The sequence below is a fragment of the Streptomyces sp. NPDC042259 genome, assembly GCF_055582085.1.
Window position 1 is genome coordinate 1 of the sequence record NZ_JBVJDW010000020.1, and the last position, 57,671, is coordinate 57,671.

At 70.6% G+C, this 57,671-nt stretch carries 49 protein-coding genes and 1 pseudogene (1 of these 50 running past the window's edge); 27 read left to right on the forward strand and 23 right to left on the reverse strand.

Annotation, left to right across the window (positions count from 1 at the left end):
- The 10 genes and pseudogenes from ACZ6MA_RS32565 to ACZ6MA_RS32610 form a co-directional block, all read right to left on the reverse strand.
- Positions 1–197: pseudogene (locus ACZ6MA_RS32565) on the reverse strand (2-oxoacid:ferredoxin oxidoreductase subunit beta); the annotation flags it as partial.
- Positions 187–2,139, reverse strand: coding sequence for a 2-oxoacid:acceptor oxidoreductase subunit alpha (locus tag ACZ6MA_RS32570; protein ID WP_469438369.1), 1,953 nt, complete (start codon positions 2,137–2,139; stop codon positions 187–189). The pseudogene ACZ6MA_RS32565 and the gene ACZ6MA_RS32570, both read right to left, overlap by 11 nt.
- Positions 2,140–2,141: 2 nt before the next feature.
- The gene (locus tag ACZ6MA_RS32575) at positions 2,142–3,788 is read right to left on the reverse strand and encodes a rhodanese-like domain-containing protein (protein ID WP_469438370.1); all 1,647 of its coding nucleotides are present in this window, start codon (positions 3,786–3,788) and stop codon (positions 2,142–2,144) included.
- A complete protein-coding gene (gene ectB, locus ACZ6MA_RS32580; RefSeq protein WP_469438372.1) occupies positions 3,785–5,083 on the reverse strand; it encodes a diaminobutyrate--2-oxoglutarate transaminase in 1,299 nt (432 codons plus the stop codon). Before ectB ends, ACZ6MA_RS32575 begins: the two co-directional genes overlap by 4 nt.
- A gap of 71 nt (positions 5,084–5,154) precedes the next feature.
- Positions 5,155–6,510, reverse strand: coding sequence for a phosphoribosylamine--glycine ligase (gene purD / locus ACZ6MA_RS32585; protein ID WP_469438374.1), 1,356 nt, complete (start codon positions 6,508–6,510; stop codon positions 5,155–5,157).
- Positions 6,507–7,754 (reverse strand): fatty acid desaturase, encoded by a 1,248-nt coding sequence (locus tag ACZ6MA_RS32590; RefSeq protein ID WP_469438376.1) that lies wholly within the window; start codon positions 7,752–7,754, stop codon positions 6,507–6,509. The genes purD and ACZ6MA_RS32590 overlap by 4 nt, the downstream gene beginning before the upstream one ends.
- Before the next feature lie 90 nt (positions 7,755–7,844).
- Positions 7,845–8,642, reverse strand: a complete 798-nt coding sequence (locus ACZ6MA_RS32595) for a HalD/BesD family halogenase (RefSeq protein ID WP_469438377.1) — start codon at positions 8,640–8,642, stop codon at positions 7,845–7,847.
- Positions 8,639–9,964 carry an ATP-grasp domain-containing protein gene (locus ACZ6MA_RS32600; RefSeq protein WP_469438378.1) on the reverse strand — a complete coding sequence of 442 codons (1,326 nt, stop codon included), beginning with the start codon at positions 9,962–9,964 and terminating at the stop codon, positions 8,639–8,641. The genes ACZ6MA_RS32595 and ACZ6MA_RS32600 overlap by 4 nt, the downstream gene beginning before the upstream one ends.
- Before the next feature lie 28 nt (positions 9,965–9,992).
- Positions 9,993–11,309: an MFS transporter gene (locus ACZ6MA_RS32605; protein WP_469438380.1), complete on the reverse strand. Its 1,317-nt coding sequence runs from the start codon at positions 11,307–11,309 to the stop codon at positions 9,993–9,995.
- Between the two features lie 26 nt (positions 11,310–11,335).
- Positions 11,336–11,482: a hypothetical protein gene (locus ACZ6MA_RS32610; RefSeq protein ID WP_469438382.1), complete on the reverse strand. Its 147-nt coding sequence runs from the start codon at positions 11,480–11,482 to the stop codon at positions 11,336–11,338.
- A gap of 145 nt (positions 11,483–11,627) precedes the next feature.
- On the opposite strand from ACZ6MA_RS32610, the gene ACZ6MA_RS32615 reads away from it, so the two are divergent.
- A complete protein-coding gene (locus ACZ6MA_RS32615) occupies positions 11,628–12,644 on the forward strand; it encodes a hypothetical protein (protein ID WP_469438383.1) in 1,017 nt (338 codons plus the stop codon).
- Positions 12,645–12,755: 111 nt separating this feature from the next.
- On the opposite strand, the gene ACZ6MA_RS32620 is transcribed toward ACZ6MA_RS32615, so the two are convergent.
- Together ACZ6MA_RS32620 and ACZ6MA_RS32625 are read right to left on the reverse strand one after the other, a co-directional pair.
- Complete coding sequence (locus ACZ6MA_RS32620; protein WP_469438384.1) at positions 12,756–13,913, reverse strand: lipase family protein; 1,158 nt, start codon at positions 13,911–13,913, stop codon at positions 12,756–12,758.
- 85 nt (positions 13,914–13,998) lie between these two features.
- A complete protein-coding gene (locus tag ACZ6MA_RS32625) occupies positions 13,999–15,081 on the reverse strand; it encodes an AraC family transcriptional regulator (protein ID WP_469438386.1) in 1,083 nt (360 codons plus the stop codon).
- A 114-nt stretch (positions 15,082–15,195) separates the two neighbouring features.
- Here ACZ6MA_RS32625 and ACZ6MA_RS32630 point away from each other — a divergent pair, with 114 nt between their 5' ends.
- The gene (locus tag ACZ6MA_RS32630; protein WP_469438388.1) at positions 15,196–17,331 is read left to right on the forward strand and encodes an AMP-dependent synthetase/ligase; all 2,136 of its coding nucleotides are present in this window, start codon (positions 15,196–15,198) and stop codon (positions 17,329–17,331) included.
- A 238-nt stretch (positions 17,332–17,569) separates the two neighbouring features.
- On the opposite strand, the gene ACZ6MA_RS32635 is transcribed toward ACZ6MA_RS32630, so the two are convergent.
- The gene (locus ACZ6MA_RS32635) at positions 17,570–17,773 is read right to left on the reverse strand and encodes a cold-shock protein (RefSeq protein WP_003984261.1); all 204 of its coding nucleotides are present in this window, start codon (positions 17,771–17,773) and stop codon (positions 17,570–17,572) included.
- Between the two features lie 313 nt (positions 17,774–18,086).
- Here ACZ6MA_RS32635 and ACZ6MA_RS32640 point away from each other — a divergent pair, with 313 nt between their 5' ends.
- Complete coding sequence (locus ACZ6MA_RS32640) at positions 18,087–18,977, forward strand: menaquinone biosynthetic enzyme MqnA/MqnD family protein (RefSeq protein WP_469438461.1); 891 nt, start codon at positions 18,087–18,089, stop codon at positions 18,975–18,977.
- Positions 18,978–19,068: 91 nt separating this feature from the next.
- Here the strand turns inward: ACZ6MA_RS32640 and ACZ6MA_RS32645 are convergent, their stop codons facing one another.
- Positions 19,069–20,178, reverse strand: coding sequence for an alpha/beta hydrolase (locus tag ACZ6MA_RS32645; protein ID WP_469438390.1), 1,110 nt, complete (start codon positions 20,176–20,178; stop codon positions 19,069–19,071).
- A gap of 165 nt (positions 20,179–20,343) precedes the next feature.
- Between ACZ6MA_RS32645 and ACZ6MA_RS32650 the strand changes: the two genes are divergently transcribed.
- The 7 genes from ACZ6MA_RS32650 to ACZ6MA_RS32680 all read left to right on the forward strand — a co-directional run bounded on the left by ACZ6MA_RS32650 (position 20,344) and on the right by ACZ6MA_RS32680 (position 29,506).
- The gene (locus tag ACZ6MA_RS32650; RefSeq protein WP_469438392.1) at positions 20,344–22,026 is read left to right on the forward strand and encodes a serine/threonine-protein kinase; all 1,683 of its coding nucleotides are present in this window, start codon (positions 20,344–20,346) and stop codon (positions 22,024–22,026) included.
- 85 nt (positions 22,027–22,111) lie between these two features.
- A complete protein-coding gene (mqnC, locus tag ACZ6MA_RS32655; RefSeq protein WP_469438394.1) occupies positions 22,112–23,323 on the forward strand; it encodes a cyclic dehypoxanthinyl futalosine synthase in 1,212 nt (403 codons plus the stop codon).
- 10 nt (positions 23,324–23,333) lie between these two features.
- Entirely contained in the window at positions 23,334–23,780 is a 447-nt protein-coding gene (locus tag ACZ6MA_RS32660; RefSeq protein ID WP_469438395.1) for an imidazolonepropionase-like domain-containing protein, read from the forward strand.
- A gap of 108 nt (positions 23,781–23,888) precedes the next feature.
- Positions 23,889–24,506 (forward strand): Uma2 family endonuclease, encoded by a 618-nt coding sequence (locus ACZ6MA_RS32665; RefSeq protein WP_469438397.1) that lies wholly within the window; start codon positions 23,889–23,891, stop codon positions 24,504–24,506.
- A 163-nt stretch (positions 24,507–24,669) separates the two neighbouring features.
- Positions 24,670–25,368, forward strand: a complete 699-nt coding sequence (locus ACZ6MA_RS32670) for a demethylmenaquinone methyltransferase (RefSeq protein WP_469438399.1) — start codon at positions 24,670–24,672, stop codon at positions 25,366–25,368.
- Between the two features lie 347 nt (positions 25,369–25,715).
- The gene (locus ACZ6MA_RS32675) at positions 25,716–27,980 is read left to right on the forward strand and encodes a hypothetical protein (RefSeq protein WP_469438401.1); all 2,265 of its coding nucleotides are present in this window, start codon (positions 25,716–25,718) and stop codon (positions 27,978–27,980) included.
- A 248-nt stretch (positions 27,981–28,228) separates the two neighbouring features.
- Positions 28,229–29,506, forward strand: coding sequence for a geranylgeranyl reductase family protein (locus ACZ6MA_RS32680; RefSeq protein WP_469438403.1), 1,278 nt, complete (start codon positions 28,229–28,231; stop codon positions 29,504–29,506).
- A gap of 177 nt (positions 29,507–29,683) precedes the next feature.
- Here the strand turns inward: ACZ6MA_RS32680 and ACZ6MA_RS32685 are convergent, their stop codons facing one another.
- The 5 genes from ACZ6MA_RS32685 to ACZ6MA_RS32705 all read right to left on the reverse strand — a co-directional run bounded on the left by ACZ6MA_RS32685 (position 29,684) and on the right by ACZ6MA_RS32705 (position 33,193).
- Positions 29,684–30,811 (reverse strand): methyltransferase domain-containing protein, encoded by a 1,128-nt coding sequence (locus ACZ6MA_RS32685; protein WP_469438404.1) that lies wholly within the window; start codon positions 30,809–30,811, stop codon positions 29,684–29,686.
- Positions 30,808–31,317 carry an SPASM domain-containing protein gene (locus tag ACZ6MA_RS32690; protein ID WP_469438406.1) on the reverse strand — a complete coding sequence of 170 codons (510 nt, stop codon included), beginning with the start codon at positions 31,315–31,317 and terminating at the stop codon, positions 30,808–30,810. The genes ACZ6MA_RS32685 and ACZ6MA_RS32690 overlap by 4 nt, the downstream gene beginning before the upstream one ends.
- On the reverse strand, positions 31,314–31,847 hold the full coding sequence (locus tag ACZ6MA_RS32695) for an NUDIX hydrolase (RefSeq protein WP_469438408.1): 534 nt from the start codon (positions 31,845–31,847) through the stop codon (positions 31,314–31,316). Before ACZ6MA_RS32695 ends, ACZ6MA_RS32690 begins: the two co-directional genes overlap by 4 nt.
- 285 nt (positions 31,848–32,132) lie before the next feature.
- The gene (locus ACZ6MA_RS32700; RefSeq protein WP_469438410.1) at positions 32,133–32,330 is read right to left on the reverse strand and encodes a DUF397 domain-containing protein; all 198 of its coding nucleotides are present in this window, start codon (positions 32,328–32,330) and stop codon (positions 32,133–32,135) included.
- An 11-nt stretch (positions 32,331–32,341) separates the two neighbouring features.
- Positions 32,342–33,193 (reverse strand): helix-turn-helix domain-containing protein, encoded by an 852-nt coding sequence (locus ACZ6MA_RS32705; RefSeq protein WP_469438411.1) that lies wholly within the window; start codon positions 33,191–33,193, stop codon positions 32,342–32,344.
- A gap of 223 nt (positions 33,194–33,416) precedes the next feature.
- On the opposite strand from ACZ6MA_RS32705, the gene ACZ6MA_RS32710 reads away from it, so the two are divergent.
- On the forward strand, positions 33,417–33,872 hold the full coding sequence (locus ACZ6MA_RS32710) for a hypothetical protein (protein ID WP_469438413.1): 456 nt from the start codon (positions 33,417–33,419) through the stop codon (positions 33,870–33,872).
- A 495-nt stretch (positions 33,873–34,367) separates the two neighbouring features.
- On the opposite strand, the gene ACZ6MA_RS32715 is transcribed toward ACZ6MA_RS32710, so the two are convergent.
- Both ACZ6MA_RS32715 and ACZ6MA_RS32720 read right to left on the reverse strand, forming a co-directional pair.
- On the reverse strand, positions 34,368–34,817 hold the full coding sequence (locus ACZ6MA_RS32715) for a protein-tyrosine phosphatase family protein (protein WP_469438462.1): 450 nt from the start codon (positions 34,815–34,817) through the stop codon (positions 34,368–34,370).
- Positions 34,818–34,973: 156 nt separating this feature from the next.
- The gene (locus ACZ6MA_RS32720) at positions 34,974–36,269 is read right to left on the reverse strand and encodes a hypothetical protein (protein ID WP_469438463.1); all 1,296 of its coding nucleotides are present in this window, start codon (positions 36,267–36,269) and stop codon (positions 34,974–34,976) included.
- Positions 36,270–36,792: 523 nt separating this feature from the next.
- On the opposite strand from ACZ6MA_RS32720, the gene ACZ6MA_RS32725 reads away from it, so the two are divergent.
- Together ACZ6MA_RS32725 and ACZ6MA_RS32730 are read left to right on the forward strand one after the other, a co-directional pair.
- On the forward strand, positions 36,793–38,094 hold the full coding sequence (locus tag ACZ6MA_RS32725) for a NucA/NucB deoxyribonuclease domain-containing protein (protein WP_469438415.1): 1,302 nt from the start codon (positions 36,793–36,795) through the stop codon (positions 38,092–38,094).
- Positions 38,095–38,241: 147 nt separating this feature from the next.
- Positions 38,242–39,846, forward strand: coding sequence for an ABC-F family ATP-binding cassette domain-containing protein (locus ACZ6MA_RS32730; RefSeq protein ID WP_469438416.1), 1,605 nt, complete (start codon positions 38,242–38,244; stop codon positions 39,844–39,846).
- Between the two features lie 12 nt (positions 39,847–39,858).
- On the opposite strand, the gene ACZ6MA_RS32735 is transcribed toward ACZ6MA_RS32730, so the two are convergent.
- On the reverse strand, positions 39,859–40,620 hold the full coding sequence (locus ACZ6MA_RS32735) for a class I SAM-dependent methyltransferase (protein WP_469438417.1): 762 nt from the start codon (positions 40,618–40,620) through the stop codon (positions 39,859–39,861).
- A gap of 138 nt (positions 40,621–40,758) precedes the next feature.
- Complete coding sequence (locus tag ACZ6MA_RS32740) at positions 40,759–41,598, reverse strand: C40 family peptidase (RefSeq protein WP_469438419.1); 840 nt, start codon at positions 41,596–41,598, stop codon at positions 40,759–40,761.
- A 738-nt stretch (positions 41,599–42,336) separates the two neighbouring features.
- On the opposite strand from ACZ6MA_RS32740, the gene ACZ6MA_RS32745 reads away from it, so the two are divergent.
- The 14 genes in view from ACZ6MA_RS32745 to nuoN are tightly spaced (at most 47 nt apart) and all read left to right on the forward strand, a layout consistent with a single transcriptional unit that may run on beyond the window.
- A complete protein-coding gene (locus ACZ6MA_RS32745; protein ID WP_130878901.1) occupies positions 42,337–42,696 on the forward strand; it encodes an NADH-quinone oxidoreductase subunit A in 360 nt (119 codons plus the stop codon).
- A gap of 12 nt (positions 42,697–42,708) precedes the next feature.
- Complete coding sequence (locus tag ACZ6MA_RS32750; protein WP_130878902.1) at positions 42,709–43,263, forward strand: NuoB/complex I 20 kDa subunit family protein; 555 nt, start codon at positions 42,709–42,711, stop codon at positions 43,261–43,263.
- On the forward strand, positions 43,260–43,976 hold the full coding sequence (locus ACZ6MA_RS32755) for an NADH-quinone oxidoreductase subunit C (protein ID WP_469438422.1): 717 nt from the start codon (positions 43,260–43,262) through the stop codon (positions 43,974–43,976). The genes ACZ6MA_RS32750 and ACZ6MA_RS32755 overlap by 4 nt, the downstream gene beginning before the upstream one ends.
- Positions 43,976–45,298, forward strand: coding sequence for an NADH-quinone oxidoreductase subunit D (locus ACZ6MA_RS32760; protein WP_469438423.1), 1,323 nt, complete (start codon positions 43,976–43,978; stop codon positions 45,296–45,298). Before ACZ6MA_RS32755 ends, ACZ6MA_RS32760 begins: the two co-directional genes overlap by 1 nt.
- Before the next feature lie 35 nt (positions 45,299–45,333).
- The gene (nuoE, locus tag ACZ6MA_RS32765; RefSeq protein ID WP_469438425.1) at positions 45,334–46,176 is read left to right on the forward strand and encodes an NADH-quinone oxidoreductase subunit NuoE; all 843 of its coding nucleotides are present in this window, start codon (positions 45,334–45,336) and stop codon (positions 46,174–46,176) included.
- Positions 46,173–47,561 (forward strand): NADH-quinone oxidoreductase subunit NuoF, encoded by a 1,389-nt coding sequence (gene nuoF / locus ACZ6MA_RS32770; RefSeq protein WP_469438426.1) that lies wholly within the window; start codon positions 46,173–46,175, stop codon positions 47,559–47,561. Before nuoE ends, nuoF begins: the two co-directional genes overlap by 4 nt.
- Positions 47,558–50,083: an NADH-quinone oxidoreductase subunit G gene (locus tag ACZ6MA_RS32775; protein WP_469438428.1), complete on the forward strand. Its 2,526-nt coding sequence runs from the start codon at positions 47,558–47,560 to the stop codon at positions 50,081–50,083. The genes nuoF and ACZ6MA_RS32775 overlap by 4 nt, the downstream gene beginning before the upstream one ends.
- Before the next feature lie 47 nt (positions 50,084–50,130).
- Positions 50,131–51,477: an NADH-quinone oxidoreductase subunit NuoH gene (nuoH, locus tag ACZ6MA_RS32780; protein ID WP_469438465.1), complete on the forward strand. Its 1,347-nt coding sequence runs from the start codon at positions 50,131–50,133 to the stop codon at positions 51,475–51,477.
- Complete coding sequence (gene nuoI / locus ACZ6MA_RS32785) at positions 51,467–52,117, forward strand: NADH-quinone oxidoreductase subunit NuoI (protein ID WP_469438430.1); 651 nt, start codon at positions 51,467–51,469, stop codon at positions 52,115–52,117. Before nuoH ends, nuoI begins: the two co-directional genes overlap by 11 nt.
- Entirely contained in the window at positions 52,114–52,944 is an 831-nt protein-coding gene (locus tag ACZ6MA_RS32790) for an NADH-quinone oxidoreductase subunit J (protein WP_469438432.1), read from the forward strand. Before nuoI ends, ACZ6MA_RS32790 begins: the two co-directional genes overlap by 4 nt.
- Positions 52,941–53,240, forward strand: a complete 300-nt coding sequence (nuoK, locus tag ACZ6MA_RS32795) for an NADH-quinone oxidoreductase subunit NuoK (RefSeq protein WP_469438434.1) — start codon at positions 52,941–52,943, stop codon at positions 53,238–53,240. Before ACZ6MA_RS32790 ends, nuoK begins: the two co-directional genes overlap by 4 nt.
- 12 nt (positions 53,241–53,252) lie before the next feature.
- On the forward strand, positions 53,253–55,193 hold the full coding sequence (gene nuoL, locus ACZ6MA_RS32800) for an NADH-quinone oxidoreductase subunit L (RefSeq protein WP_469438436.1): 1,941 nt from the start codon (positions 53,253–53,255) through the stop codon (positions 55,191–55,193).
- Positions 55,194–55,196: 3 nt separating this feature from the next.
- Entirely contained in the window at positions 55,197–56,828 is a 1,632-nt protein-coding gene (locus ACZ6MA_RS32805; RefSeq protein WP_469438438.1) for an NADH-quinone oxidoreductase subunit M, read from the forward strand.
- Positions 56,825–57,671, forward strand: partial view of an NADH-quinone oxidoreductase subunit NuoN gene (nuoN, locus tag ACZ6MA_RS32810; RefSeq protein WP_469438440.1) — the 5' portion only. The gene runs 806 nt beyond the window's last position; 847 of the gene's 1,653 nt are visible here — the first part of the coding sequence; it begins with the start codon at positions 56,825–56,827; its stop codon lies off the right edge, out of view. The genes ACZ6MA_RS32805 and nuoN overlap by 4 nt, the downstream gene beginning before the upstream one ends.

Sequence of the window (57,671 nt, forward strand, 5' to 3'; positions counted from 1 at the left end):
GAGGAGCAGCCGATGCCGGAGACGAAGACGATGTTTTCCTTGGCGAGGCCGAGTTCGGGCATGAAGCCCTGTACGGCGGCGAGGATGGCGTAGTCGCCGCAGCCGGGGCACCAGCGCACTTCCTGATCCGACTTGAAGTCCCTGGCGGCCAGAGGCGTTTCGGACCGGGGGACCAGGGTGAGGGGTTCAACGGCCATCGATGGCCTCCTTCAGCGCGTCGGCGAGCTGCTCGGCCTTGAACGGCATTCCGCTCACCTGGGTATGGGAGCGGACGTCGACCAGGTATTTCGCTCGCAGCAGGGTCGCGAGCTGGCCCAGGTTCATCTCGGGCACCACGACACGGTCGTACGAGCGCAGGACGTCCCCGAGATTCCCGGGGAACGGGTTGAGGTGCCGTAGATGGGCCTGGGCGATCTTCTCGCCGCGGTCGCGCAGACGGCGGACGGCCTCGCTGATGGGCCCGTACGTCGAGCCCCACCCCAGCACCAGGGTGCTGGCGACACCCGAGGGATCGCTGACGAACAGGTCGGGGACGGTGATGCCGTCGATCTTGGCCTGGCGGGTGCGGACCATGAAGTCGTGGTTGGCGGGGTCGTAGGAGATGTTGCCGGTGCCGTCCTGTTTCTCGATGCCGCCGATGCGGTGTTCGAGTCCGGGGGTGCCGGGCACCGCCCACGGCCGGGCCAGCGTCTCCGGATCACGCTTGTAAGGCCAGAAGACCTCGGTCCCGTCCGCCAGCTCGTGATTGGGGCCGGAGGCGAACTGCACGCGCAGATCCGGGAGTTCCATCACTTCGGGGACGCGCCAGGGTTCGGAGCCGTTGGCGAGGTAGCCGTCCGACAGCAGGAACACCGGCGTCCGGTAGTCCAGGGCCATCCGCGCGGCTTCGAGCGCGGCCTCGAAACAGTCGGCCGCGGTCGAGGGTGCGATGACGGGCACGGGGGCTTCGCCGTTGCGCCCGTACATCGCCTGGAGGAGATCCGACTGCTCGGTCTTGGTGGGCAGGCCCGTCGACGGGCCGCCCCGCTGGATATTGACGATGAGCAGGGGGAGTTCGAGGCTGACGGCGAGTCCGATGGTTTCGGATTTGAGGGCGACGCCGGGGCCGGAGGTGGTGGTGACGGCGAGGGAGCCGCCGAAGGCGGCTCCGAGGGCGGCGCCGATGCCGGCGATCTCGTCTTCGGCCTGGAAGGTGCGTACGCCGAAGTTCTTGTGCTTCGACAGCTCGTGGAGGATGTCGGAGGCGGGGGTGATGGGGTAGGAGCCGAGGTAGAGGGGCAGGTCGGCCTGGTGGGCTGCGGCGATGAGGCCGTAGGACAGGGCGAGGTTGCCGGAGATGTTGCGGTAGGTGCCGGCGGGGAAGGCGGAGGTCGCGGGGGCGACCTCGTAGGAGACGGCGAAGTCCTCGGTGGTCTCGCCGAAGTTCCACCCCGCCCGGAAGGCGGCGACGTTGGCTTCCGCGATCCGGGGGTTCTTCGCGAACTTGGTGCGGAGGAATTTCTCGGTGTTCTCCGTGGGGCGGTGGTACATCCAGGAGAGCAGGCCGAGGGCGAACATGTTCTTGCTCCGCTCGGCCTCCTTCCGGGAGAGCCCGAAGTCTTTCAGCGCCTCGATCGTCAGCGTCGTGAGCGGCACGGGATGGACGCGGTAGGCGTCCAGCGAACCGTCCTCCAGCGGATTGCTGTCGTATCCCACCTTCGCCATGGGGCGCTTGGTGAACTCGTCCGTGTTGACGATGATCTCCGCGCCGCGTGGCACGTCCGCCAGATTCGCCTTCAGTGCCGCCGGGTTCATCGCCACCAGCACGTCCGGCGCGTCACCGGGCGTGAGGATGTCGTGATCCGCGAAATGCAGCTGGAAGGAGGAGACGCCGGGCAGGGTGCCTGCGGGGGCTCGGATCTCGGCGGGGAAGTTCGGCAGGGTCGACAGGTCGTTGCCGAATGACGCGGTCTCGGAGGTGAACCGGTCTCCGGTGAGCTGCATGCCGTCACCGGAGTCACCCGCGAAACGGATGATCACCCGGTTCAGCCGGCGCACCTCTTTGCGGTCGAGGACCGAGGTGCCGGTGCCGATGTCCGTACCGGTGCCGGTGCCGGTGTCCGTACCCGTGCCGATGCCGGGGGCGCGAAGAAGTGTCATGGTCAGCCGCCCTGCCGCGTGGGGTAGCCGCCGCGCTTCCAGTACTCGAAGCCGCCGATCATCTCCTTGACCCGGAAGCCCAGCGCGGCCAGCTTGGCGGCCCCGCGGGTGCCGCCGTTGCAGGCAGGCCCCCAGCCGTAGGTGATGTAGAGCAGTTCCGGGTCGAGGCCGGCGGTGCTCTGCGCGGTGATGTCCTGGTGCGGGAGGTTGCGGGCGCCGGGGATGTGTTCGGCCGCGTAGGCGCTGGTGCGGCGGGTGTCGAGGACGACGAACCCGGACGCGCCCTCCTGGAGGTCGTGGTGGACGTCGTAGGGGTCGGTCTCGCAGCTCAGCTTGGTCTGCTGGAAGTAGTGCAGGGCCGCCGCCGGTTCGGCCGAGGGGGCGCCCAGGACGCGGCCGGGGCGGCGGTAGCGGACCGGGCGGTAGTCGGCGAGGCGCCGGAAGTCGCGGTAGGCGGCTTCGTAGTCCGTGTTGGACACCAGGAAGGTGCCGCCGTTGGCGAGCAGCGAGTCGCTCTTGACCACCGTGTCGCCGACGGCCACCTTCCACGTCATCTCGACGTCGCTCTCGAGCTCCGGCTCGACCAGTTCCTCGATGACGCCGTGGGTGGTGGGGACGACGCCGTCGAAGCAGTAGATCCGCTCCCCGTCGTAGGGGTGGCTCCGGGCGCCGGACTCGATCTCGAAGGCGAGGTTGACGAAGGCGATGCCGTAGTTGCGCTGCATGGCGGCGAGCCCCGCCATGCCCTTGAACCGGGCGCCGACCTCCAGGAAGACCAGCTCGTCCGCCGCCGTGTGGAAGAGCTCCAGATGGGAGCCGCCGTCGGGGCGGCCGAGGGCGTCGAGGGCCCGCTCGGCGAAGGCCACCATGCGCGGGACGCGGGGGTCGGTGTCGATGAGGTTGATGTCGGCGTTGACCTTGCCGCCCGGGACCTCGAAGGAGTTGACGAGGTACTCGGTGACGCCGCCGAAGACCGTCTCGCCGTCCTTGGTGACGATGTTGACGCTGTACATCGTCCCTTCGATGAACTCCTCGTACTCGTAGGCGCGGCCGAAGTCCTCGGGCAGGGCGGCGAAGCCCTCCCAGTCGGTGATCTTGTAGACGCCCTCGGCGGCCGCCGCGTCGGTCGGCTTGAGGATGACCGGCAGGCCGACCTCGTCGGCGAGTTCCCGGAAGTACCCGGCCGCGTCGGCGGCGAGCCGCTCGGGGGAGAAGCGTCCGAAGCGCGGGACGCGGATGCCGGCCTCGACGAGCCGCTCCTTCATCAGGCACTTGTCGCGGAACGGCAGGATGTCCGCGAGGTGGGGGCCCTTGAGGCCGAAGTGGGTGCGGATCTCCGCGGCGACGAGCATGTTCTGCTCGTCGTAGCAGTGCACCGACAGCTCCTCGGGGGCCGTCTCCACCAGCAGCTTCGCCACGACGTCGCGGGCGGCCTCCAAGTCGACGAGGGAGTACAGCATGGGGGTGGGGTCGGTGAGCCCGCAGGGCACCACGTGCACCGCGTCGAACCAGCCGTGCTGCTCGGGGGTCAGGTTCCCGGCGTCGCGGTCGGCGAAGATCCCGACGAGGCGGACGGAGTCCGGGTCGACCAGCAGGTCCGGGCGGAACACCCCGAAGCCGCGGGTGGAGATGACGACGGCGGTCTTCATGACGCGAGGGCCTCGATCCGGGATCCGGCGGACAGTTCGTCCAGTGCGGTGACGATGATGTTCAGCCCGGCGGTCAGGTTGACCTGGCTGATGGTGAGCGGCGGGAGGACCTTGAGGACCTCGTCCTGACGGCCGCAGGTCTCGATGATCAGGCCCTTCTCGAAGCAGAGTTTCGAGACCTTGCCCGCGTCCAGCCCGGGGACGCCGCCCAGGTCGATGCCCTGCATCAGACCGAGCCCGCGGACGCGGGCGCCGAGCGGTTCGGCGACCCGGCGCCGGAGCAGCTCGGTGACCAGCTCGCCCTTCCTGCGGACCTGCTGGGCGAAGGTGTCGTCCGCCCAGTAGTGCCGGATCGCGGCGGCCGCGGCGACGAACGCGAACTGGTTGCCGCGGAAGGTGCCGTTGTGCTGGCCCGGCTTCCAGATGTCGAGTTCCGGCTTGATCAGGAGGATCGCCATCGGCAGTCCGTAGCCGCCGATGGACTTCGACAGGGTGACCAGGTCGGGGACGATGCCCGCCCGCTCGAAGGAGAAGAAGCTCCCGGTCCGCCCGCAGCCGGCCTGGATGTCGTCGACGATCAGCAGGATGCCGTGCCGGTCGCACAGCTCCCGCAGCTCCCGCAGGAAGGGCACGGGCGCGACGTGGATGCCGCCCTCGCCCTGCACGGTCTCCAGCAGCACGGCGGCGGGCTTCTCCATGCCCGAGCTGGTGTCGTCCAGCATCCGGCGCAGCAGGCCGATGCTGTCGAAGTCGCCCAGCGGACTGTCCGGGTAGGGGATGTGGGTGACCTGCGGCAGGGTGTGGTGCAGGCCCTGGCGGAAGTATTCGTTGGCGGTGGCGGCGAGCGAGCCGGTGCTCACGCCGTGGAAGCCGCCGCTGAAGGCGACCACGTTGGTGCGGCCGGTGGTCAGCCGGGCGAGCTTGAGGGCGGCCTCGACGGCGTTGGTGCCGGACGGGCTGGTGAACTGCACCTTGTACGTCAGGCCGCGGGGGGCCAGGACGTGGGTGCGCAGCGCGTCGAGGAAGTCGGCCTTCGCGGCGGTGGCGAGGTCCAGGCCGTGCATGAGCCCGTCCTGCTGGAGGTAGTCGATCAGCGCCTGTTTCAGCGGCTCGGGGTTGTGCCCGTAGTTGAGGGATCCCGCGCCGGAGAGGAAGTCGACGTAGCGGCCGCCGTCGCGGGTGTGGAGGGTGTCGCCCTTGGCGGTGGTGAAGATGCCGGGGAAGGACCGCGAGTAGGAACGGACGGCAGACTCGGAGGTCTGGAAGAGCGATTCGATGTCGGCGACAGAGCTCATGTGCGTCACCTTCCGGTGTCCTGGGTGAGGGGTGGTGGTGGGTGGGCCGGGCGGGCCGGAGGCGGCCACGGTCAGACCGGGTCCGCGGCGAGCGCGGGGGCGACGGGCCGGGCGGCGGCGGGGTTCTCCAGCGCGGCCCCGATGTCGGTGCGGTAGCGCATTCCGGGGAAGGAGATCCGGCCGATGCGCTCGTACGCCGCGCGCCGGGCCTCGGCGAGGGTGGCGCCGGCGCCGACCACGTGCAGTACCCGGCCGCCGGCGGTCACCGGGCGGCCCTCGCCGTCGACGGCGACGTTGGCGCTGAAGGTGCGGGTGCGGTCCTCGGCCGGGGCGTCCAGACCGCTGATCGGCTGCCCGGTCTCGTACCGGCCGAAGGGCCAGCCGGGGGCGGCCAGTGGGTCGAGCAGGTCGACGCTGCCCTGGGTGAGGGCCACCGAGCAGCGCACGAGGCCGTCGGTGACGAGGGACTGCCGGCGCAGGTCCTGCTGGAGGACGGCGCGGCACAGCCGGGTGAAGTCGCTGTGCACACCGGGCAGTACGGCCTCCGCCTCGGAGTCCCCGAAGCGGGTGTTGATCTCGATGACCTTCAGGCCGGTGCCGGTGAGCATGGCGCCGATGTAGACGAAACCGGTGTACGCGAGCTGTTCGGCGTGGAGGCCCGCGAGGAAGGGGTCCAGCAGGGTGCGGCGGACGCGTTCGAGCAGCGCGGGGGACGCCTCGGGGTGCGGCGCCACCGAACCCATGCCGTCGCAGTTCTTGCCCGCGTCGCCCTCGAGGGTCCGCTTGAAGTCGATGGCGGTGGGGAACATCAGACAGCCGGCGCCGTCGAGCAGGGCGAAGACGGAGATCTCCTGCCCGTACAGCCGCTCCTCGATGACGACCTGGAACGAATCGCCCTGGCCGGCGGCGAAGGCGTCGATCGCCGCGACCGCCTCGGCCGCGGTGTCGCAGACCACGGCGCCGTCGCCGTCGGGGGTGAGCCCGTCGGTCTTGACCACGCAGGCGTAGGGCAGCACGCGTACGTACGCCCTGGCGGCGCCCGGGTCGTCGAAGACCGCGTACTCGGCGGTGGGCAGCCCGTGCTGCCGGCAGAAGCGCTTGCCGCGCTCCTTGCTCGCTTCCAGTTCGGCCGCCGCCGACGAGGGGCCGATCACCTGGTGGCCGTGGGCGGACAGGACGTCCACATAACCGGCCGAGAGGGCGTCGATGTGCGAGACGAAGACGAATTCCACCGGGTTCTCGGCGAGGAAGCGCAGGGCGCTGGTGGGGTCGTCGACGCGGATCCGGGGCACCGGCACGATGCGGTCGGTGTGCACGGCGGGGCTTCCCGGGCCGTAGTACACGGTCACGGACGGGTCGGTCCGGACGAACAGATCACAGATCGCGTGACCGCGGCCGGTCCCGTCGATCACCAAAATCCGGGTCACAGCCGGCTCCTCGTCGAAGTGGTGGTCCCGGCGTCGGCGGTGAGGCCGACGATGCCGGTGGTGACGGGAACGGATTCCGGCCACGGGGTGGGCTCGGTGGCCGGGGGGAGGCCGGTGAGGTTGCCCTCGACCTGTCCGGCGGCGTGCAGATGGTCCACGAGCGAGCCCCAGACCTCGTTGTAGCGGTCGGCGCGCTTCGCGGAGTCGTCGCTGCGGATCCAGGGCGAGTTGGCCCAGTCGCAGGACGGCATCACATGGTGCAGATCGTGCTGAACGGTGTCGCCGACCAGGACGAACATCCGGTACGCGGAGTGCACGACGAGCATCCGGTAGGTCCAGCGGGTCAGGGCCGCCGCGCGCCGGGCACCGGTGACCTCGGGGCCGGGCAGCGGCTCGCCGCAGAACCGGCCGAAGGTGAGGAGGTCGCGGCGGTCGCGGGAGAGCTTCTCGGCGTTGCCGAAGAGCCACCAGCGGTGCTCGGTCATCGTGTAGAGGTAGGTGCAGCCCTGGAAGACCACCGAGACCGGCACCAGCCACAGCACCAGCCACTCCACCCACCAGCCGGTGAGCCCGACGAAGGCCGCCGTGCCGGCCAGGTAGCCGAGCGACATCGCCAGCCGGTACCGGGGCTCGACGCCGACGAAGTTGGACTTCACCCGGCCGAGGAAGAACCGCCCGTGGTGCTTCGGGGACAGCAGGGCGGTCCACAGGTAGGTGCGGAACTCCTTGCGGGTCATCCCCGGGCGCATGCCCGTCGACAGCAGGTAGTGGGTGTCGCCGTCCTTGAGCGAACACGGGTAGGCGTGGTGGAGCAGGTGCTCCTTGCGGTTGTCGTCGTAGGGGCTGCGCCAGAAGAAGGTGGTGATCAGCTCACCGATGATCCGGTCCGCGCGGGCGGACCCGGTGAACATGCGGTGCAGCGTCTGGTGGACGACCACCACGTCCAGCCGGCGCATTCCGCCGCTGGTCAGCAGCCAGCCGAGGATCAGCAGCGGTACGGACCAGCCGGTGAACGGGTGGAGCGCGTAGGCGCCGAGGGTGATGCCGAGGGCCATCTGGACGAGGCCGAGCAGACCGGCCTTGGCCGGGCTCCACGGTATGAGCTGCTTGTCGCCCTTGAGCGGGACCCCGGTCACCCAGGTGAGGTAGGGCTGGACGAAGCGGGGCAGTCCCCGCATCGTCTCCCGGGGCTGGACGCCGGCGGGCTCACCCGTCGTGCCGTCCGGCTGGTCGATGTCGTGCACGCTTGCTTTCCCCCTGAAGTGGTCGTGCGGGTGCTCTCTTGTGCTCTCGCGGGTGCTCTCTGGTGGGTGCTCCATGACGTCGGCGGCAGGTCAGCGGGTGGAACCCGCGCCGGGGCCGACCCCGCCGAAGAGGGCGTCGTTGGTCTCGTGGGTGATGTTCTTGGCCAGGTCGGAGGCGCTGGCCAGCGTCATGTTCACGATCGTCCGGCGGTTCTCGCCGCGGATCGGGAAGACGCGGTGCATCGTGGTGTTCGTCTTGATGACGTACGCGTCGCCCGGCTGGAGGGCGTACGAGCGGACCTGGCTCTTGAGCAGGGCGCCGTGGACGTCGGGGTTCTGCTTGTCCCACGAGGTGTGCGGCACGGCCTGGACGAAGCCGCCCTCGCGGTAGTCGGGGGCCTCCAGGACGAGGATGAAGCCGTAGCTGTAGTCGTCCCAGTGCCAGCCGTGGGTGTCACCGGACTTCCCCAGCCGGCTGATCACATAGTGCTCACCGGCGTAGGGGCAGGTGTACAGCTCCTCGCCGACCACGGACGACAGCAGGCTCTTCACAGCGGCCGAGAAGTACGTGCCGTGGATCAGCGGCCCGTGCTCCTTGATGACGGGCTGGCCGACGGTGGTCATCTGGCGGGGCGTGTTGTCGGTGATCTCGAAGGAGAACTTCCGGTCGACACCGTGCTCGTCCATGATCGAGGTCGCCTCGGTACGGAGGGCCGGGAGCAGTCCGGGCGGGCAGAAGCCGCGCAGCGGGACGATGTTCTCCTCGCGGAAGCTCCGGCGCAGCGCGGTGAGCGCGTCACCGGCGTAGACGTCGGCGAAGTGCCGCGCGTAGGCGCCGTCGAGGTCGGCGGTCAGGGCGTCGGCCGGGCCGGCGTGGGTGACGGTCATGCGGAGGTCCTCTCGGCGAGTGCGGTGGTGGGGACGTACGTGGGGTGGACCAGACGGTTGTTGGGGTCGTCGCCGAGCGGGGCGCCGTTGATCAGGGTGTTCCGGCGGGCCGCCAGGGCCTTGTGGTGCGCCTCCTCGGCGGTGTCCGCGGTGACCACGAACATGCCGACGACGTCGAGCTGGTCGGTGCGGCCGGAGAGCGGCTGCCCGAACGGCTTGGTGATGCGGCGGCACTCGGTGCCCTCGGGGAAGACGAGCCCGGTCAGCTCGGTCGCGCCGGCCGGGGGGAGCAGCAGCATGTCGACGGAGGCCTTCGGCGTGCCGCCCAGGAACGACAGGTCCGGCTCGATGCCGCACGCGATGTCGGTGAGCGGCGCCGCGTAGTCGATGCCGTAGGCGTTGCCGATGCAGACGACCACGGCGAGGCCGATGGCCCGGGCGTTGAAGTCGATCAGCTCGATCCGGCCGTCGGCGGAGACCATGAACTCCAGGTGGGTCGGCCCGTGGACGACGCCGAGGCTGTGGTGGATCGCCGCCGCCTTGGCCGCGATCTCCCGGGTGCGGGGGTGCTCGTAGGGGAAGACGAAACCCTGCTCGACGACCGGGTCGAGGGCGGAGATGTAGCGGCCGGTGATGCCGACGGTGTGCACGGTGCCGCGGTCGACGACGGACTCCACCGAGACCAGCTCGCCTTCGGCCAGCTCCTCCAGGATGAAGTCGCCGTGGGCGAGGATGTACTCCTTGGTCAGCGCGCTGACCACGGCCGCGGCCTCGGTCTGCGCGGCCGCCGCCCGCAGTTCCGCGAGCGAGGAGACGATGAAGCACAGCGCGCTGCCGGTGCCGTGGGCGGGCTTGAGCACGGCCGGGCGGGCGAACTGCCAGGCCTCCCATTCCAGGGCCTCGGTGAGGGTCACCGACCGCAGCTCGCTCAGGCCCTCGGCGAAGAGCTTGCGGCGCACATGGGCCTTGTCGATCACCTCGGTGACGTTGCGCGGCCCGTTGTTGGGCAGGCCCGCCAGCTCCCGCAGCTCGGCCTCGTACGTCAGGGTCGGCTCGAAGGCGGCGTAGGTGCCGACCACCTCGTACCGCTCGTGCAGGGCGTGGACGTCGGCGCGCACCCGCTCGGCGTCGACCCAGGAGTCGACGGGGATCAGCTCGTCCACCACGCCGTCCGGGACCGCGAAGGCCCCGGCGGGGTTCAGCGGGTCGTGGTTGAGGGCCACGACGCGGAACCCGCGGCGCTTCGCCTCCTGGGCGACGAGAACCATGTGATTCATCAATTCGAGCAGGACGAATGCCCGCTCCTTCTGCTGGGTCACCATGTGGTGTGCTCCCGAGTGAGTAGTGACGTCATACGGACCCGGCTCTTTCCGCTGCCAAGTCCGGTGCCAAGTCCGCTGCCAGATCCGGTGTGCGCGCGGGGACGGGCGGGGCGGCCGGAACCGTGCCGCGGCCGCGCCGCAGGAATTCCCAGCCGGCGATGAGGGCCACGGTGAGGGCGATGTTGAGATAAACGGTCCGGTCGACGCCCAGGCTGTCCATGCCCCGGGCGAAGACGAACGCGAAGACCGCCATGAGGCTGTAACCGATCGCCGTTTGCAGTCCGACCACCGAGGAAACCTTGGCGTCGGGGGTGTGGGCGATCATTTCCTTGAACTGATGCACCCAGATCACCTCGCCGCCGAGGACCATCAGGGAGAAGGCGGCGACGCAGAGGTAGATGTTGTCGCCGAATACCGGCATCGCGAGATACAGCACGGTCATGGCCACCGCGATGACGAGATTCACCGTGCGGCTGTTGGAATCCGTGATGACCTTGCGCCGGTTCAGGTACTGATAGACGAAGGTGCCCGCGATGACGCTGATCGACTCGAAGGTGAAGAACAGCGCCGTGCCGGACTCCCCGTAGCCGAACCAGACCTTCGGAACGACCGTGATCAGCGACTCGTAGGTGGCCTGGAAGGCCGTGACCGACAGGATGATGTAGAAGACGGCCGACGCGATGGGCTCGCTCCGCTTAATGATCCCGAAGGCGCTGCGTACCCCTTGCAGACTGCCCTTTGACTCGCCCTCCGCCATCTTCATCGATTCCGCAAGCCGGGCCTCGTTCGGCCGGACGAGCGTCATGAGCCCGGCGGCGACGACGAACGCCACGGCATCGACCCAGACGACGACGGAGAATTCGACGAACTCGAGAATGAAGGCACCGACGGCCCCGGCGAGCGCCATGGCCAGCGGGAAGCTCGCGTTGAACACCGGGGAGAAGGTGTCGGTCTCCTCCTTGGTGAAGAACTGCACGAGCGCCTTGACCCGGGCATTGCTCACCGCGCTCTTGAGCAGGGCGCGGGCGAAGATGATCAGAACGGCGTAGGCGAAGAGATCCGGATCGGTGAAGCCGAGGAACAGCAGCGTGATGGCCGCGGCCGCCACGTTCAGCCAGATGAGGAGCTGCTTCGCGTTCTTCCGGTCGATGTACTGGGCGCCCAGCAGTCCGATGAAGAGGTTCGCCACCCAGTCGGCGGCGAAAACGATGGCGGCAAGGGTGGCGCTGCCGCTCTCCTTGAACACGTACGCCACGTACGAAATCATCAGCAGCTTGGTGCCGAAGAGCGAGATGAACGAGGCGAGAAAGCTCAGCAGGAAATTCCGGTGGAGATAGACTCTCATGACGGTCCAGTTCGTCCGGAAGTCATTCAGGCGTGCGTCGCGGCCGACGGTGCGTGCCAAATCGGGTCGTTCGGCTGGGCAATGTTCCGGTCCGCGTGCGGAGTTGTCGCGACGGCGGTCGTCGCGCCGAGTGCGAGAACGGTGAGCGCGAGAGCGATGAGCCGGATCTTCATGGTTTTACGGTTTCCCCTCCGTTGATACGCGGAGTCAATTCCGCGTCCCTGGAAGAGCATGTATTCACCGGCGGTCGTGGTCCAGACCGGACAAGGTGGCAGCAAGTTGCCTGCACGTAGATGTACCCGCAATAAGATGCCGCCCATGGACCATGCCCATGAAGTCGCGACCCCGTCGGCCGTTCGCCGGCATGTGCGTATGGCGTTGTACCAACTGGCTCTGGAACAAGGGCAATTAGATCCGGCGGAAGCGGTTCGCCGACTGGATCTGGCGCCCGCCGATGTCGACCGGGCGGCGGCCGAACTGGTCGGGGAACACCTCCTCGTGCGGCGCGCGGACGGGACCCTGGCACCGTGCAGCCCCGAGACCGCCGAGGCGCACCTGGTGGGGCATCTGCAGGAGGAGATCCAGCGGCGACGGGCCCGGATCGCGCAGATCAACGAGGACATGTCGGAGTTCGAGGCGGTGTACCGGGCGGCGGTGCGCCGGCGCAAGCCCATGGAATCGGTCCAGGTGCTCACCTCGGTCCCCGCGATCCGGTCCGAGCTGACCAAGCTGTCGGACCTGTGCGAGAGCGAGTTCGTGGCCGCGCACCCCGTGCTTCCGCCGCAGGAGACGCTGGAGGAGGGCTTCGTGCGCCATCGCGAGATGCTCGCCCGTGGTGTGGTCTCCCGCACCGTCTATCCGCATTCGGTGCTGGCGCACCAGTACATGCAGGCCCATCTCAGCGGCACGGTGGCCGAGGGCGCGCAGGTCAGGACCACGAGCCATGTGCCGGACCGGGTCCTCATCTACGACCGCAAGTGCGCGGTGATCTCCCGCTCGGCCACGGACGAGGGCGGCGGCGGAGCCATGATCGTGCGTGAGGCGTCCCTGGTCGGCTTTCTCCACCGCTCGTGGGAGAGCGTGTGGACCACGGCGCTGCCGTTCGCCGCCTCCCCCGACGGAATGGGCTACGGCGAGGCGAAACACGAGGTGCGGCGCGCCATAGTCGAACTCCTCGACACCGGCGCGAAGGACGAGGTCGTCGCGCGTCGGCTGGGGATGTCCGTCCGCGCCTGCCGACGTCATATCGCCGACATCATGGCGGAGTTGGGCGCCGAAAGCAGATTTCAGGCGGGCAGTTACGCCCGCCGCGCCGGATGGCTCGGCGAGGACTGAATTCCCGGAATTACGCCGTCCGCCCGCACCGGCGAGCGGCCGTTTCTCGCGCGGGCATCCGAATGCCCCGTACCGACCAGGCGGTACGGGGCATTCGGAATCGCGGTGGATTCAGCGGCAGTTACCGTCGGTCGACCGGTTGGCGAAGCGGTCCGCGAGCCAGTCGGCCGCCGGTATCGACTCGGTGATCACCCCCAGGACGTGTTCGCCGAGCGGCAGCGACTTCCAGCGCACATTCGCGCCCTTGGCGCACCAGTCCGCGCGCAGTTTCTCGCCGACCGCGTACGGGATCAGCTCGTCGACGACGCCGTGGTAGAGGTACACGGGCCGGTCCGGGGCGTGGGTGCCCAGATCGGAGGAGCGCAGCGCGCGCTGCCAGTCGGCCTCGTACAGCGGGTTCTTGACCGTGACGTCGGAGATCTTCCGGAAGAGGCCCGCCACCGCGCCGATCGCCACACAGTGCTGTTTCATGAAGTCGACGTAGCCGCGGCCCCGGGCGTTCAGATAGCGGTCGAGGTCCAGTTCCGGGAAGGCCGCGTTCTGACCGGCGGCCGCCATCAGGACGAGGCCGGCACCGATGCCGCCGTTGTTGAAGTCGGCGGTCTTGAGCAGGTCGGCCGGCACCCCGCCGGTGGCGGTGCCTCTGACGTCCAGCTCGGGCGCGTACGTGTCGTGCAGTTCGGCGGCCCAGCTCGAGGCCTGACCGCCCTGCGAGTACCCCATGATCCCGACGGGGGAGTCCTTGCCGAGCCCCGCCTCCGGCAGCCGCTGCGCGGCCCGCGCGGCGTCCAGCACGGCGTGGCCCTCGGCGCGCCCGACCGCGTACGTGTGCTCGCCGGGCGTGCCCAGGCCCTCGTAGTCGGTGACGGCGACCGCCCAGCCGCGCAGGGTCAGCTGCTGGATGAGATTGGCCTCCAGGGTGGTCCCGTACGGGAAGCCGGCCGAGGGGGCGCACGCGTCGCCCAGACCGACGGTCCCTACGGCGTACGTGACGAGCGGACGCGGCCCCTTCCGGCCGTCCCGGGGCACGATCACGGTGCCCGAGACGACGTTCGGGGCGCCCTTGGCGGTGGTGGACCGGTAGGTGATGTGCCAGGCCCGGGTGTTCGTGGGCTGGCCGGGCAGGGGATGGAAGGACGTGGGCGCGGAGCTGACGACGTCGCCGGGGGCCCCGCCGCCGGCCGGCTGTCCGGCGGAGGCGGGGACCGCCAGGCCGAACGCGGCCGTCAGCGCGGCGAGGGCGGTGAGGGCTGTGGTGCGCAGGTGCATGCGGCTCTCCCAACTGTCCAGTGTTGCTGAATCAGTTGGGGCGACCGTAGTGACCGGCGGGTAATGTGAGCGCTGACCGGGACGCTCAGCTTTGCTGACTCCGGTGACCCTCGTGATCCCGGTGCGCGGGCCCGGTCCGCTCACCGCCGTCCGCGCCCAGCAGCCGGTACGCGCCCGGTGTGGTCCCCGTCCAGCGCCGGAACGCCCGGTGGAAGGCGGTGTCCTCGGAGAACCCGAGCCGGGCCGCGAGTTCGGCGATCGGCTCCCGGCCCGTGGCGAGCCCGCTGATCGCGGCGTCCCGCAGCACCCCGTCGCGCAGCAGCCGGTAGGAGGTGCCCTCCTCCTGGAGCCGCCGCCGGAGGGTGGCGGGGCTCATCGCGAGCCGCGCCGCGAGATGGGCCACCTCCGGCAGCCGGGCCGGCCGGCGCCCCTCGCGCAGCGCGACGACGAACGCCCGCCGCACCTGCTCGGCGACCGTCGTCCCGTACTCGCGGCGGCTGAGCAGATCGGCGGGCGCCCGCCGCAGCAGCTCCGCGAGGCCCGTCTCGTCCCGGACGACGGGAGCGGCCAGCCAGTGCGCGTCGAACCCGGCCCCCGTGCGCCGCGCGCCGAACCGCACGGGACAGCCGAAAAGCGGCCCGTACTCGCCCGCGTACGGCGGGGCGGGAAAGGCGAACTCCGCCCAGCGCAGGGCGATCCGGCGGCCGATCAGCCAGCTCGCCAGCCGGTGCCAGACGATGACCAGGCACTCGGCGAGGAAGCGGCCCTCGGCATAGCCGCGCAGATCGTTGCGGACGGTGAACACCACCTCGGTGCCCCGGTGTTCGATGTGCAGGTCCGGGCCGCCGGGGAAGAGCCCGTAGAAGCGGACGCCCCGCTCCAGCGCCCCGCCCAGGTCGCGGCAGCCGACGCACGCGCAGCACATCATCGCGAACGTACCGTGCCGGCTGGGCGTGGGCCCGAGCCCCAGGAACTCGTCCCGCGTCGCCCGGTGCAGCGCCCGCACCAGCGAGGTGAACTGCTCCGGCGTCACCCGCGCCCGGTCGTCCGCGAGCAGCAGCGGCGGTATCCGCGCGATCTGCAGCAGCGGCACGGTGTCGATGCCCTGCCGCCGGGCGCCGCCGAGCGCGGCCCGTACGTGGTGCACGGTGATCGTCCGCCTGCCCATGCCCTGCACGGTAGCCCCGATGAGCGCCGGGGTCAGCGGTGCTGACGCTTCCGGTCATCCCCGGCCCGGGGGCGCGCTTCGTAGCGTCGGGTCCACGGAACCGAGGGAGGCGTCATGCGCGACGGTCGGCAGGGCCCGGGCACGCTCGCGGAGTTCGCGGAGGAGGCCGCGCGGCGCTACGGGGAGCTGCCCGCCCTGCGCTTCCGGTCCCCGGACGGCGGCTGGACGGAGGTCGGCTACGACCGTCTGCGCGAGACCGTACGGACCGTGGGGCGCGGCCTCGTGGCCCTCGGAGTGCGGCCGGACGACCGGGTGGCGATCTGCTCCGAGACCCGCCCGGAGTGGACGTACGCGCATTTCGCGATCCTGGCCGCCGGGGCGGTCGTCGTCCCCGTCTACCCGACGGCGGGCGAGGACGAACTCGCCTGGGTGCTCGCGGACTCGGCGGCGGTGGTGGCGATCTGCGAGGACGCGCCCCAGGCGGCCCGCGTCGAGGCCCTGCGGACGAAGCTGCCGGGGCTGCGGCATGTGGTGGTGATGGACGGAGGCGCCGGGGACGCTGGGGCAGGCACGATCACCGGGCGGGCGGCCTGGCCTGAGCCCGGGCCCACGTCCGGGGCTGCGCCCAGGGCGGAGTCCGCGTCCGGGCCCGGGCCCGGGCCCGGGCTTGCGTCCGGGCCCGCGTCCTGGCCCGAGCCCGAGTCCGGGCCTGTGTCGGGGTCCGCGTCCGGACCTGCGCCCGGGGCGGAGTCGGGGCCCGCGTCCGGGGCCGCGCCCATGGCGGAGTCGGAGTCCGGGCCCGCGTCCGGGCTTGGTTCCGGCGGTCGGGCCGGGGCTGCGGCCGGGGCTGCGGCCGGGGCTGCGGCCGGAGCCGGGCCGGAGGCAGGCGGTGACGGGGGCGTCGCGGCAGGCGGCGGCCCGGCGCTCCTGCGGGCGCTGCCCCGGGCGCCCTTGGCCGAACTCCTCGCGCGGAGCGCACACCGTACCGGCGACGATCTCTGCGCCATCGTCTACACCTCCGGCACCACCGGCCTCCCCAAGGGCTGCCGGCTCACGCACGGCAACTTCACCGCCGTGCGGGACGCGACCCGCGCGTTCATCGAGGGCGGCCCCGGCGCCACCACGTACCTCTACCTCCCCCTCGCCCACCTCCTCGCCCAGCTCGTCCAGCTCACCACCCTGGACCAGGGCGGCACGCTCTGCTACTTCGGCGGCCGGATCGAGGACGTCGTCACCGAGCTGGCCGAGGTCCGGCCCACGCATCTGCCTTCCGTGCCCCGGCTCTTCGAGAAGGTGCACGCGAGTGTCGCCGCGCTCGCCGAGGCGGCGGGCCCGGGCGGCCGGGACCGCTTCGAGGCCGCCGTGCGGACCGGCGTCGAGGTCGCCGCGCTGCGTGACCGGGGCGCGGAGCCCACCGGCCCGCTCCGCGCGGCCTGGCAAGCGGCCGACGAGAGCCTCTTCTCCCTCGTCCGGGCGGCGTTCGGCGGACGGCTGCGCTGGGCGCTCACCGGCGGCGCCCCCATCGCCCCGCAGACCATGGACTTCCTGCGGGCCTGCGGCATCCGGGTGTTCGAGGGCTACGGCATGACCGAATCGGCCGGGGTGATCACCCTCAACCACCCGGGGGCCGTCCGGTACGGGACGGTCGGCAGGCCGGTGCCCGGCTGCGAGGTGCGGATCGCGGAGGACGGCGAGGTGCTGGCCCGGGGGCCCGGGGTCTTCCCGGGCTATCACGCCGACCCGGCCGCGACCGCCGAGGTGCTGGACCCGGACGGCTGGCTGCGCACCGGCGACCTCGGCAGCCTCGACGCGGACGGCTTCCTGCGCATCACCGGCCGCAAGAAGGACTTGATCATCACCTCGGGCGGCAAGAACCTCACCCCGACGCTCGTGGAGGCCGCGATCCAGCAGTCCCGCTGGGTCTCGCGCGCGGTGATGGTCGGCGACGGACGCCCCTACCCCGTCGCGCTGCTCACCCTCGACGCGGCGGAGATCGCGGCCTGGGCCCGGGAAGAGGGGCTCGACCCGGACGGCGGGTACGCCGGGCACCCGGTCGTACGGGCCCGCTGCCAGGAGGCCGTCGACGCCGCGAACGCGCAGGTGGCCCGGCCCGCCCGGATCCGGGCGTTCGCCATTTTGGACGAGGACTTCACGATCGGCGGCGGGGCGCTGACCCCCACCCTGAAACTGCGCCGCTCCGCGATCGTGAACCGTTACGCGGCGGAAATCGATGCGTTGTACGAGCGATAGCGGAAAAGGATGATCCGGTGCGCGGCGAGGTGAACGGCGAAGTGAACGGCTAAAGGAGCACGGATGCTGTGCGACAGGAGTTCATCAAGGTTCACCGGAGTCGTGAGTTCCGGGTGAGCCGGGAGTCGCGGGAAAAGGCAGAAGCCCTGCCCCTCCGCCGAAGCGGGGGAGCAGGGCTCCTTGGGTACAGCACGTCGACCGCGATCGGTCGAGCCGTCGCACCGGAGGGATCCGAGGATCAGACCGGGGTGACGTTCTCCGCCTGCGGGCCCTTCGGGCCCTGCGTGACGTCGAAGTTGACCTGCTGGTTCTCCTCGAGGGAGCGGAAGCCAGAGGCGTTGATCGCGGAGTAGTGGACGAAGACGTCGGGGCCCCCGCCGTCCTGGGCAATGAAGCCAAAGCCCTTTTCAGCGTTGAACCACTTCACGGTTCCGGTAGCCATAAAGCCCTCCTTGGGCCCAAAGGGTTGCCCTGCTCCAGAACCTGCGAGAAGTCTGAAAACTACAAAAGCCTGCGGGGTCACATGCTCCGCAGGCTCTGTACTGCAAGGGAAACCAAACTGCAACTTGCGGCGAGCCTAGCACGCTGGGTTCGCGCTGGGAAAGAGTCAAAGATCACGCTGTAGGCAGGTTTTCCGGGGCGTCCGCGCGGAAAAGATCGACGATCGGGCCCGGCGCGGCGCGACCCCCGCCCCAGCCCTCCCGCCGGCCCGGGGCTAGCCTCCGGATGTGGACATTTCAGCCTCGGACCCAGCGATTCCCGCCACTCCCGTCGGCCCCGGCGCCCCCGCCGGCCCGCCGGAAGCGCTGCGCAGCCGCCCCCGCGTCGGACACATCCAGTTCCTCAACTGTCTGCCGCTCTACTGGGGCCTCGCCCGCACCGGCACGCTGCTCGACCTGGACCTGACCAAGGACACCCCGGAGAAGCTCAGCGAGCAGCTCGTCCGGGGGGAGCTGGACATCGCACCGGTCACCCTCGTGGAGTTCCTGAAGAACGCCGACGACCTCGTCGCGCTGCCCGACATCGCCGTCGGCTGCGACGGTCCGGTCATGTCCTGCGTGATCGTCTCCCAGCTGCCGCTGGACGAGCTGGACGGCGCCAAGGTCGCCCTCGGCTCCACCTCGCGGACGTCCGTACGCCTGGCCCAGCTGCTGCTCGCCGACCGGTACGGGGTGCACCCGGAGTACTACACCTGCCCGCCCGACCTCGGTCTGATGATGCGGGAGGCGGACGCCGCCGTGCTGATCGGGGACGCCGCGCTGCGGGCCTCGCTGCACGACGCCCCACGGCTCGGCCTGACCGTCCACGACCTCGGCCAGATGTGGAAGGACTGGACGGGGCTGCCGTTCGTCTTCGCCGTCTGGGCCGCCCGCCGCGACTACCTGGCCCGCGAGCCGCGCATCGTCGCCAAGGTGCACGAGGCGTTCCTCGCCTCCCGGGACCTGTCACTGGAGGAGGTCGGGAAGGTCGCCGAGCAGGCGGCGCGCTGGGAGTCCTTCGACGCGGAGCTGCTGGAGCGCTACTTCACGACCCTGGACTTCCGCTTCGGACCCGACCAGCTCGCCGGGGTGGCCGAGTTCGCCCGGCGCACGGGCCCGACGACCGGCTTCCCGGCCGACGTGCGGGTGAAACTGCTGGAGTCCTGACCCCCGGGCGGGGATCAGGACTCCAGGTGGTGCTTGAGCGGGGACGGACGGGCGGGCCCGGGAGCAGGTCACCGGGCCGCCGGGCCCCGGGTCAGGAAGCCGGCGTCGGGCCTTCCATGTTCTTGCTGATGTACTGGATCAGGCCCTCGCCCATGCTCGGCACGTAGGTGTGCGCGTTGTGCGAGCCGCCCGGGATCTCCCGGAGCATCGTGTGGACCGGGCCCTTGCCGTACGTCGCCATGAACTTCTTGACGTTCTGCATGACGATCGGGGGCTCCTTGGTGCCGACCTGGAAGGCCAGGTAGACGTCCGGGCCCTTCCGGTTGATCAGCTCCTGGGCCAGCTTCTCCGGGTTGTTCTCCTGCTTCTCCTTCTCGTGACCGGCCCACAGCGGGGAGTCCGGCACGATGTCGGGGCCGGAGGCGATCACGGCCTTGAAGCGGTCCGGGTACTTCATGACGGCCTTCAGGCCCGCGAAGCCACCGGAGGAGGAGCCCATGAACGCCCAGCCGTCGCGCGACTTCAGGGTCCGGAAGTTCTGCTTGACCAGGTCCGGGACGTCCTCGGTCAGCCAGGTGCCCATCTTCGCCTGGCCGGGGATGTCACTGCCGTCGTAGTAGTACTTCTCGTCCGGGTTCAGGACCGGCATGGCCAGGATGAAGGGCAGGCTCTTGCCTTCCTTCGACCACTTGGCGATGGACGACTGGAGCTTGAGGTCCGTGCCCATCCAGTAGTTGTTCGGGTAACCGGGACCGCCGGGCAGGGCGATCATGACCGGGAAACCGCTCTTCTTGTACTGCGGGTCGTTGTACTGCGGCGGGGCCCAGACCCACACCTTGCCCTTGAAGCCGGACTTCTTGCCGTCCAGCGTCACGACGCCGATCTTCGTGCCGTCACCCAGGGAGTTGGCTATCCGGAAGTCCGCCTTGGGGCCGGTCGGCATGAGGACCTTGGAGTCGGCGGGCTGCGCACCGTTCTGGCCACCGGCCTGGCCGCCCGCGTCACCGGCGGCGGGTTCGTCGTTGCCGAAGCTGACGGGCTTGCCCTTGTCGGTGAACGGGGGGATCTCGAAATACGTCATGACGGGCCAGGCGATCAGCCCGAGCACGGCTATCGACGCCACAACGATGACCCATCGTTTGGCGCGAGAGGCCCGGTGGTGGCCCTGGGACCGGTAGGCCCCCTCGTGTGAGTGCGGCATCGCGTCGCTCCGGATGATCCTGCTGCCCCGAAGGACATGACGGTTTGTTCCGACCTTGCAGATGGGCAAACCAGGCTGCGGGGTTCCTGCCGGGCGTCGTGAAATGAGTCATAGGCTGATTTCGGGGGCCGCACCGGACCCCACCAGGGGGAGGCGGGGGACTGGATGCGACCACTTCTGTCCGAGGATCCGCAGGTCATCGGCGTGTACCGGCTGCTGGGGCGGCTCGGGGCGGGTGGCATGGGCCGGGTGTACCTGGGCCGCAGCGCGGGCGGACGCACGGTGGCGGTGAAGGTCGTCCACCCCCATTACGCCCTCGACGAGCAGTTCCGCACCCGCTTCCGGCGGGAGGTGGAGGCCGCCCGGCGGGTCGGCGGCGCGTGGACGGCCCCGGTGCTGGACGCCGACCCGGACGCCGCCGTCCCGTGGGTGGCCACCGGCTATGTGGCGGGCCCCGCGCTCTCCCAGGCCGTGGCCGACGCGGGCCCGCTGCCCGAGCGGACCGTACGGGTACTGGGCGCGGGCCTCGCGGAGGCCCTGACGGCGGTGCACGCGCTGGGCCTGGTGCACCGCGACGTCAAACCCTCCAACGTGCTGCTGGCCCTCGACGGCCCCCGGCTGATCGACTTCGGGATCGCCCGGGCGACGGACGGCACCGCCTCCCTGACCGCCACGGGCGTCTCCATCGGCTCGCCCGGCTACATGTCGCCCGAGCAGATCCTCGGCGGGGAGGTGACGGGGGCGGCCGACGTCTTCTCCCTCGGCGCGGTCCTCGCCTACGCGGCCACGGGCGAGCCGCCGTTCACCGGCGACAACTCCGCCTCCCTCCTCTACAAGGTCGTTCACGAGCCCGCGGAGCTGGGCCCGGGCCTCACCCACGACCTGCGGGCCCTGGTCGCCGACTGCCTGGCCAAGGACCCCGCCGCCCGCCCCACCCCCGGCGACATCGTCCGCCGGCTCGCGACGGCCGACGGCGCGCTGCCCCTCGTCCGGTCCGGGTGGCTGCCCGCGCGGCTGGTCGAGGAGGTGAGCCTGCGGGCGGTGGAACTCCTGGACCTGGAGCCCGCCGCGGAGCCCGCCGCGCACGGCGGTGGCTTCGGGCCGCCCGATCCGTCGTACGGCGCGGGCGTGACGGACGCCCGCCCGCAGACACCCGCGCCGACGCAGCCGTCGTACCCGCCGCTGCCGCCGCGGCCGGGGCCCCCGCCGGAGGGCGGAAACGAGACGGCCGGGGACGAGACGGCCGGGAGCAAGACGGCCGGGAACGAGAGGGCCGGGAAGATCGCCCTGTCCGTCGGCGCGAGCGGCCGCGAGCGGGGCCCGGGCCGGTCACGGCGGGTGAGCTGCACGCTCGTGCTGTCGGTGGCCGGGGCGCTGGCCGCGGCGACGACGGCGGCGTTCGTCTTCGACCTGCTGCCGGGATCCGGCGGGAGCGACCACAGCGAATCGGCGCGGAAGCCGTCCACGTCGGCGCCCGGCTCTCCGGCGGCGGGCGATGTGCCGCGCGCCTTCCGCGGCACCTGGACCGGCGACGTCCTGCAGTCCGACGGCACCCCCAACGGCACGATGACCAGCACCATCACGGACGGCGCCAAGGGCACCTACGTGGTCCGCACCACGTACTCGGTGCTGAACGTCATGGAGTGCCGCAGCAAGGCGAAGCTGATCTCCGCCACCGACCGGAAACTCACCCTGGAGGAGGTCACCGACGGGCAGCGCAACCCGCTCTGCACGGGCGCGACGTCCACGGTCACCTACACCCTCGGGAAGAACGGCGGGCTGGCGTTCGCCTCCGACGACCCCAAGGGCGGCAAACCCACGTCGTCGCTGACCAAGCGCGCCGGCTGACCGCCGCCCCGCCCTGACCGACCGCCCTGTCAAGGCCCTGGCGTAGGGTGAAACGTCGTACACACCCCCTCCGAAGGGACGCCCGGTGACCGAGACCGCCGACCTCACGTCCGTCAATCTCGCAGCCGTCCTCGACCGGGCCGCCGCCGGTGGCCGGATCACCCCGGAGGAGGCGCTCGACCTGTACCGGTACGCGCCGCTGCACGCGCTGGGCTCGGCGGCCGACGCCGTGCGCCGCAAGCGGTACGCGGGCACCGAGCACATCGCGACGTACATCATCGAGCGCAACATCAACTACACGAACGCATGCGTCACCGCGTGCAAGTTCTGTGCCTTCTACGCCGCGCCGAAGAGCGACAAGGTGTGGACCCGCGACCTCGACGACATCCTGCGCCGCTGCGCGGAGACCGTCGCCCTGGGCGGCACCCAGATCATGTTCCAGGGCGGTCACCACCCGGACTACGGCGTCGAGTACTACGAGACGCACTTCGCGGCGATCAAGAAGGCGTACCCGCAGCTCGTCATCCACTCCCTCGGCGCCTCCGAGATCGAGCACATGTCGCGGATCTCGGGCGTCACCGCCGAGGAGGCCATCCGCCGCATCCACGCCGCCGGCCTCGACTCCTTCGCGGGCGCGGGCGCCGAGCTGCTCCCCGAGCGGCCGCGCAAGGCGATCGCGCCGCTCAAGGAGTCCGGCGAACGCTGGCTGGAGATCATGGAGCTGGCCCACAACCTGGGCGTCGAGTCCACCTCCACCATGCTGATGGGCACCGGCGAGACCAACGCCGAGCGGATCGAGCACCTGCGGATGATCCGCGACGTGCAGGACCGCACGGGCGGGTTCCGCGCCTTCATCCCGTACACGTACCAGCCCGAGAACAACCACCTGAAGGGCCAGACGCAGGCGACGCTCTTCGAGTACCTGCGGATGATCGCCATCGCGCGGCTGTTCCTCGACAACGTCGCCCACATCCAGGGCTCGTGGCTGACCACGGGCAAGGAGGTCGGCCAGCTCTCCCTGCACTACGGCGCGGACGACCTCGGCTCGATCATGCTGGAGGAGAACGTGGTCTCCTCGGCGGGCGCGAAGCACCGCTCCAACCGCATGGAGATCATCGACCTGATCCGCAAGGCGGGCCGCGTCCCGGCGCAGCGCGCCACGACGTACGAGCACCTGGTCGTGCACGACGACCCGGCGAACGACCCGGTGGACGACAAGGTCGTCTCGCACCTGTCCTCGACGGCGATCGAGGGCGGCACGGCGCACCCCGAGCTGAAGCTCGTCGCGTCCGACTGAGGCCGTTGCCGTGCTGACGCTTCACGCGGCGCCCTTCGTGCGGCGCACCTGGGACGCGGAACCGGTCGCCGACGGCGCCGTCGCCGTCGACGGCGACCGGATCGCGGCGGTCGGCCCGCTCCCGGAGCTGCTGGAGCGGTTCCCGGGCGCCCGGGTCCGCACCTGGCCCGGCACGCTCGGGCCGGCGCCGGTGCACGAGGGCCCGCTGCCGGACGCGCCCAGTCCGCGCGAGCGGGTGCACGAGGTGCTGAAGCGGGGCGGCGGGGCCGTGCTGGCCGAACACGCGGACGACCCCGGGCTGCGGGCGGCCGCGGGCCGGGTCGGTATGGCCGTCCTGGGGCGGACCCGGCCGGCGGCGCTCGTGGAGACCGGGCGCGCGGATCTCGCCGCGTTCACCGAGGACGGCCGGTGCGTCGCGACGGTGCTGGGCGGGCGGCTGGTGCATCGTCGGGCCTGACGGCCCGCGACCGTGCGTCGTCAATGGCGTTACGGGTAATCATCACTTCGGGTGGCACTACCGTCGTATGTAGGACCGCGAACCGTACCTACGTCCACACTCGCGTCCATGGGAGCAGTCATGACTACTCGCCGACCCGACGAGGTCGCCACCCCGGACAACTGGATGTTTCCGCCCTCCGAGGGCTGGACGTTCGACCAGGTCAAGGATCTTGAACTGCCCTTCGACTGGGAACTCGTGGACGGAGCGATCATGGTTCGTGGGCAGACGAAGCTGTGGCACGACTGTGTGCGTGACAAGCTTCGCCGAGAACTCGAGCGGGCGATGCCGGCCAAGTGCGCGGTCAACGTCGAGCGGTGTGTGATGTTGGACGAGAGCAACGTACGTAAGCCGGATGTGGTCGTCTTCGACGCCACGGACCTCGACATCTTCGCCGTGGAGTGCACCCCTGTGGACAGGGTGCAGCTGGCTGTGGAGGTGGTGTCGACCGGGTCGAAGAGCGAAGACCGGATTCGTAAGCCCGCCTTGTTCGCAGAGGCCAAGGTTCCGTATTACTGGCGCATCGAGCTTGAGGCGGACCGGCGTCTTGCGGTGCACGAGTACTGGCTACCGGTTGATGCGCAGTCGTACATTCCGGCACCGATGCACCCGGTGCACCGGGAGAAGATGGTCACGGAACTGCCGTTCCCGGTCGAGATCGACCTGACGGCCTTGCTCAGGCTCTGAGCAAGCGGCACTCTGCCGTCAGTGATCCGTAAGGGCACTGTCGTCGCGCGTCCGTCCGGGGGCGGGGCCGCGGTAGGCGCCGTCGGCATCGCGAGAGGCTTTCGCACGGCGCCCGCCCCGGCCCCCGTGCGGGCCGCCCGCCCCGGGGGTGAACAATGGGGGCGTGACCCGAGCATCCCTGGACAAGCAGCCGCACGAAGTCGCCGCGATGTTCGACGACGTGGCGGCGAAGTACGACCTGACCAACGACGTGCTGTCGCTCGGCCAGGCCCGACTGTGGCGCAAGGCGGTGGCCCGCGCGGTGGCCGCGCGGCCGGGGGAGAAGGTGCTGGACCTGGCGGCCGGCACGGGCACCTCCTCGATGCCCTTCACCGCCGACGGCGCCTACGTCGTCCCGTGCGACTTCTCCGTCGGCATGCTGCGCGAGGGCAAGAAGCGCCACCCGTGGCTGCCGCTCACCGCCGGTGACGCGACCCGACTGCCCTTCGCGGACGACGTGTTCGACGCCGTCACGATCTCTTTCGGGTTGCGCAATGTGCAGGAGACCGACACCGCGCTGCGCGAGCTGCTGCGGGTGACGAAGCCCGGCGGGCGCGTGGTGATCTGCGAGTTCAGCCACCCCACGTGGGCGCCGTTCCGCACGGTCTACACCGAGTACCTGATGCGGGCCCTGCCGCCGGTCGCCACGGCCGTCAGCAGCAACCCCGACGCGTACGTCTACCTCGCCGAGTCGATCCGGGCCTGGCCCGACCAGGCCGCGCTCGCGGCGCGGCTGCAGCAGGCCGGCTGGTCGAAGGTCGCCTGGCGCAACCTGACGGGCGGAGTCGTGGCGCTGCACCGAGGGATCAAGAACCCCGCGTGAACCGCCGGTAAGGCATACGGCATACCCCGCGATTCGGGCGCATAGCGCGCATATTGACGGTTTGTCATGGGCAAGGCGTGTGATCGGTACGATCATCCGCACCCCCCATCCGAACCGCCCGCCCGATTACGGGAGCACCATTGCCGTCGTTCTGTCCTGCCTGTGGTTCCGCGTTCGTCGAGGACGCGCGCTTCTGCGTGAAGTGCGGCCGGGAGCGTCCGCAGGAGGCGGGTGCGGCTGCCCCGGCGAGCCCGCCCGCCGCCCCGGCGACTCCGCCCGCCGCCTCCTCGACCCCGGCTGCCCCGGCCGCGCCGGCCGCCCCGGCCGCGCCGCCGTCCCCACCGCCCGTGGCGCCGCCCCTGCCACCGCCGCCTCCCCCGTCCGCCCTGCCGCCCGCCTACGCGCCGCAGGGCGGCTACGCGCAGCCCACCCCCACCGGTCTGTTCCTGCGCCGGACGTTCGGCGGCGACTGGCTGGGCTCGGCCAAGGCCGTCCTGTGGCCGACCGCCCTCCTGCTGATCATCGCGCTGGCCGTCTCCCTCCCCTCCTCGGACGACTACGAGGAAGCGAACTTCACTCATTGGAGTGACCGTTTCCAGGTCGTCATCGCGGTGCTGATGCAGGGCCTCGGCGGTGGCTTCGAGGTGGAGACCCGCCGCGGCGGCAGCCTCATCACCATGTTCGTGCAGGGCAGCGGCTCGTTGTCCGTATGGCTGCTGACGTTCACGCTCGCGTGGGCGGGCGCCGTGGCCCTCGGGGCCCGGCTGCTGCGCCGTTCGCTGCCGCAGGGCCCGAGCAGCGGCGCGGAGGCCGCGCTGCGCATCGGGCTGCTCTCGGGCGCGGTCGTCCTCGCGCTCGGCCTGTACGGGCAGCCGGACATGGAGGTCTTCACGGTCGACACCACCCCGGCGCTCGCCGCGCTGTTCACGTTCGCCCTGTCGGGCGCGGTGAGCGCGAGCGTGCTGTGCCGCGAGCAGCTCGTCGCGCGGTGCGGTGCGGGCGTGGCGATGGCCGTACGGGCGTGGGGCACGGCCCTGCGCGCCCTGGGGCTGTCGGTCGCGCTGTGCGCCGTCGTGGTGTTCGTCGTCATCGCGTCGCACGAGAGCGACGTGTCCGGCTGGGGCGTCGTGGCTTCGCTGCTGGTCCTCGTCAACCTGGCGCTCGTGGCGCTCGGTCTGTCGTGGGGCGCGAGCGTGGAGGCGTCGGCCGACAAGGCACGTGGCGGCGGGGAGGGCGGCACCTTCGGCCTCTCCGAACTCGGTGACACCTACGGCGGCTGGGCCCAGGCCGGCGCGCTGGCGATGGGCGTCGTATGCGCGGTGATCCTGGCCCTCCTGCTGGCACGACGCTCGGCCGACCGGCGCGAACAGGCGCTCTCCGGCGCCTTCTTCCTCGGGGCGTTCTGGCTGCTGTCCCTCGTCTCCGGCGCGAAGATGGAGATGTCGGCCGGCACGAGCTTCGGCTACGGCTCGCAGTCGGGCGGGGGCCAGCTGGGGTCGAACGCGGGTGAGGTCCTGCTGTTCGGCCTGCTGTGGACGGCGGGGGCGGTGCTCCTGGCCGCGTTCCTGTCGAGCAACGGCCGTATGACGCCGGGTGTCCCGCCGGGCTTCCCGGCACCGCCGCGGCCTTGGGCGGCGCCCGCGATGCCGGTGGCGCCTGCGGCTCCGGCGCCTGCGCCTGCGGCGGCTCCGGCGGCTCCCGTGGCTCCTGCGGCACCTGCGCCTCCGGCGGCTCCTGCGGCACCCGAGAAGCCGCCGGTAGCGCCTGCCGCTCCGGCTGCTCCCGCCGCTCCGGCCGCGCCCGCCGCTCCGGCGGCCCGCGAGGTGCCCACCGCCGTCTCGGCGTCGGCCCCGGCGCCCCCGGCCGCCGCTCCCGTGCGCCGCACCGGCCGTAACCGGGTCTTCATGTGGATGGCGATCGGCCTGGCCGCCTTCGTGGTGGGCGGTGCCGCCGCCGGCGGTGTGCTGCTGATGGACAAGAAGGACGACGGCAAGGGCACCGGCGGAACCGGGACCGGGGCCGCCCAGGCGAACAAGCCCGCCGCGAGCCCCGCGAGCCCCGCGAGCCCCGCGGGCGGCGCGAAGGCGTCCGGGGGCCCGTCCCCGGCCCCCTCCTCCCCGGCCCCGTTCCACGACGGGCCGGTCCCGGAGAAGGACCTGCCCAGCGGCTACTCGACGACGATCGCCCCGGAGGGCTTCGCGGTCGTCGTGCCCGACGGCTGGCGCCGCGTGGACAAGGGCAGCGGCCAGATCGACTTCATGGGCCCCACGGGCTTCCGTCACCTGCGCGTCGGCATCGCCAAGGACCTCGGGAAGTCCGCCCACGACCACTTCCTGGAGCTGGAGAAGGTGGTCTCCCGCCAGGACGGCTATCAGCGGCTCCAGCTGACGCGGAACACGTACCAGGGCAAGCCGGGCGCACTGTGGGAGTGGACGTACAAGGAGAAGGGCTCCGGCCGTCTCGTCCACTCGATCGACCAGGCGTACATCGACGAGACCGGCACCGAGTACGCCCTCCAGTACGAGGACTACGACGACAACTGGAACACGACGCGGGAGGTGTTCGACAACGCGGTGCGGTACTGGCGGGTCGCCCCGCTCGACTTCGACTGAGGCCTTCTCGGCGGTCTTCGCCTGTGGTTCTTCGGCTGCGGGCCGTCGTTGCCGCCTGCGGTGGCGGGCGCCCTGCGGGCGCGTCCTCAAACGCCGGACGGGCTTGATGTGGCCGACCTCAGCCGAAATCAGCCCGTCCGGCGATTGAGGACACCGCGGCGGTGGTCGGGGCAGCCGCTGCCCACCCGTCCTCGTCCGGCTCATAGACTCGGGCGTGACCAGCCCCTCGCCGAACGGGAGAGCCGACCGTGACCGACTCAGAGCACAGCGCCGATGTGATCGTGGTCGGGGCCGGTCCCGCCGGATCGACCACCGCGTACTACCTGGCCAAGGCCGGACTCGACGTCCTGCTGCTGGAGAAGACGGCGTTCCCGCGCGAGAAGGTGTGCGGTGACGGTCTGACCCCGCGCGCCACCAAGCAGCTCGTCTCCATGGGGATCGACATCTCCGAGGAGGCGGGCTGGCTGCGCAACAAGGGCCTGCGCATCATCGGCGGCGGCGTCCGTCTCCAGCTCGACTGGCCGGACCTCGCCTCGTTCCCCGACTACGGCCTCGTCCGCAAGCGCGACGACTTCGACGAGCAGCTCGCCCGCCAGGCCCAGAAGGCCGGCGCCCGGCTGTACGAGCGCTGCAACGTGGGCGCGCCCGTCATCGACGACCGCACGGGCCGCATCACCGGCGTGCACGCCAAGCTCGGCGAGGAGAAGACCCCCGTCACCTTCCACGCCCCCCTGGTGGTCGCCGCCGACGGCAACTCCACCCGGCTCTCCCTCGGCATGGGCCTGCACCGCCGCGAGGACCGCCCGATGGGCGTGGCCGTCCGTACGTACTTCACCTCCCCGCGCCACGACGACGACTACCTGGAGTCGTGGCTGGAGCTGTGGGACCGGCGCGGTGCCACGGACCGGCTGCTGCCCGGCTACGGCTGGATCTTCGGCATGGGTGACGGCACGTCCAACGTCGGCCTGGGCGTGCTGAACACCTCCGACGCCTTCAAGGAGCTGGATTGGCGCGAGGTGCTGAAGGCGTGGTGCGCCTCGATGCCGGAGGACTGGGGGTACACCCCGGAGAACATGACGGGCCCGATCCGCGGCGCGGCCCTGCCCATGGCCTTCAACCGTCAGCCGCACTACACGCGCGGCCTGCTGCTCGTCGGTGACGCGGGCGGTCTGGTCAACCCGTTCAACGGCGAGGGCATCGCCTACGCCATGGAGTCCGGCCAGCTCGCCGCCGACGTCATCGTCCAGGCCCACGCCCGCTCCTCCTACGCCCAGCGCGAGCTGGCCCTGCAGCGCTACCCGAAGGTCCTCAAGGACACCTACGGCGGCTACTACACGCTGGGCCGCGCGTTCGTGAAGCTCATCGGCAACCCGAAGGTCATGCAGATCGCGACGCAGCGCGGTCTGACGCACCCGCTGCTGATGAAGTTCACGCTCAAGATGCTGGCGAACCTGACGGACCCGACGGGCGGCGACGCGATGGACCGCATCATCAACGGGCTGAGCAAGGTGGCACCGCGGTCGTGACTCTTGGGCGGCGCCACGTTGCGGTTCGCCTCGCTGGATGCGGTCGTGACCACCGGGGCCCCGACGGGCGGAGGGGGAAGTAGCCGTACGGGCCGCCGCGCGGGGACAGCAGGGGCATGTCGCCATCGCGCAGGATCACGTGCGTGCCGCGTCGGCGGATCGGCGCGTTACGTCCATCTACAGCTTGGCCAGCCACTTTCCGCGGGCCAGGTACGTCGTCCCGTCGGGCTTGACGAACACCTTGGCCCCGCGCACGGGGAGTTCGCCGTGCGTGAGCCAGTACGTGCGGACCTCGTCGAGGATGTCCCACAGCCTTCGGGGGCCGCCCTGATGAACCCGAGGGGACTCGTCGGCGTGGGCGACGGCTCGGGCCCATGAGCCGTCGGCGTGCGCCATCAGAGCGACGCGCCGTCCGCCGTCCTCGTCGAACCGGTGCTCGATCCCCGGCGCCACGATGTCGAGCATCGATGCCAGGTCCCACGCTTCGGTGACCTGGACGACGGGGTACCGGCCGGTGCTGACGTCGTCGCCGTCGTGCTCACGCGCGGCCGTGAGCAGGCCGCCGAGGCGTGGTGGATAGTCGGGGCCGTTTCGGGAGGGCATGAAGCCCGCCCGGTCCCACTCGACGTGCCCGGTCGCGCCGCCGTCCTCGGTCTTCTCGGCGGTGACCAGGAGGGAGGTCCCGGCGATCGTGGTCACCAGCCGGCCGCCCGGGTTCAGCGCGGCGAGCCAGCTCGCCGGGATCGGCCGGACGGCGACGGTGGCGACGATGCGATCGAACATGCCGGGCAGCTCGCCGGTGGCGTCGACGGTTTCGAGGGTGGGGTGCAGACCCAGCTCGTCGAGGCGCGCTCGCGCGGTGTCGACGAGGTAGGGGTCGACGTCCATGCTCGTCACCTGCTCGTCGCCGAGGCGGCGACAAGCGAGGGCGTCGCCGTAGCCCGGCCCTGTGCCGACATGCCCAAGAGTGTCGCTGTCACCGAGGCGGGCGTGCTGGAACATCCGCACGACGAGACTCGGCAACGTCGAGGACGAGGTCGGCAGACCGGCCGGGCGGTCGTCGCTGCCCGCACCGTCGGCGTGCAGGGGGCCCACGCTGGTGATCAGCGAGGTATCGCTGTACGCGGTGTCGAGCCACCGCGATTCGTCGGCCGAGCCGTCCCGAACCGTCCAGCCGTCGGGGTCGCGCTGCCACCACCGGGGCACGAGGAGGTGCCGGGCGGTGGCAGCGACGGGGGCGCGCCACCGCGACGAGCGGTGTGTGACGCGCTCCGCGAGCGCTACGGCGTGAGGCTTCCAGTTCACCAGTGCTCCTCACTCGGGTACTTCGGCAGACACGCAGGGGTGCTGGCGGGGTCGCAGTCGCTGCTGTCGGCCGGCGTGCAGGCGTTTCGCGCATCCGGGACGCGCGCCGTGATCTCTGCCCACTTGGTACCGGTAAGAACGGCGGCGAGCCCTTCCCGCTTCGCGTTCCCGGCGGGCAGGTGTCGGGAGAGGATGCACCCGTACACCTCACCGTCCGGCGAGACAGCGGCTCGCTGGTGGAAGCACCGACCGCACAAGTCGTTCACGCCCGGTTCAGCGGCAGTGGGGTCCGCAGCGCGGCCCACCGGACGGGCGCGGTCGATCGTGATGCGCTGTACGCCGAGCGAGCGCAGCTCGGCCTTGGCCTGCTTGACGCGCTGGCCGTCGAAGACCTCGACGATGCCGACGCGAAGGGGGATTTTGCGGTGCAGGGTCTCGGCGATGTTCGCGCGGGTGCGGGCCCTTCGGGCGGCGCGCCCTGTGGGCGACTGCGTAGCAACGGTCACGCAGGGGCGGCGAGTTGAGCGTTGATGCGGAGCCCGTTGCGAAGGTAGGGGGTGCCGGTGTCGGCGGAGAGGGCGGCGACGGCGATATCGAGACATCGCCTCTGGTACGGGGTGATGCCCGCGTGGAAGTGGCGCGGGTCCGCGAACTGCCACGACTTCACGTCGTCGGGCAGCCCGGGGTAGCCGATGGATTCGATCTCGGAAGGGCTCAACTTCCCGCAGTAGAAAACGAAGTTGATGCGATCGCCGACCGCGCCCAATGGGGTGGCCTCCATATGGTCGACCACCAGGACGGGGCCGGGTCTCGTGGTCAGGCCGAGGCGGCGCAGATGGTACCCGGCCGGCCGCACGGCGGGTTCCTCGCCGGCCGCTTCCCCACCGGGTAGTTCCACCTTGCCGTTGGGACGGGTCACCATGAGCGGGTGGCCCGCGTCATTGGTGACGAATGCCTGGGCGGCGATTCGCCGGATGGGTGCGGTGATCTGCTGTGCTGCTTGGCCTTTTCCGGCCCGTTCCGAGTGCTGTGCCATGTGTCTTATGTGCTCCCTCGCACTGGGGTGCCCCTCCCTCCGGAGCCAAGGTGGGGAGTGGCGGGCTTCGGAACTTTCAGCCCACAACTGCCCCAGCGGCGCAGGGAGTTATTGCGGCGCGCCGGAGCGGCCCTGCCGGACCCGTCTGCGGCGGTGACGCACAGCGAAGGTAGCGCCGCCGGGAGACGGGAGCAACAGTATTGCCGGAGCTATGTTGCCGCCGGATCGCGTTGGCATATGCATAAGCCCCCCACCTGCGGAGATGGGGGGCTTACGGAGCGGCGGTCATCCGATCAGGTGATCAAACTCGCCTGCTTTGACGCCCGCGATGAACGCCGCGAGTTGATCGCGGGTCAGTGTGATGACAGTGCCGGGGGCTTCGCTCTCGCGTACCTGTATGGATTCGCCCTCGGTTCGCATCTGCATGCAGTTGTTGCCGCCCCCGCCACAAAATGAAGACTGCTGCCAATCGATTTCCGGCACTTTCAGCCCTTTCACAAGGATTGCGCGATCTCTCTGATCACGTCGCGCGACTGTTTTGCGGACAGCGTACGACTCTCCATCGAGGAAAGCAGGTCCCGGTACGCGACGAGCTGCGCTTCGGCGTCCAAGAAGAGCGCGCCGTGCGCCGAATCGAGCTGGATGGTGTCAAGTTGCGGCACCGGGCCGCCGGCATGCAGAACGGCTTGCCCCGAGCCGGCGAAACCGTCCGAGGCGAAGGTCAGTACGCGGATGGTGCAGTTCGGCCGCTCTGACAAGCCCAAGAGGTGTTCGAGCTGCTTGCGGGCCATCTTGGGGCCGCCAAAGCGCATGCGTAGCGCCGCCTCGTGGATGATGGCGGTAAATGGCGGTCCGTCGACGCGGTCGAGGATCTGGGAACGTCGAATACGGTGTGAGATTCTCGTCTCGACGTCCGCCGGTGTAAGGCGGGGAAACGTAAACCCGAAGACCGCTCGGGCGTAATCAATAGTTTGCGTCAAGCCGGGCAGGTGGGTGATCTGGTAGGTGTACAGAAAAGACGACTTGCTCTCCAGCTCCGTGATGTCCAGGAATCCGGCCGGGAGTAGCCCGCGATACTCTTCCCACCACCCCTTGGTGCGTTCCTTTGCCATGTCGACCAGGGCGTCGACATACCGTTGGTCTGAGCATCCATAGCCGGTTGCCATGGCGCGAAGCCGGTCGGACCCGACGCCGGACCGCGCGGTCTCCATGTGGCTGATCTTCGTGTGGTCGATGCCCAAGAGCGCCGCGGCCTCGCGCGCGGTCAGCCCGGCTGCTTCCCGCATCTTCCGCAGTTCTGCGCCGAGTCGCTGTTGGCGGGCGGTCGTGACTGTCCTTGGTGGCATGGCAGCAGTTTCCCGCAGGGGACAGTGACGGTCCACAGGGAACAACAAAGTTCCCAATTGGGCGTCAGTGTAGGCCCCGCTTGCGCTATGGTCCTGGCAGCGCCGCGCAACCGCCGGGAAGAGCCGAAGTGCAGCCATCCACAAGCCCGTTGAGGGCGGAGGGGGCCGAGCCACGGACGGCGGCAACGCGGCGCCCACCTGACCCGCATTGGGAGGCGACGCAGTGAGTACCACCACGCTCAGAAGTCCCAGCCCCAACGACGACTACGTGCAGGCCGGGCACTACCGGATCGTCGGTCCGGCCATGTCCTCGACGGCGAAACTCGCCCGCGACTCCGTGCGGGCGGTGCTGGCCGTCACCGGCCATCCGCGCCTGATCGACCCCGCCCGCGTCTGTGTGACCGACGCGGTGGCGCACGTCCTGCCCCTCATGTTCGGACCCATCCTGACCGTGGACGTCACCACGCACCCGTCGCGCGTGCTCATCGCGGTGGGAGACCAGGGCAGCGACACCCGCTCGTCACGCCACACGAGGCGGCGCGAGATGGACGCGGACCCCGGGCTGCGGCTCCTCTGCCGACTGACCCACGCGGCGGGTGTGACAAGAACCTGGCAGGGCCGCCGTATCGCCACGCGTGTGTGGTTCGAGCTGCGCGACGCGGGGGAGGGGCGCGGATGACCAAGCCCAGGCGTGTGACCGTGACCCGCCACGGTCGCCGGCCCGCCACCCGTTCGTACCGGCTCGTCCCGTCCCGTCGGAGGTCCTCCCATGCTCGTCGGTGATGCGTGGCCCGTGGTCATCGGTGTCGTGGTGTTGGCGCTGACCGTTTCGGGGCTGGCTCTGCTCGCCCTGTGGTGGTCGACGCCCAACCCGCACCGAGCGCTGATGTCGGCCCCGGCCGACATTCCCGGGGTGCGGTACCGATGTTGGTGCCACGACGAACCGATCGAGGTGTTGGTCGTGCCACGGGACGCCGTGGTTCAGCTTCCCTCCGGCCGCCGCGTGAGTCCGTCACTGAGGGCCGCTGTACGTCATCGCATGCGTCCCCGGTAGCCGGAGAACCGCCGAACGGGCTTGATGTGACTGACCTCAGCCCGAAATCAGCCCGTCCGGCGATTGAGGACGCGCCCGCAGGGCGCCCGCCGCCGCAGGCGGCCACCACCGGCCGTTGGCCTAAGAACCGCCGGCCAGGCGAGAGGCGAAGCGGCCCACATAGCGTCGCTGCCAAGGGGTTTCCACAGCCCGCCGGTCGTAGCGCTCGCGCACGAACGCCACCGCCCGGTCGGCCGGGACCCCGTCGAGCACGGCGAGGCAGGCCAGGGCCGTCCCGGTGCGTCCCCGGCCGCCGCCGCAGGCCACCTCGACGCGGTCGCCGACCGCGCGCTCCCACGCCTCGCCCAGCAGCCCACGGACGTCCGCCTCGCGGGCGGGCAGCCGGAAGTCCGGCCACCGCAACCACCGGTACCTCCATGGGACTTCGGGCGGTCGCTCGCCGAGCAGGTACACCGCGAAGGTGGGCGTGGCCCCGGCCGGCAGGGCCCGTCGCAGTCCGCGTCCCCGGACGAGCCGCCCGGACGGCAACGCCAGCACACCGGCGGCGCTCGGATCCCAGCCTTCGGTCACGGTCGGCGTCTCGGTCACGCCCGCCACGGTAGTGGTTCCCGTACCGCCCCAGGGTCTGTCTGTCGGGTCGGAGACGAACCGAGACGCGAAAGGCCCCGCACGGAACCGGGGAGCCGGGGGTTCACGTGCGGGGCCGCGCTCACGGGGTGGGGGCCGTCAGACTCCGATCAGGGAGTACGTACCCGTTCCGTCCTGCCTGCCGCTGGAGAACTGGCGGATGAGCTCCCCGTCCGCGTACCGGTCGTGGCCCAGCATGGAACCGGTGTACTTGTTCTGAAGGCCGATCTTCGTGCTGCCGGGCACGTCGCGGTAGATGTAGAACCGCTGGAGGTCGTCCTCCCCGCAGGCGGCCGTCGTCAGGTAGGCCTGCTCCCGGTTGGCGATGTCGGCCGGGATGGCCGCACATCGGCCGTTGCCCCAGTTCCACAGGGACGCCTCGATGACGCCGTTGCGCTCCGTCACGTTGCACAGCCGCCAGTTGTCCAGGTGGGCGCTGGTGAAGTTGGATTCGCGCAGGCGGATGCCGTCGTTGGCGAAGAGCGGTGCGCTCCAGTTCAGGGGCTTGCCGGGAACGTGGATCCTGTAGACGCCCGATTGGCAGTCCAGGGCGGCGGCCCGCGTGGCGGGCTTGGCGGCCCGGGTGGCCTTCACGCTCTGGGCGGCCTTGGCGGCCTTGGCCGCCTTGGCGGCGTCGCGCTTGGCCTGGTCCGCCTTGGCCGAGGGGACGGGGCCTGCCGGGTGCTTCGCGGTGGCGGTAGGGGAGCCGCAGTCCAACAGGATCTTGGCCTTGGCCATGATGCTGTTGGCGGGGACCTTGTCCTCGCAGCGCACCGCGCCCTCTTCGAGTGCGGTGTAGGTGGTGTAGCTGCCGGTGTCGGCCCCTTCGACCCACTTCAGCGCCCAACTGCCGTCGCCCTGCTGGACGCGGTTGCAGTTGAGACTGCCGTAGGTGCCGGTGACCTTCTTGGTGCCCTTGTATACGCCGTAGTAGCCGGGCTGGTTGAAGTTCCAGTTCACCGTGTCGGACACGCTGGACGTGGAGGTGTAGTTGACCTGGACGTTCAGGCCCAGGCTCGCTCCGACCATGCCGAGGGCCTCGCTGCCGAAGCTGCCCTCGATGTTGCCGTTGAGGCCCACCGTGACGGAGATGGACGTCTGGGTATTGGTGGAGACGGAGTGGCTTCCGGTCGTGCCCTCGGTGACGTACCAGCCCTTGAAGTGGGTGATCGTCGGGGCGACTTCGGTCGACTTGATGACCGGGTGGCGCTTGCCCAGGTCGGTCGCCGTGCAGGACTGCCCGGCCTGAACGGCGCCGGCGTTCGCTGCGGCGGTGGCGCCCTGGGCGGCGGCGGGGCCCGCCACGGCGGTTATGGCGGCGAGCATCGACGCGGCGGTCGCGGTGAGGGCGATCAGCCCTCTGGCTCTGCGGCCGGGAGTTCTCAAGCGGCTCATCATGCCCTTTCTTTGGCCGGGCGCCATGTCGGCCCGGGCCGGAACCCTGCCAGTTATGTGGTGGGGAGCGGTGGTCGATCGAGGCGAATTTAACGTCGGCGGCGATGCGGTGACGATGACGGAACCAGCCAGTCCGATGTGGAACTCGTCGCCGTTAATGGGCCGTTGGACGGCCTTGACCTGCCCGGGTTTCATCAGGATTTCATCCGCGGAACTACGATCCGCCACCGCCGCCGCACAGACGGGCTGTTTCGGTCGTGATTCCGCTGGCCGCCCCGACGGCCGGCCACTGCCGGAACGGATTTCATCGTCTGTCGGGGCGGCCGACTGCCACCAAGCCATCACGGTATTCGGCCAACTTGCGCATTTCTGAAAGCGATGACCTTCGGCGGCCGTGACGCCTTGAACGTTTGCGCGCCGACGTGAACGGCCCTATGAACGATGGGGGCGAAGAGGCATCGGCGCGGCAGAAGAGAACCCAGCGAGTGGATTTACATGCCACCGGAAAAAAGGGGGACCACCTTTGAAACGGGCCAGACGACCGCTGGCGGCCATAGCCGCACTCGTCCTCACCGCAGCCCTTCTCACCCTGGGCACCTCACCGGCCGCCGCCACCGCACCGCCGTCGACCGGCCGGGCGGCCCCCCAGGGCCACGGAACCTGCGCGGCCATCGCCCCCGGCTCCGCACTCGGGCGCCAGGGCGCCGCCTGGTTCTGTATCAAGGCGGGCGGCCCGGCCACCGCCCGCGACCTGGCCGCCATGCACCGCCTGACCGGCGCCCACGGGCCGGCTACGGCCCGCGTCGCGGCCCGTGACCCCGACGTCGACCCGGCCAATCCACTCGATCTGTGCAGGGAAAACCTCAAGGAGGTCAACACCTCCCGTAGTACGTACTGCGTACAGCACCCGATCAGCTACCGGATTCTCGGTGCCGACGGGCAGGTGGGCGAGCACGCCGAGGGCGTCGTCGTCACCTCGGCCAGGGTCGGCAAAACCGAGTGGGAGGAGGAGGTCCGCGCGGCCATCACCCAGCAGACATCCAAAATGCCCATGATGATGATTGGCCTGAGGGCCGATTGCACCGGCCCGTGCACGGGCGGCGCGGCTTTTGGCGGCGGGCAGGAGCCCCTTCCGGCGGTGGGCAAAGAACGTCTCACGTCGATCACTTACAGGACCACGGTCGTCGACGGCGGCGAGGCCCGGTCCCAGCCCCTCTACCACATGACGGGGACGATCCTCACAAGCGATACGCCCGTCAACACCTCGGACAACTGGCAGGGCCCCTTGCTCCGCTGTGACAAAAAGGTCAGTAACGGGCCCGGCTGCGCCGACGATACGCACATGGCCAACGTGACGTTCCACAAGTCGCAGTACAGGGCCGCCGCCGTCACCTACGAGTGGGCGCAGAAGACGCTCAAGTCCGCCGTCACCGGTACCAAGGTGAACCCCTTGCACCGTGACCGCAATTCCGATGAGTCCTGGACGGATACCAAGCGCCGTAGGACGTGCAAGAACCTCCCGTACCCGTTCCCGGCGGATCCTCTTTTGGTACCGAAGGACTCCTGCGACGAGTTCCCCTTCGCCCGGTCCTTCGAGGGCGGCAAGCCCAACAACCTGTGTGTGGACATCCTGCCCAAGGAGGTCGGCGGCGTGTGGGACGTGGCGAATGTGAGGGTCATGCGGGGCAACCCCGATACGGCGGCGTGCGTGCGCTCCCATGTCACCGAGAAGGACAACGAGGCGGCGGGCATCGAGCTGGCCAACGCGACCCGCTCGGCCCGCATCCTCGGTGGCGAGGCGTATTTTGTGATCGTCGACGACTGAGCGGATCAGACAGGACCCGAATATTCACCTGCGGCCGCCGGCCGCCCCGGTTACCCTCGTCCTCATGTCTACGCCCCGCATTTCCTAGCTCCAGGACCCGATCCCACGCCACCCGTGTGTCCTTGAGCTATTCCGGAGCGTAACCCCATGATCACCGTTCGCGGTGTCGACGTCCGCGTCGGCGCCCGTCTTCTGCTGTCCGACGTCTCCTTCCACGTCGCCCCCGGCGACCGCATCGGCCTGGTCGGCCGCAACGGCGCGGGCAAGACCACCTTGATGAAGACCCTGGCCGGGATGGCCCGGCCCGCCGCCGGGACCGTCACCGTCACCAGCTCCCTGGGCTATCTGCCGCAGGACTCCCGCGCGGCCGAGCCCGCGCTCACCGTCACCGACCGGATCCTGTCCGCCCGCGGGCTGGACCGCGCCGTCCGCGCGCTGCGGGACGCCGAGGCCGCGATGGCCGGGGCCGCGGGCGGGACGGCGGCGCAGGAGCGGGCGATGGGGGCGTACGTGCGCGCCGAAGCGGACTTCCAGGCCCGGGGCGGGTACGCCGCCGAGGCCGAGGCCGCGCGGGTCGCCGCCGGGGTCGGGCTGCCGACCCGGGTCATGGGGCAGCCGCTCGGGGCGCTGTCCGGCGGGCAGCGGCGCAGGGTCGAGCTGGCCCGCATCCTCTTCGCCGACCACGGCACGCTGTTGCTGGACGAGCCGACGAACCATCTCGACGCCGACTCCGCCGGCTGGCTGCGCACGTTCCTCGCCGGGCACCGCGGCGGGCTCGTCGTCATCAGCCATGACACCGGGCTGCTGGCCGACACCGTCAACCGGGTCTTCGACCTCGACCCCACCCGCGCCACCCTCGACGTGCACAACACCGGCTGGCACACCTACCTCGCCCAGCGCGAGGCCGACCGGCGGCGCCGCACCCGGGAGCGGGCCAACGCCGAGCGGAAGGCGGCCGCGCTGCGCACCCAGGCGGACCGGATGCGGTCGCACGTCGCGACCGCCACCGCCGCGAAGAACATGGTCCGCCGCGCCGACCGGATGCTCGCCGAGCTGGAACCGGCCCGCCGCACGGAGAAGAACGCCCGCATCCGGCTGCCCGAACCCGCCCCCTGCGGGCGGATGCCGCTCGGGGCCGTCGCCCTGGCCAAGGCCTACGGCGAACACCCCGTGCTGTCCGGAGTGGACCTGGCCGTCGACCGGGGCAGCCGTCTCGTCGTCCTCGGGCTCAACGGCGCCGGCAAGACCACCCTGCTGCGGATCCTCGCCGGCCGGGAGACGCCCGACGCGGGCCGTGTGGTGCGCGGCCACGGGCTGCGGCTCGGCTACTTCGCCCAGGAACACGACACGCTCGACCCGGCACGCACCGTCCGGGAGAACCTGGCCGCCGCCGCACCGCACCTGACCGACGGCGAGGCGCGGCACGTCCTCGGCGCGTTCCTGTTCGGCGGCGACGACGCCGACAAACCGGCCCGGGTGCTCTCCGGCGGGGAGAAGACCCGGCTGGCGCTGGCCGGGCTCGTCCACTCCGGCGCGAACGTGCTGCTGCTGGACGAGCCGACCAACAACCTCGACCCGGTCTCGCGCGACGAGGTCCTCGCGGCCGTCGGCTCCTACCCGGGCGCCCTCGTGATGGTCACGCACGACGAGGGCGCCATCGAGGCGCTGCGCCCGGACCGGGTCCTGGTGCTGCCGGACGGCACCGAGGACCTGTGGAGCGCGGACTATCTGGAGCTGGTGTCGCTCGCCTGAGCCGCGGCGGTGTCAGGCCGGCTTGCGGGCCTCGATCAGGAAACGGGTCGCGTGCGCGACGAACGGACCCTCGGCCCGGATCTTCGCGTCGAGGTCCCGCAGCCGGTCGCGGTACCGCTCGACGGTGAAGCCGGGGACCATCCAGATCACCTTGCGCAGGAAGTAGACCACCGCGCCGATGTCGAAGAACTCGGTCCGCAGGGACTCGGAGCGCAGGTCGAGGATCCGCAGGCCGGCCGCCTCCGCCTCCTTCCGCTCGTCGTCGGGGTGGCGCCGGCGCCGGATCTCCTCGGGCTGCGGGCCGAGGAAGTACTCGACCAGTTCGAAGACGCTGGCCGGGCCGACGTGCTGGGCGAGGTAGGTGCCGCCGGGCCGCAGCACCCGGGCGATCTCCGTCCACCACACCGTGGCGGGATGACGGCTGGTCACGAGGTCGAAGGCGGCGTCGGCGAACGGCAGGGGCGGCTCGTCGGCGTCCGCGACGACGACCGCCCCGCGCGGGTGCAGCAGCGCGGTCGCCTTCGCGACGTTCGGCGGCCAGGACTCCGTGGCCACCATCAGGGCGGGCAGCTTCGGGGCCCCGGCGAGGACCTCACCGCCGCCCGTCTGGATGTCGAGGGCGGCGGACGCGCGGGCCAGGTGCTCGCTCATCGTGCGCTGGTAGCCCCAGGAGGGGCGTTGTTCGGTGGCCCGGCCGTCCAGCCAGGAGAAGTCCCAGCCGTCGACCGGGACGGCCTCGGCCTCGGCCACCAGTTCCTCAAAGGTTTGCGACATAACGGGATTGTTGCCGCGAAAGGTACAGCGGACAAGTGAATTGCCGCGCGTCCGGGTCCCCGTCCGCACACGCCGAAGGCCGCCGTCCCGAGCGGAGGGAAACGGCGGCCTTCGGAAAGGATGCTGGGGGTACCCGCGTCACATGACGCGAACGGCACCCGTCGGCGGGGAGTAGCTCAGCGAGCGCTCGACGACACCCGTGCTCGGGTTCTGCGCGCCGATGAACTGGCCGTCACCGATGTAGACGCCCACGTGGTACGCGCTGCCGGCGGCGCCCCAGTAGATGATGTCGCCGACCTGGAGGTTGTCGAGGGACACCGCGGTGCCCGCCGTCGACTGCTCCTGCGAGATGCGCGGGAGGTCGATGCCGATCTGGCTGTAGGCCGACATGACCAGGCCCGAGCAGTCGAAGGAGGAGGGGCCGGTGGAGCCCATCACGTACGCCTTGCCGACCTGCGCCTTGAGGTAGGCGACCAGCGTCGCGGCCGAACCCGTGGCGGAGGAGCCCGCGGTGGAGCCGGAGCCGGCGGCCTCGGTGGAGCCGGAGTCGGCGGAAGCGGACTTGGTGCCCAGCTCCGCACGGTCGGAGGTGCGGGAGGCGCGGGCCTGCGCGGCCTCCTTCTCCTTGGCCTCGGCGACCTTCTTCTCGGCCTCGGCCTTGCGGTCGGCCTCTTCCTTGACCTTCTTGGCCTCGGTACGCGCCTCGCCCTCGGCCTTGTCCTGCTGCGCCTGGACCTCGTACTCGAAGGCGGCCTGGTGCGTGGAGGCGGCGCTCTGCGTGATGGAGGCGGCGAGGGCGGCGTTGATCGCCGGCATCTCCATCGTGGACTCGACGGGCTTCTCGGCGGCGTTGGCGGCCGCCGCCCCGGTCACCGCGAGGGTGCCGAGGACACCGCCTGCAACGCCGGTACGGACCACCCAGGACTGCGTCGCACGGCGGGGCTTCCGGTGGCTGGTTATCTGCGCGTTCGGGGACATGGAATAACGGCTATCAGGCCCGTAGGTTGAGATCAACAAAAGTGGCGTGCGCCACAATCGCCGTGCATGCGCGGGGAATTCGGACTTTTCGCCCCCGGTGTCCTCGCGGCCGTGACCTCACCGTGATCCGTGATCATGCGCCTCAGCATGGCATTTGGCCGCAGGTGCCGGTCATTGGACGGCCTATCACCATGAGGGATCGCCCGTCGAGGCTTCCCCTCTAATTCACCCTGGAAACCTGTCGTCACGTGGCGGACGTCACGTCCCTCCCGCCCCGGGCGTCCTTCGCGGACTCGCGCGTGAACCGGAGCGCGTACCGCGATCGAGGACCTCGGGTGACGGCGGTCGTCCCACCGGGTGGCACTCCTTTATCAGTTGACGGCCCGCAGTGCCAATTTGCCCGCACCGGCCATGGCTTGATAATGGCTCACCTCGTTTCACCAGCGCGAACGCCCCCGAATGTCACCACTCGTGATCACTCGGCCGCTTCGCGTATGAAGATCACCGCTCATCCGACTTGATGATCGTTCGTCAGGTGGCGGAGATCACAAACACCGGCGCGTACCCCGTGTCGCAGATCACAGACCGGCGGGCATAGGATGCAGGCGACCCGGGCTTGTGAACTGCCTCACATGGGGGTGATCTTCGTGGCGCTGCCACGGCCCCCGACCCGAGCGCGGTGATCCCGCCGGGTCCGGTCAGCCAGCAGTCAGCGTCGACTGGAAGGAGCGAGGAGCGGTGAACGCCTACGCGCCCATCCTCGTACTGGGAGCCCTCGGGGCAGGCTTCGCGATCTTCTCCGTGGTCATGGCCTCGCTCATCGGGCCCAAGAGGTACAACCGCGCCAAGCTCGAGGCCTACGAATGCGGCGTCCAACCGACCCCGCAGCCGGCCGGTGGCGGGCGCTTCCCGATCAAGTACTACCTGACGGCGATGCTCTTCATCGTCTTCGACATCGAGATCGTCTTCCTCTATCCCTGGGCCGTCACGTTCGACGCCCTGGGGTTGTTCGGGCTCGTGGAGATGCTCCTCTTCGTGCTCACCGTCTTCGTCGCCTACGCCTACGTCTGGCGGCGCGGCGGCCTGGAATGGGACTAGGGGGCACCACCCGTGGGACTCGAAGAGAAGCTGCCCAGCGGCTTCGCGCTGACCACCGTCGAGCAGGCCGCCGGCTGGGTCCGCAAGTCGTCCGTCTTCCCGGCCACCTTCGGTCTGGCCTGCTGTGCCATCGAGGTGATGTCGACCGGCGCCGGGCGCTACGACCTCGCCCGCTTCGGCATGGAGATCTTCCGCGGCTCGCCCCGCCAGGCCGATCTGATGATCGTGGCCGGGCGGGTCAGCCAGAAGATGGCGCCGGTGCTGCGGCAGATCTACGACCAGATGCCGAACCCCAAGTGGGTGATCTCCATGGGGGTCTGCGCCTCCAGCGGCGGCATGTTCAACAACTACGCCATCGTGCAGGGCGTCGACCACATCGTGCCGGTCGACATCTATCTGCCCGGCTGCCCGCCCCGCCCCGAGATGCTCATGGACGCGATCTTGAAGCTGCACCGGAAGATCCAGGGCGAGAAGCTCGGCGCGCACCGCGAGGAAGCGGAACGCGAGGCGGAGCAAACGGCGCTCAAGGCCCTGCCGTTGATCGAGATGAAGGGTCTGCTGCGGTGAGCGAGCGGGAACCGGCGCCGGAGGAACTGCTCCCCTCCCAGCGCGGCGAGCAGGGCGAGGCCATCCGCGTCCAGCGCGGCATGTTCGGCGTCGGCAACGGCGGCGACACCACCGGCTACGGCGGCCTGGTGCGGACCGTACGGCTGCCGGGGGCGTCGAGCCGCCCCTACGGCGGCTGGTTCGACGAGGTGGCCGACGAGCTGGAGGGCGCGCTCGAGGAACAGGGACTGGTCCCGGAGAACGCGATCGAGAAGACCGTCGTCGACCGCGGCGAGATCACCTTCCACATCGCCCGCGAACACCTGCCGCGCGTCGCGCGCACCCTGCGCGACGACCCGGCGCTCCGCTTCGAGCTGTGCACCGGCGTGAGCGGAGTGCACTTCCCCGGTGACAAGGGGCGCGAGCTGCACGCGGTCTACCACCTGCGCTCGATCACCCACAACCGGCTGATCCGGCTGGAGGTCTGCGCCCCCGACAGCGATCCGCACGTGCCGTCGATCGTCGACGTCTACCCGACCAACGACTGGCACGAGCGCGAGACGTACGACTTCTTCGGCCTGGTCTTCGACGGCCACCCGGCGCTCACCCGGATCATGATGCCGGCCGACTGGCAGGGCCATCCGCAGCGCAAGGACTACCCCCTCGGCGGCGTCCCCGTCGAGTACAAGGGCGCCCAGATCCCGGCTCCGGACCAGCGGAGGTCGTACACCTGATGAGCACTCCCCGAGCCAGTGCCCGCGACACCACCGAGGGCACCGTCTACACCGTCACCGGCGGCGACTGGGACGAGATCGCGGCGGCGGCCAAGCAGGCCGACGACGAGCGGATCATCGTCAACATGGGCCCGCAGCACCCCTCCACCCACGGCGTGCTGCGCCTCATCCTGGAGATCGACGGCGAGACGGTCACCGAGGCCCGCTGCGGCATCGGCTATCTCCACACCGGCATCGAGAAGAACCTCGAATACCGCAACTGGACGCAGGGCACCACCTTCGTCACGCGCATGGACTACCTCACCTCGTTCTACAACGAGACGGCGTACTGCATGGGCGTGGAGCGGCTGCTCGGCATCGAGGAGCAGGTCCCCGACCGGGCCACGATCGTCCGCGTGATGCTGATGGAGCTGAACCGCATCTCCTCGCACCTGGTGTGCATCGCCACCGGCGGCATGGAACTCGGCGCCACCACGATCATGATCTACGGCATCCGGGACCGCGAGATGATCCTGGACCTGTACGAGCTGATCACCGGGCTCCGCCTGAACCACGCCTACATCCGGCCCGGCGGGCTCGCCCAGGACCTCCCCCCGGGCGCGGTGGACGCGGTGCGCGAATTCGTGAAGAAGATGCGCAAGAACCTCCCCGAGTACGACAAGCTCGCCACCGGCAACCCGATCTTCAAGGGCCGGTTGCAGGACGTCGGCTATCTCGACCTCGCCGGCTGCATGGCCCTCGGCGCGACCGGCCCGATCCTGCGCGCCGCAGGCCTCCCGCACGACCTGCGCAAGGCCCAGCCCTACTGCGGCTACGAGACCTACGACTTCGACGTCCCGACCGCCGACACCTGCGACTCCTACGGGCGCTTCCTCATCCGCCTGGAGGAGATGCGCCAGTCGCTGCGGATCGTCGAACAGTGCCTGGACCGGCTGGAGCCGGGCCCGGTCATGGTGGCCGACAAGAAGATCGCCTGGCCCGCCCAGCTGGCCCTCGGCCCGGACGGCCTCGGCAACTCCCTCGACCACATCAAGAACATCATGGGCACCTCGATGGAAGCCCTGATCCACCACTTCAAGCTGGTGACGGAAGGGTTCCGGGTGCCTCCCGGACAGGTCTACGTGGCGGTGGAATCCCCCAAGGGCGAGCTGGGCGTGCACGTGGTCAGCGACGGCGGCACCCGCCCCTACCGCGTCCACTTCCGCGACCCCTCCTTCAGCAACCTCCAGTCCATGGCGGCGATGTGCGAGGGCGGCCAGGTGGCCGACGTCATCGTCGCCGTCGCGTCCATCGACCCCGTGATGGGAGGCGTCGACCGGTGAGTGCCACATCGAACAGTCCAGGGGTACAGCTGGGGATGCCGCAGCTCCCCGCCCCCGACTACCCCGCCGAGGTACGCGCCCGGCTCGACGCGGACGCCACGGAGGTAATCGCCCGCTACCCCGACAGCCGCAGCGCGCTGCTGCCGCTGCTGCACCTCGTACAGGCCGAGGAAGGACACGTCACCCGCACCGGCATCCGCTTCTGCGCCGAGCGGCTCGGCCTGACCACCGCCGAGGTCACCGCGGTCTCGACCTTCTACACCATGTACCGCCGCCGGCCCAGCGGTGACTACCAGGTCGGGGTCTGCACCAACACCCTGTGCGCGGTGCTGGGCGGCGACGCCATCTTCGACGCCCTCAAGGAGCACCTCGGCGTCGGCAACGAGGAGACGACCCCCGACGGCAAGGTCACCCTCGAACACATCGAGTGCAACGCGGCCTGCGACTTCGCGCCCGTCGTGATGGTCAACTGGGAGTTCTTCGACAACCAGACCGTCGAGAGCGCCAAGCGGCTCGTCGACGACCTGCGCGCGGGCCGCACGGTGGAGCCGACGCGCGGCGCGCCCCTGTGCACCTACCGGGAGACGGCCCGCATCCTGGCCGGCTTCCCCGACGAGCGGCCGGGCGCCGTCGAGGCGACCGGCGGGGCCGGGCACGCCTCCCTGGCCGGGCTACGGCTCGCCCGGGGCGAAAGCGGCCCGGCCCGGGTCACACCCAGGCACGGTGGCGTTCCGCAGCAGGACACCACCCCGCACCCCGGGGAACAGCCGCCCCGGCGGCACCCCAGCTCGCACGACGCACCCCAGCAGACGTCCGACTCCGACCCCCACTTCCCGGCCGGGCCGGTCGACGGGGACGACGAGGAGGGGAAGGGATGACCGTGGCAGCCGCGAATGGTGGCACCTCCCGGCCGCGGGTCGCGGGAGAGACCGGCCCGGAGAAACTGCTCTCCCCCGTGCTGAGCGCCTTCTGGGACGAGCCGCGGTCCTGGACGCTGGAGACCTACCGGCGGCACGACGGCTACCAGGGCCTGCGCAAGGCACTGGCGATGTCCCCCGACGAAGTGATCGCCTACGTCAAGGACTCCGGGCTGCGGGGCAGGGGCGGCGCGGGCTTCCCGACCGGGATGAAGTGGCAGTTCATCCCGCAGGGCGACGGCAAACCGCACTACCTCGTCGTCAACGCGGACGAGTCCGAGCCGGGCACCTGCAAGGACATCCCGCTGCTCTTCGCCAATCCGCACTCCCTCATCGAGGGCATGCTGATCGCCTGTTACGCGATCCGCTCGGAACACGCCTTCATCTACCTGCGCGGCGAGACCGTCCCCGTGCTGCGCCGGCTGCACGAGGCCGTGCGCGAGGCCCGCGCGGCGGGCTACCTCGGCCGGAACATCCTCGGCAGCGGACTCGACGTCGAGATCACCGTGCACGCGGGAGCGGGGGCGTACATCTGCGGCGAGGAAACGGCACTCCTGGACTCGCTCGAAGGCCGCCGCGGACAGCCCCGGCTCCGGCCCCCCTTCCCCGCGGTCGCCGGGCTCTACGCCTGCCCCACCGTGGTGAACAACGTCGAGTCCATCGCCTCGGTCCCCGCGATCATGGCCCGCGGCAAGGACTGGTTCCGCTCGATGGGCAGCGAGAAGTCCCCGGGCTTCACGCTGTACTCCCTCAGCGGCCACGTCGCCGGACCCGGCCAGTACGAAGCGCCGCTGGGCATCACCCTGCGCCAGCTGCTGGAGATGAGCGGCGGCATGCGCCCCGGCCACCGGCTCAAGTTCTGGACCCCGGGCGGCTCCTCCACCCCGATGTTCACCGACGAGCACCTCGACGTGCCGCTGGACTACGAGGCGGTGGGCGCCGCCGGGTCGATGCTCGGCACCAAGGCCCTCCAGTGCTTCGACGAGACGACCTGCGTCGTGCGGGCCGTCACCCGCTGGACCGAGTTCTACGCCCACGAGTCGTGCGGCAAGTGCACCCCCTGCCGCGAAGGCACCTACTGGCTGGTGCAGTTGCTCCGGGACATCGAGGCCGGCAAGGGGCGCATGGCCGACCTCGACAAGATCAACGACATCGCCGACAACATCAACGGCAAGTCCTTCTGCGCCCTCGGCGACGGCGCCGCGAGCCCGATCTTCTCCTCGCTGAAGTACTTCCGCGAGGAGTACGAACGGCACATCACCGGCAAGGGCTGCCCCTTCGACCCGGCCGCGTCGACGGTGTGGGCCGACGACACCAGGACGTCGCACCCGGAGGTGCACGCATGACCGTCACCACGTCCGCCCCCTCCGGAGGAGAGGCGGCACCGCCGCCGGACGATCTCGTCTCCGTCACCATCGACGGCATCGCCCTCTCCGTCCCCAAGGGAACCCTCGTCATCCGGGCCGCCGAACTGCTCGGCATCGCGATCCCCCGGTTCTGCGACCACCCGCTGCTCGACCCCGCCGGCGCCTGCCGCCAGTGCATCGTCGAGGTCGAGGGCCAGCGCAAGCCGATGGCGTCCTGCACCATCACCTGCACGGACGGCATGGTGGTCCGGACCCAGCTCACCTCACCCGTCGCCGACAAGGCCCAGCGCGGGGTGATGGAGCTGCTGCTCATCAACCACCCGCTCGACTGCCCGGTCTGCGACAAGGGCGGCGAGTGCCCCCTGCAGAACCAGGCCATGTCCGCCGGACAGGCCGACACCCGCTTCGAGGGCCACAAGCGCACCTTCGAGAAGCCGGTGCCCATCTCCCCCCAGGTGCTGCTGGACCGCGAGCGGTGCGTGCTCTGCGCGCGCTGCACCCGCTTCTCCCAGCAGATCGCGGGCGACCCGATGATCGAGCTGCTGGAGCGCGGCGCGCTGCAACAGGTCGGCACCGGCGAGGGCGACCCCTTCGAGTCGTACTTCTCCGGCAACACCATCCAGATCTGCCCGGTGGGCGCGCTCACCTCGGCGGCCTACCGGTTCCGGGCCCGGCCCTTCGACCTGGTCTCCTCGCCGACGGTCTGCGAGCACTGCGCGGGCGGCTGCGCGACCCGCACGGACCACCGGCGCGGCAAGGTCATGCGCCGCCTCGCTGCCGACGACCCCGAGGTCAACGAGGAATGGGTGTGCGACAAGGGCCGCTTCGCGTTCCGCTACGCGCAACGGCCCGACCGGCTGACGCACCCGCTCGTGCGGGGCGCCGACGGGGCGTTGGAGCCGGCGAGCTGGCCCGAGGCGCTCGACGCCGCGGCCCGCGGGCTCGCCGCCGCGCGCGGCCGGGCCGGGGTGCTCACGGGCGGCCGGCTGACCGTCGAGGACGCCTACGCCTACGCCAAGTTCGCCCGGGTCGCCCTCGACACCCATGACATCGACTTCCGCGCCCGCGCGCACAGCGCCGAAGAGGCCGACTTCCTCGCGGCCCGGGTCGCCGGGCGCGGCCGGGACCTCGACGGCGGCGGGGCGACCTACCGCGCGCTGGAGAACGCCCCGGCGGTGCTGCTCGTCGCCTTCGAGGCGGAGGAGGAGGCGCCCGGGGTGTTCCTGCGGCTGCGCAAGGCGCACCGCAAGCACGGGCAGCGCCTCTTCGCGCTCGCCACACACGCCACCCGGGGGCTCACCAAGGCCGGCGGCACGCTGCTGCCCGCCGCCCCCGGCACCGAGACCGAGTGGCTGCGGGCCCTGGCGGACCCCACCGGCCTCTCCGGCGGGCTCGACACCGGCGGCCGGGCCGCGGCCGACGCGCTGCGCGCCCCCGGATCGGTGATCGTGGTGGGGGAGCGGGCGGCGGCCGTGCCGGGCGCCCTGACCGCCGCCGTCGCGGCGGCCACGGCGACCGGGGCGGCGCTGGTGTGGATCCCGCGCCGGGCGGGCGAGCGGGGCGCGCTGGAGGCGGGTGCCCTGCCGGGTCTGCTGCCGGGCGGCCGTCCGGCCACCGACCCGCGCGCGCGGGAGGAGACCGCCCTCGCGTGGGGCACGGGCGAACTGCCCCGCAGCCCCGGGCGGGACACCGGCCAGATCATCGAGGCGGCGGCCACCGGCGAGCTGGGCGCCCTGGTGGTGGCCGGGGTGGAGGTCGCGGACCTGCCCGATCCGGCACGCGCGCGTGCCGCGCTGGACGCCATCGGCTTCCTCGTCAGCCTGGAACAGCGGCCGAGCGAGGTGACGGACCGGGCGGACGTGGTGCTGCCGGTCGCCGCGGTGGCGGAGAAGACCGGCACGTTCCTCAACTGGGAGGGCCGGGCCCGCCCGTTCGAGATCGCGATCAAACCGGACCAGGTGACCCGGCGCCACCTCATGCCGGACGTCCGGGTGCTGCACATGCTGGCGGACGCCATGGGCGCGGCCCTCGCGCTGCCGGACGTCCCGGCCGCCCGGGCCGAGCTGACCCGGCTCGGCACCTGGAGCGGCGCCCACGCGGCGGACCCGGCCGAACCCGGCCGCCCGGTGCCCGTCCCCCGGCGCGGCGAGGCGGTCCTCGCGGGCCACCGCCTGCTGCTCGACGAGGGACGGCTGCAGGACGGCGACGAGGCCCTGGCCGCCACCCGGCACGCGGCACTCGCCCGGCTCTCCGCCGCCACGGCGGCGGAGGCCGGCGTACGCGACGGCGAACCGCTGGCGGTGACCGGCCCGGCCGGGACCGTGCGGCTGCCGCTCGCCGTGACGGCCATGCCGGACCGGGTGGTGTGGCTGCCGCTGAACTCCGTCGGCGGCTCGGTCGCCGACGCCGTGGGCGCGGGCCCGGGAGCCCTGGTACGGATCGGGGCCGATCCATCCGGGGCGGATACGGCCGGCACCGGAGCGCGGGAGGTCCGGCTGTGATCACGAACCTGGCCCCGCTGCGCGAACTGGCCGCCGAGGACCTGACGATGTTCGGCCGGGACCCCTGGTGGCTGGTCGCCCTCAAGGCGGTCTTCTGCTTCGCGTTCGTCATGGTGACCGTGCTGCTCTCGATCGTCTTCGAGCGCAAGATCGTCGCGTGGATGCAGCTGCGCATCGGCCCCAACCGGCACGGGCCGTGGGGGATGCTGCAGTCCCTCGCGGACGGCATCAAGCTGATGCTCAAAGAGGACGTGATCGTCAAGCGCGCCGACAAGGTGGTCTATCTCCTCGCCCCGGTCGTCGCCGCCGTTCCGGCCTTCATGGCCATCGCGGTGATCCCCTTCGGCCCGGCGGGCGACGAGGTCTCCATCTTCGGCCACCGCACCACGATGCAGCTGACCGATCTGCCGATCGCGGTGCTCTACATCCTCGCCACCGCCTCCATCGGCATCTACGGCATCGTCCTCGCGGGCTGGTCCTCCGGCTCGACGTACCCGCTGCTCGGCGGCCTGCGCTCGTGCGCGCAGATGATCTCCTACGAGATCGCGATGGGCGTCTCGTTCGCCGCCGTCTTCCTCTACTCCGGGTCCATGTCGACGTCGACGATCGTCGACGCCCAGCAGGACCGGTGGTACGCGCTGCTGCTGCCGGTGTCCTTCCTGATCTACATCGTGTCGATGGTCGGCGAGACGAACCGGGCGCCGTTCGACCTGCCCGAGTCCGAGGGCGACCTGGTCGGCGGCTTCAACACCGAGTACTCCTCGATCAAGTTCGCGATGTTCATGCTGGCCGAGTACGTCAACATGGTCACCGTCTCGGCGGTCGCGGTGACGCTCTTCCTGGGCGGCTGGCGGGCTCCCTACCCGATCTCGGCGTTCTGGGAGGGCGCGAACCACGGCTGGTGGCCGATGCTCTGGTTCGTCATCAAGCTCCAACTGCTGCTGTTCTTCTTCATCTGGCTGCGCGGCACGCTGCCGCGGCTGCGCTACGACCAGTTCATGAAGCTGGGGTGGAAGGTCCTCATCCCCGTCTCGATGGTGTGGCTGATGCTCGTCGCCACGGTGCGGGCGCTGCGGAACGAGCGCTACGACTTCCAGGAGATCGTGCTCTACATCGGCGGCGCGGTCGTGGCGATCCTGCTGGTCTCCTTCGTGTTCGACATCTTCCGGGACCGCGGCGGACAGCGGGACGGGGCCGACGGCGCCCCCGCCGGGCCGGGGCCCGGCTTCGATCCGATGGCGGGCGGCTTCCCCGTGCCACCGCTGCCCGGGCAGTCGCTGCCGCCGGTGCCCCGCCGGCCCTCGCGCCAGGACCGCGAGCTGATTGTCAGTGGTGGCGTCGATACTCTCAGTAACGACTCGCGTGACGGAAAGGAGGCCGGTGGTGCCTGCTGAATCCTCCCGGGGGGACACCCCCCGGGCCCCCTTCCAGAACCCCGTGGCCGGCTTCGGCGTGACCTTCAAGGCCATGTTCAAGAAGCGGCTGACCGAGCAGTACCCGGAGGAGAAGAAGCTCACCGCCCCCCGCTTCCACGGCCGTCACCAGCTCAACCGCCACCCCGACGGGCTGGAGAAGTGCGTCGGCTGCGAGCTGTGCGCGTGGGCCTGCCCGGCGGACGCGATCTATGTGGAGGGCGCGGACAACACCGACGAGGAGCGCTACTCCCCGGGCGAGCGCTACGGCCGCGTCTACCAGATCAACTATTTGCGCTGCATCCTCTGCGGACTGTGTGTCGAGGCGTGCCCCACCCGGGCGCTGACGATGACCAACGAGTACGAACTGGCCAACACCAGCCGGGCATCCCTCATCTACACCAAGGAAGAGCTGCTGGCGGGCCTGGACGACCGCATGGTCGACACCCCGCACGCGATCTTCCCCGGGATGACCGAGCAGGACTACTACCGAGGCCTGGTGACCGGCGCCGCCCCGGGGACGGTCCGGCAGACGGCCGCCGCCAAGGGGGAGCAGCCGCAGGAGGGTTCCTCCGACTTCGGCCCCGAGGAGCCCGCGTCGCGGAAGGTGGCCGGAAAATGAGCGCCCTCACCACCGCCGCTTCCGCCACCTCCACCGGCGAGGCCGTCCAGTTCTGGGTGCTGGGCACCGTCGCCGTGCTCGGCGCGCTCGCCACCGTGCTGATGCGCAAGGCCGTGCACAGCGCACTGTGCCTGGCCGGCACCATGATCATCCTGGCGGTCTTCTACCTCGCCAACGGCGCGTACTTCCTCGGCGTCGTCCAGATCGTCGTCTACACCGGCGCGATCATGATGCTCTTCCTCTTCGTCGTCATGCTCGTCGGCGTCACCGCCGCCGACTCCCTCAAGGAGACGATCAAGGGGCAGCGCTGGCTCGCCGCCGGCTGCGGACTGGGCTTCGGCATCCTGCTCGTCGCCGGCCTCGGCAACGCCTCGCTCCGGCACTTCAACGGACTCGGCCAGGCCAACTCCGGCGGCAACGTCCAGGGCCTCGCCGCCCTCATCTTCACCAAGTACGTCTTCGCCTTCGAGATCACCGGCGCCCTGCTGATCACCGCCGCCGTCGGCGCGATGGTGCTCACCCACCGCGAGCGCGCCGAGCGCGCCCCCACCCAGCGCGAGCGGTCCGAGGCCCGCGTCCGGGAGGGCAAGCAGCTGCCACCGCTGCCCGCGCCCGGTGTCTACGCCCGGCACAACGCCGTCGACATCCCCGCCCTGCTGCCCGACGGCACGACCTCCGAACTCTCCGTCAGCCCGACGCTGCGCGCCCGGGGGCAGATGCGTGACGTCTCCGGCGAGGCGCTCGCCGAACTCGCGGCCCTGGAGCAGCGCTCCGGGGACTGGCTGGAGCGGGGCCACAGCGAGGACCAGAAGGGGGCCGCCAAGTGAATCCGGTCAACTACCTGTACCTGGCGGCCCTGTTGTTCACCATCGGGGCGTCCGGCGTGCTCATCCGGCGGAACGCGATCGTCGTCTTCATGTGCGTCGAGCTGATGCTGAACGCCTGCAACCTGGCGTTCGTCACCTTCTCCCGGATGCACGGCAACCTCGACGGCCAGATCATCGCCTTCTTCACGATGGTCGTGGCCGCCGCCGAAGTCGTCATCGGCCTCGCGATCATCATGACGATCTTCCGCTCCCGCCACTCGGCCTCGGTCGACGACGCCAGCCTGCTGAAGCTGTAAGGGGACGCTGACGTGGAGAACCTCATCGGATTGCTCGTGGCGGCACCGCTGCTGGGCGCGGCCGTGCTGCTGTGCGGCGGGCGGCGGCTGGACAGGAGCGGCCACGCGATCGGCACCCTGTTCGCGGCCGCGTCGTTCGTCATCGGCGCGGTGCTCTTCGCCGACATGCTGGGCCGTGACGGCGAGCGGCGGGCCCTGCACACCACCGTGTTCAGCTGGGTGCCGGTCGGCGACTTCCGGGCGGACGTCGGCTTCCAGCTCGACCAGTTGTCGATGACCTTCGTCCTGCTGATCACGGGCGTGGGCACGCTGATCCATCTGTACTCGATCGGCTACATGGCGCACGACGAGCGGCGGCGGCGTTTCTTCGGCTATCTGAACCTCTTCCTCGCCGCCATGCTGCTGCTCGTCGTCGCCGACAACTACCTGCTGCTGTACGTGGGCTGGGAGGGCGTCGGTCTCGCCTCGTACCTGCTGATCGGCTTCTGGCAGCACAAGCCGAGCGCGGCCACCGCCGCGAAGAAGGCGTTCCTCGTCAACCGCGTCGGTGACGTCGGCCTCTCGATCGCCATCATGCTGATGTTCACCACCTTCGGCACCTTCGCCTTCGGGCCCGTCCTGGAGAGCGCCGGGGACGCGGGGGAGGGAAGGCTGACGGCCGTCGGGCTGATGCTGCTGCTCGCCGCCTGCGGCAAGTCCGCCCAGGTGCCGCTGCAGTCCTGGCTCGGTGACGCGATGGAGGGCCCGACCCCGGTCTCGGCCCTCATCCACGCGGCGACGATGGTGACCGCCGGCGTGTATCTGATCACCCGCTCCGGGGCGATCTTCAACGGCGCCCCGGACGCCCAGTTGGCGGTCGTCACCGTCGGCGCGGTCACGCTGCTCTTCGGTGCGATCGTCGGTTGCGCGAAGGACGACATCAAGAAGGCCCTGGCGGGCTCGACGATGTCCCAGATCGGGTACATGATCCTCGCCGCCGGGCTCGGCCCGGTCGGCTACGTCTTCGCGATCATGCACCTGGTGACCCACGGCTTCTTCAAGGCGGGTCTCTTCCTCGGCGCCGGTTCGGTCATGCACGGCATGAACGACGAGGTCGACATGCGGCGCTACGGCGGTCTGCGGAAGTACATGCCGGTCACGTTCGTCACCTTCGGACTCGGCTATCTCGCCATCATCGGCTTCCCCGGGCTGTCCGGGTTCTTCTCCAAGGACAAGATCATCGAAGCCGCCTTCGCCAAGGGCGGCACGGAGGGCTGGATCCTGGGCGGCGCGGCGCTGCTCGGCGCGGCCATCACGGCGTACTACATGACCCGCGTGATGATCATGACGTTCTTCGGTGCGGAGCGGTGGCGCCCCGCGCCCTCGCCGGACGAGCCCAGCGCCGAACCCGCCGCCGGGACGCGCGGCGAGGGCGAGCTGCCCCACCCGCACGAATCGCCCCGGACCATGACCATCCCCATGGTGGTCCTGGCCTTCGGTTCCGTCTTCGCGGGCGGGCTGTTCAGCGTCAACGACGCCTTCCTGAAGTGGCTGGAGCCCGTCACCGGCCACGACCACGGCGACTCGCCGGTCAGCGCCCTGACGGTGACGGCCGCGACGGTGGTGGTGCTCGTCGTCGGCGTCGCGCTCGCCTGGTTCCAGTACGGGCGCCGGCCCGTTCCGGTCACCGCGCCGCGCGGCAGCCTGCTGACCCGGGCGGCCCGCCGGGATCTGCTCCAGGACGACTTCAACCACGTGGTGCTCGTCCGTGGCGGCGAGCACCTCACCCGCAGCCTGGTCTACGTCGACCACAGCCTGGTGGACGGCGTCGTCAACGGCACCGCCGCCTCCGTCGGCGGGCTCTCGGGCCGGATGCGCAAGCTGCAGAACGGTTACGCGCGCAGTTACGCGGTCTCGATGTTCGGCGGTGCGGCGGTGCTCATCGTCGCCACCCTGCTGATGAGGGCGGTCTGATCCATGTCATTTCCCCTGCTGACGGCCACGGCCGTGGTTCCCGCGCTCGGCGCGGTCGTCACCGCCGCCGTCCCGGCCGCACGGCGCTCGGCCGCCAAATGGCTCGCGCTGGTCTTCTCGCTCGCCACCCTCGCGCTCGCCGCCGTGCAGCTCGTCCGGTTCGATCCAAACGGCGAGGGGCCGTTCCAGCTCACCGAATCCCACGCCTGGATCCAGGACTTCGGGGTCCGCTACGAACTGGGCGTGGACGGCATCGCCGTCGTCCTGATCGCCCTGACCGCCCTGCTGATCCCCTTCGTGATCCTGGCGGGCTGGCACGACGCCGACCCCCTCGCGGGGTCCGACGGCGGCTCCGCCGCGGTCCCCTCCTCGCGCTGGCGGCCCACCCAGGGCTTCTTCGCCCTGATCCTCATGGTCGAGGCCATGGTGGTGATCTCCTTCGAGGCCACCGACGTCTTCCTCTTCTACATCTTCTTCGAAGCCATGCTGGTCCCGATGTACTTCCTCATCGGCGGCTTCGGCGACCGGGCCGGCGAGCGCGGCGAGGCGGAGACGGCGGCCCAGCGGTCCTACGCCGCGATGAAGTTCCTGCTCTACAACCTGGCCGGCGGGCTGATCATGCTGGCCGCCGTCATCGGGCTGTACGCGGTCACCGCCGACCAGCTCGGCACCGGCACCTTCTCCCTCCAGGAGATCGTCCAGGCCCGGGCGGACGGCAAGCTGGACCTCGCCACCACCACCGAACGGGCCCTGTTCCTCGGTTTCTTCTTCGCCTTCGCGGTGAAGGCGCCACTGTGGCCGCTGCACACCTGGCTGCCCAACGCCATGGGCGAGGCCACCGCCCCCGTCGCCGTGCTGATCACCGCCGTGGTGGACAAGGTCGGCACGTTCGCGATGCTGCGCTTCTGCCTCCAGCTCTTCCCGGCGGCGTCGAAGTGGGCGACCCCCGTGATCCTGGTGCTCGCGCTCGTCAGCATCCTCTACGGCGCGCTCCTCGCGGTCGGCCAGCGGGACATCAAGCGGCTGGTCGCCTACGCCTCGATCTCGCACTTCGGCTTCATCGTCCTCGGTATCTTCGCGATGACCAGCCAGGGCCAGGGCGGCGCGACGCTCTACATGGTCAACCACGGGATCTCCACGGCCGCGCTGATGCTCGTCGCGGGCTTCCTGATCTCCCGGCGCGGCTCGCGGCTCATCGCCGACTACGGCGGCGTCCAGAAGGTCGCCCCGGTCCTCGCGGGGACGTTCCTCGTCGGCGGTCTGGCCACGCTGTCCCTGCCGGGGCTCGCGCCCTTCGTCTCCGAATTCCTGGTGCTGGCCGGCACGTTCAGCCGCTACCCGGTCATCGGGGCCGTCGCGACGTTCGGCATCGTGCTCGCCGCGCTGTACGTCCTCGTGCTGTACCAGCGCACCATGACCGGCCCGGTGAAGGACTCCGTCCGGAGCATGCCGGACCTGCGGGTGCGTGAGCTGGTCGTCGTCGCCCCTCTCATCGCCCTGTTGATCTTCCTCGGGGTCTATCCGAAGCCGGTGACCGAGATCGTCGACCCGGCCGTCGAGCACACGATGACCCAGGTGGACAAGGTCGATCCCAAGCCCGATGTGCCCGTGACCGATGTGGAGGCCGCGAAGTGAGCCACGCAGCATCCGTCCACAGCCTGTGGACACTGGCGGCCGATCCCCCCAGGGAGATCCCCGCGCCGCACATCGAGTACGCCCAGCTGTCACCGACGCTGATCGTGCTCGGCGTCGCGGTCCTGGGCATTCTCGTCGAGGCGTTCCTGCCGCGCCGCGCCCGGTACCACGCACAGCTGCTGCTGTCCGCCGTCGGCCTCGCCGCCGCCTTCGCGGCCGTGGTGGCCCTGGCGGCGGGCGGCCACGCGGGCGACAAGGCCCGCATCGCCGCCATGGGGGCCGTCGCCGTCGACGGTCCGGCGCTGTTCCTCCAGGGCACCATTCTCCTCGTCTCGCTGATCGCCGTCCTCACCTTCGCCGAACGCCGGCTCGATCCGGCGGCGCACGGCAAGCGGGTGGACTCCTTCGCGGCGCAGGCCTCCGCGGTCCCCGGCGGCGAGGCCGAACAGGCCGCGGTGAAGGCGGGATTCACCACCACCGAGGTCTTCCCGGTCGCGCTCTTCGCGGTCGGCGGGATGCTGGTCTTCCCCGCCGCGAACGACCTGCTGACGCTCTTCGTCGCGCTGGAGGTCTTCTCCCTCCCGCTGTACGTGCTGTGCGCGCTGGCCCGCCGCCAGCGGCTGCTGTCCCAGGAGTCGGCGGTCAAGTACTTCCTCCTCGGTGCCTTCTCCTCCGCCTTCCTGCTCTTCGGGGTGGCGCTCCTGTACGGCTACGCGGGCACCGTCACGTACTCCGGCATCGCCGAGGTGGTGAGCGGCACCACCCGCACGGTCGACCCCGCGCTGGCCTCGACCATGGGCAACGACGCGCTGTTGCTGATCGGCGGCGCGCTGGTGCTGATGG

Bases quoted from the DNA above. Each gene is read 5' to 3' on its own strand.
- ACZ6MA_RS32620 (WP_469438384.1), bottom strand. From the start codon at position 13,913: ATGCACCTGCGCACCACAGCCCTCACCGCCCTCGCCGCGCTGACGGCC.
- ACZ6MA_RS32665 (WP_469438397.1), top strand. From the start codon at position 23,889: ATGGGAGCAGTCATGACTACTCGCCGACCCGACGAGGTCGCCACCCCG.
- ACZ6MA_RS32730 (WP_469438416.1), top strand. From the start codon at position 38,242: ATGATCACCGTTCGCGGTGTCGACGTCCGCGTCGGCGCCCGTCTTCTG.
- ACZ6MA_RS32595 (WP_469438377.1), bottom strand. From the start codon at position 8,642: ATGACCGTCACCCACGCCGGCCCGGCCGACGCCCTGACCGCCGACCTC.
- ACZ6MA_RS32805 (WP_469438438.1), top strand. From the start codon at position 55,197: ATGTCATTTCCCCTGCTGACGGCCACGGCCGTGGTTCCCGCGCTCGGC.
- ACZ6MA_RS32705 (WP_469438411.1), bottom strand. From the start codon at position 33,193: ATGCCACCAAGGACAGTCACGACCGCCCGCCAACAGCGACTCGGCGCA.
- ACZ6MA_RS32760 (WP_469438423.1), top strand. From the start codon at position 43,976: ATGAGCACTCCCCGAGCCAGTGCCCGCGACACCACCGAGGGCACCGTC.
- ACZ6MA_RS32695 (WP_469438408.1), bottom strand. From the start codon at position 31,847: ATGGCACAGCACTCGGAACGGGCCGGAAAAGGCCAAGCAGCACAGCAG.
- ACZ6MA_RS32735 (WP_469438417.1), bottom strand. From the start codon at position 40,620: ATGTCGCAAACCTTTGAGGAACTGGTGGCCGAGGCCGAGGCCGTCCCG.
- ACZ6MA_RS32635 (WP_003984261.1), bottom strand. From the start codon at position 17,773: ATGGCTACCGGAACCGTGAAGTGGTTCAACGCTGAAAAGGGCTTTGGC.
- ACZ6MA_RS32650 (WP_469438392.1), top strand. From the start codon at position 20,344: ATGCGACCACTTCTGTCCGAGGATCCGCAGGTCATCGGCGTGTACCGG.
- nuoE (WP_469438425.1), top strand. From the start codon at position 45,334: ATGCCGCAGCTCCCCGCCCCCGACTACCCCGCCGAGGTACGCGCCCGG.
- ACZ6MA_RS32600 (WP_469438378.1), bottom strand. From the start codon at position 9,964: ATGGTGACCCAGCAGAAGGAGCGGGCATTCGTCCTGCTCGAATTGATG.
- ACZ6MA_RS32720 (WP_469438463.1), bottom strand. From the start codon at position 36,269: ATGAGCCGCTTGAGAACTCCCGGCCGCAGAGCCAGAGGGCTGATCGCC.
- ACZ6MA_RS32615 (WP_469438383.1), top strand. From the start codon at position 11,628: ATGGACCATGCCCATGAAGTCGCGACCCCGTCGGCCGTTCGCCGGCAT.
- ACZ6MA_RS32570 (WP_469438369.1), bottom strand. From the start codon at position 2,139: ATGACACTTCTTCGCGCCCCCGGCATCGGCACGGGTACGGACACCGGC.
- ectB (WP_469438372.1), bottom strand. From the start codon at position 5,083: ATGAGCTCTGTCGCCGACATCGAATCGCTCTTCCAGACCTCCGAGTCT.
- nuoH (WP_469438465.1), top strand. From the start codon at position 50,131: ATGTTCGGCCGGGACCCCTGGTGGCTGGTCGCCCTCAAGGCGGTCTTC.
- ACZ6MA_RS32790 (WP_469438432.1), top strand. From the start codon at position 52,114: ATGAGCGCCCTCACCACCGCCGCTTCCGCCACCTCCACCGGCGAGGCC.
- ACZ6MA_RS32740 (WP_469438419.1), bottom strand. From the start codon at position 41,598: ATGTCCCCGAACGCGCAGATAACCAGCCACCGGAAGCCCCGCCGTGCG.
- ACZ6MA_RS32645 (WP_469438390.1), bottom strand. From the start codon at position 20,178: ATGCCGCACTCACACGAGGGGGCCTACCGGTCCCAGGGCCACCACCGG.
- ACZ6MA_RS32575 (WP_469438370.1), bottom strand. From the start codon at position 3,788: ATGAAGACCGCCGTCGTCATCTCCACCCGCGGCTTCGGGGTGTTCCGC.
- ACZ6MA_RS32610 (WP_469438382.1), bottom strand. From the start codon at position 11,482: ATGAAGATCCGGCTCATCGCTCTCGCGCTCACCGTTCTCGCACTCGGC.
- ACZ6MA_RS32605 (WP_469438380.1), bottom strand. From the start codon at position 11,309: ATGAGAGTCTATCTCCACCGGAATTTCCTGCTGAGCTTTCTCGCCTCG.
- nuoF (WP_469438426.1), top strand. From the start codon at position 46,173: ATGACCGTGGCAGCCGCGAATGGTGGCACCTCCCGGCCGCGGGTCGCG.
- ACZ6MA_RS32630 (WP_469438388.1), top strand. From the start codon at position 15,196: ATGCGCGACGGTCGGCAGGGCCCGGGCACGCTCGCGGAGTTCGCGGAG.
- ACZ6MA_RS32625 (WP_469438386.1), bottom strand. From the start codon at position 15,081: ATGGGCAGGCGGACGATCACCGTGCACCACGTACGGGCCGCGCTCGGC.
- ACZ6MA_RS32775 (WP_469438428.1), top strand. From the start codon at position 47,558: ATGACCGTCACCACGTCCGCCCCCTCCGGAGGAGAGGCGGCACCGCCG.